The sequence below is a fragment of the Pseudomonas sp. PGPPP1 genome (assembly GCF_002255865.1).
Classification (GTDB): domain Bacteria; phylum Pseudomonadota; class Gammaproteobacteria; order Pseudomonadales; family Pseudomonadaceae; genus Aquipseudomonas; species Aquipseudomonas cremoris.
Genome location: NZ_NKIG01000041.1, coordinates 1 through 43,485, shown reverse-complemented (window position 1 = coordinate 43,485; position 43,485 = coordinate 1). Strand labels below are relative to the sequence as shown.

The window sequence follows — 43,485 nt, the reverse complement described above, 5'->3', positions numbered from 1 at the left end:
CGATCCGCCTGCGTAAGAAGATCCTGGACGAAGGCGAGCGTACCCGCGCTGCCAAGAAAGCCAAGAACTGAGTTAACTCAGGCTGAATGAAAAACGCCCCCGGTCGAAAGGCCGGGGGCGTTTTTTTGTGCCTGCAATTTGTGTGTTGTTTGTACCGGCCTCATCGCGGGCAAGCCCGCTCCCACAGGGGAATGCATTCCAAGTGTGGGAGCTGGCTTGCCTGCGATGAGGCCAGCACAGTCACCAAAGAATCTGGATCAAAACTTATCGAGGGTCTTGAACTTGGTCTCGCGCACCACTTCCTTCGGCTTATACGCGCAATACCCCGGCCGCGGCCCGATTTTCGGGTGGTTGCGGCACGTGTCCGGGCGCTTGTCATAAATAGTGCAGAAGCGCGTCTTACGATCCAGGTACAGGCAGTCGTTGTTGCTCATGCGCTGCAGGGTAAAAATCTCGGACTTGGAATTGAAGCGCTCGACGATGCCTTCCTTCTGCAACCGCTTGGCGATGTTCTTCGGCGGGTCGCCGCGCTCGAACTCATCGACGATGCCGATGCGGATCAGGTCCTTGATCTTCACTTCGACCGGCAGCGTGCAGCAGCTGGACACGCAGCCACCGCACATATGCGCGGAATATTTCTGCCACGTTTCAAGTCGGTCGAGTTCCGCGGCGGCGATCAGTTGAGGCTTCATCAGGGTTCCAAAAGGTGGGGCTGTATCCGGGCGCGCGATCATACCGGGATTGGTGATTTTTTGAACAATATTTTGTGGGTTTCAGCCAGAAGGCGTGCGGGCAGTAAAAGCAGGCACGGCCAATGCATCAAAATCTCACAAAGGTAAATGCGTTAAAAAAGTGCCGAACCAGAGCGTCTACCGTCTGTCAGACCGTCTAGGCTCTAGCAACTCCTTCTATCTCGCCCGAGGTCGCAATTGATGTCTCAGGAACCACTTGCACGAGAAGCAGAGGTAGCCGCATTCCGCGATGCCGTCTTGACCAAGCTCACCTACGCGGTGGGCAAGGACCCGGATCACGCCTTCGACCACGACTGGTTCGAAGCCATTGCCCTGGCCGCGCGCGACCAGATGGTCGATCACTGGATGGATCACACCCGGCGCATCTACCGTAAAGGGCAGAAACGGGTTTATTACCTTTCCCTGGAGTTCCTCATTGGGCGCTTGCTCTACGACAGCCTGAGCAACCTCGGCGTGTTGGAGATCGCTCGTGAAGCGTTGTCGGAATTGGGCGTCGACCTGGAGCGCATCCGCCTGCTGGAGCCCGACGCGGCACTGGGCAATGGTGGCCTGGGTCGTCTGGCGGCGTGCTTTATGGAAAGCATGTCGACCTTGGGCATTGCTGGTCACGGCTACGGCATTCGTTATGAACATGGTCTGTTTCGCCAGGCGATCGTCGATGGCTGGCAGCAGGAACAGACCGAACGCTGGCTGGATTTCGGCAACCCTTGGGAGTTCGAGCGGGCCGAGGTGATTTATCCGATTGGCTTTGGCGGCAGCGTCGAAACCAAAGCGGACGCTTCCGGCAAGATGATCCAGGTATGGACGCCCAACGAAACTGTACGCGCGGTTGCCTACGACACCCCGGTGGTCGGCTGGCGTGGCGCCAGCGTCAACACCTTGCGCCTGTGGCGTGCGCGAGCGGTGGAAGACCTGCACTTGGAGCGCTTCAACGCCGGTGACCATTTGGGCGCGGTTGCCGAAGTGGCTCGCGCTGAAAGCATCTCCCGAGTGCTTTACCCGGCAGACAGCACCGAAGCGGGGCAGGAACTGCGTCTGCGCCAGGAATACTTCTTCGTCGCCGCCTCCCTGCAAGACTTGCTGCGCCGCCACAAAAACATGCACGGCTCCGTGCTGAGCCTTGGCGAACACGCCGCGATCCAGCTCAACGACACCCACCCGTCCATCGCTGTGGCTGAGTTGATGCGCCAACTGGTGGACCTGCACGATATTCCGTGGGAAGCGGCGTGGGACGTCACCGTCGAAACCCTGTCCTACACCAACCACACCCTGCTGCCCGAGGCATTGGAAACCTGGCCTGTCGGCCTGATGGAACGCATGTTGCCCCGGCACATGCAGATCATCTACCTGATCAACGCCCAGCATATCGATTCGCTACGCGCCAAAGGCATCCACGATTTTGATGTGTTGCGCGCGGTGTCGCTGATCGAAGAGGACAACGGCCGCCGCGTACGCATGGGCAACCTGGCGTTCCTTGGGTCCCATAGCGTCAACGGCGTATCCGGTTTGCACACCCAATTGATGCGCAGCACGGTGTTCTCCGAACTGCACAAGCTCTACCCGGAACGTATCAATAACAAAACCAACGGCATTACCTTCCGCCGCTGGTTGTACCAGGCCAACCCCAAGCTCACCGAGATGCTGGTGGAGGCCCTGGGGCCGGACATCCTCGACACGCCCGAACAGCGCTTGGTCGAATTGGAACCGTTCGCCGAAAAACCGGCGTTCCGCAAAGCCTTCGCCGAACAGCGCCTGCACAGTAAGCGTGCACTGGCAGACATTATTCACGAACGCCTGGGCATTTCGGTGAACCCGGCGGCGATGTTCGACGTGCAGGTCAAACGGATCCACGAATACAAGCGCCAGTTGCTCAACCTGATGCATACCGTGGCGCTGTACCAGGCGATCCGAGCCGAGCCGGGCACCGACTGGGTGCCGCGCGTGAAGATCTTCTCGGGCAAGGCGGCAGCCAGTTATCACCAGGCCAAGTTGATCATCAAGCTGACCAACGACATCGCCCGTACCGTCAACAACGACCCGACCGTTCGCGGCCTGCTCAAGGTGGTGTTCCTGCCCAACTACAACGTCAGCTTGGCGGAAAGCATCATTCCGGCGGCGGATTTGTCGGAGCAGATCTCCACCGCCGGCTTTGAAGCCTCGGGCACCAGTAACATGAAGTTCGGCCTCAACGGTGCGCTGACCATCGGCACCATGGACGGCGCCAACGTGGAAATGCACGAGCGCGTCGGTGCCGAGCATATGTTTATCTTCGGCCTCAGTGCCCAGCAGGTGGAAGCCCGCAAGCACGCCGGCGAATTCAACGCCGGGCCGGAAATTGCCGCGTCCCATCGCCTCAACGATGTGCTGCAAGCGATCCGAGGCGGGGTGTTCTCGCCGGATGATCCTGGCCGCTATGTGGGGCTGATCGACGGGTTGGTCGACTACGACCGGTTCCTGGTGTGTGCCGATTTCGACTCCTACTGGGACGCCCAGGCGGCGGTCGAAAGGCATTGGCACGATTCGAAGGCCTGGTGGCGTTCGGCGGTGCTCAATACGGCGCGGATGGGGTGGTTCAGTTCGGACCGGACCATCCGCGAATACGCCACGGAAATCTGGAAAGCGCTCGACTAAACACCACAAAACCCTGTGGGAGCGAGCAAGCCCGCTCCCACATTAGTGCTGCGTCGATATACTGAGTGCAGGTTTGCTTAGGGAATATCGACCATGCAATGGATTTTCATGCTGATTGGCCTCGCGCTCGGCTGGACGCTCGATGAGTCGTTCAGCGACGCAGGCGTCGGTGCACTGCTGGGCCTGGGCATTGGCCAGGCGATTCGCCTGGCGCAGCTGTCGGCTCAGGCGGACAAGCAAGCAGGTCAGCTGGAAACCACGCAGAAGGCGCTGATCGCGCTGGGTGATCGCTTGCGGCAACTGGAAGTGCCAGTCGCTACAAGCAGTGTCATTGTCGAATCCCCCATTCCTGAACCTGCACCAGCCCCCAAGGTCCCTGACCTTGTCTGGGAGTTGCCGGCTGAATTGGCGCCGGTTGCCATTACCGCCGAAGCCAGCCAACCGTTGGCAGACGACGCCTGGACATCGACGCCCCCTGCCAAAGAGCCTGCCACCCCTCGTGGCCCCAACCTGATCGAGCGTGCCTTCACTGCTGCGCGCAACTGGCTGTTGGGCGGTAATACCGTGCTGCGGGTGGGTGTGGTGCTGCTATTCCTTGGCCTGGCGTTCCTGCTGCGCTATGCCACCGAAGGCATGGTGGTGCCAATTGAAATGCGCTACGCCGGTGTGGCGGCGGCGGCCATTGGTCTATTGGGCCTGGGTTGGTGGCTGCGCCTGCGTAACAGCAACTATGGGTTGATGCTGCAAGGAACCGGGATCGCAGTGCTGTACCTCACGGTGTTCGCGGCGATGCGCCTGCACCCGTTGATCGACCCCGGTGCTGCGTTTGGTTTGCTGGTGGCGGTTACGGTGTTTTCGGCGATCCTGGCAATTACCCAGAATGCGCTGGGGCTGGCCTGCGCGGCGGCGCTCGGCGGTTTTGCGGCGCCGATCCTTGCCTCCACTGGCGCGGGCAGTCATGTAGCGCTATTCAGCTACTTTGCGTTGCTCAATGCGGGCATCCTCGCCATCGCCTGGTTCAAGGCTTGGCGCCTGCTCAATGTGATCGGTTTTGTCGGCACCTTTGGCATCGGCTTCGCCTGGGGCGCTCGCGCCTATACACCGGAATTGTTGTGGAGCACCGAGCCCTTCCTGGTGCTGTTCTTTGTGATGTACCTGGGCATTGGCCTGTTGTATGCCCGGCGCAAGCTGATGGAAGCGGACGCGGGCGACAGCCTGGGGGCGCAACTGCGCAAGGGCGATTATGTCGACGGCACCTTGCTGTTCGGGCCGCCGCTGGTGGGCTTTGGCCTGCAGTTCGCGTTGGTGCAGCATCTGGAGTTCGGCGCCGCTTTTAGTGCATTGAGCCTGGGCATTGTCTACATGGTGCTGGCCCGATTGCTCAGTGGCGGTCGCGCTGCGTTGCTGGGGGAAACCTGCCTGGCCCTTGGCGTGATTTTCGCCAGCCTGGCCATTCCGTTGGGCCTCGATGCGCGCTGGACCGCTGCGGCGTGGGCCGTTGAGGGCGCGGGGATTTTTTGGCTGGGCCTGCGCCAGCACAAACCGATGGCGCGGATATTTGCCTTGTTGCTGCAACTGGGGTCGCTGCTCGCATTCCTCAGTGAGTTACGCAGTGGCCAGGACACCTTGCTGGAAGGTCCGCCGTTGAGCGCTTTGCTGCTTGGCGCGGCGCTGCTGTTCACGTTTTATCAAGTTCACAAGGCTGTGCCGGAACAGACGCGGCATTGGGAGCGCGTGGGCGCTCCTTGGTTGGCGGCCCTGGGCCTTGGCTGCGCGTATTTGCTGGCGCCGCTGCTACTGTCGACCCAAGGGTGTGTCATCAGTTGGGCGGTCGCCGGTGTTGCGACGCTGTGGGCAGGCCACCGAATTGGCTCGCAAGCGGTGGTGCGCTGTGGCGTTGCGGTGCAGTTGCTCGCCGGCGGTTTGTTCCTGCTCGACCCGGTGGCCCATCTGTGGACACCGCTGATCATTGCGTTGGCGGCGTTGACGGGCGCCTGGCGCTTGCCGCGTGGCCGTTTGTCCAACGCCCTGTTGGCCTGGGGTGTTGCGTGGTGGGCGCTGGCTTGGGTCAGCGAGGTGGTTGGCTCGGCGCCCTACACGTTGCACACCACGTTGTTGTTGCTCGCCGCTGCACTCAGCGCGGCGCTCTGGACGGTGCTTGCGCTGCGCCTGCGCTGGGCGTCTCTGGGGGTGGCCGCTACGTTGCTGATGCCGGCAACAGGTTTGGTGCTGTTGGGCGCATGGGACGCGTACTACCACCCGGCCGCGCAGTTCGGTTGGCTGGCTTGGCTGGCGGTGTTTGGCGTGCATTTCGTCTCGCTGCGGCGTTTGGCGGCGCTGCTGCCCGCCAAGGTGCTGGGTGCGGCGCACATACTGGGCTGCTGGATGTTGATCGGCGTGTTGGCACTGGAGCTGCGTTACGGCCTGTTGATGCTGTCGAGCGAATACAACGCCTGGCGCTGGCTGGGTTGGGCGATTCTGCCGAGTCTGTACCTGGTGCTGGCCGCTGCGCCGCGCCGTTGGCCGTGGCCGGTGTCGGCGTATCCGCACGAGTACCGCGTACACGCAGCGTTGCCGTTGGCGGTATTGATGCTGGGTTGGTTCTGGTTGGCAACTATCTTCAGTGACGGTACGGCTGCGCCGCTGCCTTATCTGCCGCTGCTCAATCCTCTGGACGTGGGCCTGTTGTTCGCACTGTTTGGCATCTACCTGTGGTCGCGAAGCGTGGCGCCACAACGCGGGCCGCAGGCTGAGCTAATCGCCCAGGGGGTGGCGGGGCTCTCGTTGTTTGCATTCTTTACTGCGGTGGTCATGCGCACCGCGCACCATTGGGGCGGTGTGCCGTTCCAGCTGGATGCGTTGCTCGAGTCGATGTTGGTGCAAGCCGGCCTGTCGATCGTGTGGACGCTGATCGCCCTCGGCCTGATGATCGGCGGCCACCTGCGTCGCCGTCGCGAAGTGTGGCTGATCGGTGCGGCGCTGATTGCCGTGGTGGTGGCCAAGCTGTTCTTTGTCGAGTTGAGCAACCGTGGCGGGTTGGCGCGGATCGTGTCGTTTATTGGGGTGGGTGGGTTGTTGCTGGTGGTGGGTTACTTTGCACCGCTGCCGCCCAAGCGCGTTGAAACCGAGGGAGCACCTTCTTGATGGGCAAAGTGAGTCTGAGTGGGTTGGCCGTATGGATCCTGTGTTCAGCGGTGCATGCACAAGAAACACCGGCAGATTTCGCGACTCACGTCCCTTTGGCGATCAGTGGCAACGGCCCCTGGTATCGCCTGGAATTGCCATTGGCGGTGCAATTGAACGCCCGCCAGGCAGATCTCAGTGACGTGCGGGTATTCAACGCGGCGGGTGAGCCGCAGGCTTATGCGTTGTCGCGACAAGCCTCGCAACGCACCGAAAGCCGCAACGTCACCGACGTGAAGTGGTTCCCGCTGTATGCCGCCGATACCCACGAAGCCTTGCCGGGCGTGGTGATGAAAGCCACCACCGACGGCACACTGCTGGAGATTCGCCCGTCCTCGGTCAACGGCCAGCAAGTGCTGCGCGGTTGGGTGCTGGATGCCAGTGCGATCAAGGCGCCGTTGCAGCAACTGACCCTCGATTGGAGCCATGAGAGGGACGGTTTCCAGCGTTTCAGCATTGAGGCCAGCAACGACCTGCAGCATTGGCAAGCCTGGGGCGATGGGCAAGTGGCGCGTTTGTCGTTTGCCGACGAGCGGGTGGAGCAGCACGACGTGAGCCTGCCGGGGCAATCGGCGCGTTACCTGCGTCTGGTGTGGCAAGGCCAGGCGGCGCCACTGCTGACATCGGCCAAACTGGCGAGCGCCACCAGCAGCAGCCTGCCGCTGCCGTTGGTGTGGTCGCAGCCGCTGGCGGGCGCGCGGCTCAAGGCGGGGGAATACAGTTGGCGGTTGCCTGCCGCGCTGAGCATCGAGCGCCTGCGTATCGAGCTGAAACAGCCCAACACGTTGGCGCCAGTCACGCTGTCTGGGCGTCGGGACGACAAGCAGGCGTGGCAACCCCTGAGCAATGGTTTGCTGTACCGCCTGACCCAGGACGGCCGGGACGTGGTGCAGGACCAATTGCAGCTGCCTGGACAGACCGTCACCGAACTCAAGTTGCAGGTGGACGAGCGCGGCGGCGGCCTGGGCATCGAAGCGCCGGCCTTGCGGTTTGCCGTACGTGCCACGCAGTTGGTGTTCCTGGCGCGGGGCGAGCCGCCGTTCAGCCTCGCGCTGGGGAATGCGTCGGCCAAGGCAGCGAACCTGCCGCTTTCGACGCTGATTCCGGACTACAAAGCCGAGCGTCTCACCGCATTGGGGTTGGCCAAGGTAGACGGGGAGGTAGGGTTCACTTCGCCTGCTGTTGTAGCGGCGGTGGAGGCCGGAACGAACTGGAAAAAGCTCGGGCTTTGGGCCGTGCTGCTGCTCGGCGTGGCGGCATTGGGCGCCATGGCCTACAGTTTGCTGCGCAAGCCGCCGGTGGCACGTTAAATAAAGTCCATGAACTCTATTGGGTTTAAATCCTCTGATAGGAGGAAATACGCCCCGACTCGCGTTAAACTGCGCGGGTTTTTAAGCCCCCCATTCTCCGGAGCCTTACATGTCCCGCGTTACTTTGAGTCGCTATTTGATTGAGCAGACCCGCAGCAACAACACGCCTGCCGATCTGCGCTTCCTTATCGAAGTGGTGGCGCGTGCTTGCAAGGAAATCAGCCACGCCGTGTCCAAAGGCGCACTGGGTGGTGTCCTGGGCAGCATGGGCACTGAAAACGTGCAGGGCGAAGTGCAGAAGAAGCTCGACGTGATCTCCAACGAGATCCTGCTCGAAGCCAACGAATGGGGCGGTCACCTGGCCGGCATGGCGTCCGAGGAAATGGACAATGCCTACCAGATCCCGGGCAAATACCCGAAAGGCGCGTACCTGCTGGTGTTCGACCCACTGGACGGCTCGTCCAACATCGACATCAACGCACCGGTCGGTACCATCTTCTCGGTACTGCGTTGCCCGAACGAATACCTGAGCCAGAACGAAGCCCTGAACGAAAAGGCCTTCCTGCAGCCAGGTACCGAGCAGGTCGCTGCCGGTTACGCGATCTACGGCCCTCAGACCATGCTGGTACTGACCCTGGGCGACGGCGTCAAAGGCTTCACCCTGGACCGCGAGATGGGCAGCTTCGTGCTGACCCACGAAGACATCACCATTCCTGCGTCCACTCAGGAATTTGCGATCAACATGTCCAACCAGCGCCATTGGGAAGAGCCGGTGACCCGCTATGTCGGCGAGTTGATGGCAGGCGAAGAAGGCCCGTTGAAGAAGAACTTCAACATGCGTTGGGTGGCAGCGATGGTGGCTGACGTGCACCGTATCCTGACCCGTGGCGGCCTGTTCATGTACCCACGTGACAGCCGCGAGCCCTCCAAGCCGGGCAAACTGCGCCTGATGTACGAAGCCAACCCGATGTCCTTCCTGGTTGAGCAGGCGGGCGGTGCGTCCACTGACGGCCACCAGCGCATCCTCGACATCCAGCCTGAAGGCCTGCACCAGCGTGTGGCGGTGTTCCTGGGTTCGAAGGAAGAAGTCGAGCGCGTGACGGCGTATCACAAGCAGTAAATTGCAGCGATAGGTTATCCGCGTTGTTGTGAGCCGGATCACCTTAAAAAGAAGCCCCGAAACGTTTCAGCGTTTTCGGGGCTTTTTTGTTTTTGCTCATCGGGAACCAGACACCTCTTTTCCCTTCTAAGCTTCTGGCAGATACCCCAGCTGCTTGTCTCTCCAGGAGCTTTTCCATGTCTTTACGCCGTCTCTCCCTGCTGGCTTTTTGCGTGCTATTGGCCGCGTGCAGCAAGGTCAACCAAGAAAACTACGCGAAGTTGTCGGCCGGCATGGCCAAGGCCGAGGTGGAGTCGTTGCTGGGTAAGCCGACCGATTGCTCCGGCGCACTGGGCATGTCCAGTTGCACGTGGGGCGATAAAAACAGCTTTATCAGCGTGCAATACGCCGGTGACAAAGTTCTGATGTTTTCCGGGCAAGGCCTGAAGTAAACCGGGGCGCGAGCCTGCGGGAGAAGAAGAATGATGCGTTTTGTTTTGTTCCTTTGCGCCAGCCTGTTTTTGGCGGGCTGCGCCAGCCATTCTGGCGATGATCTGCAACCCAAGACAGCGAGCAACGTCAACCTCAAGCGTTACCAGGGCACCTGGTATGAGTTGGCCCGATTGCCGATGTACTTCCAGCGCAACTGCGCACAGTCCGAAGCCCGTTACACCTTGCTGCCTGATGGCGACATGTCGGTGTACAACCGGTGCCTGACGACCGAATGGAAGTGGGAAGAAGCCAAGGGTACCGCCACCCCGCAAGTGCCGGGCAAGACCGACAAGCTCTGGGTGGAATTCAATAACTGGTTTACCTCGCTTCTTCCGGGCGTTGCCAAGGGTGACTACTGGGTGTTGTACGTCAGTGATGACTACAAGACCGCGATTGTCGGCAGCCCTAACCGGCGCTACATGTGGATCCTGTCGCGTACACCGACCGTCAACACCGACACCCGCGAAGACCTGCTGAGCAGGGCGCGGCAACAGGGGTATGACACCACGCGGCTGATCTGGCGTACGTCGGACAAAGAGATGGCGAAGACTTCGCAGTAAACCTGAGGCTACCGCCGATCAAAATGTGGGAGCGGGCTTGCTCGCGAATACGGTGTATCAGTATCAGATGTTCTGACTGAACCACCGCATTCGCGAGCAAGCCCGCTCCCACATTTGTTATGTGTCGCCAGTCAGCTCAGCAAATCTCTTAAAACTTGGGTAAACGCCCGGCTGCTTTCTTCCTCGCCAGCATGATGCCCATCGCGCACCACCCATTTCCCGTTCACCAGCACATCCCGCACCTGCCGATCCCCGCCAGCGAACAGCCAGCGATTGAGAATTCCATCTTCTGTGGCCGTTGCCAGGTACGGATCATTGCCGTCCAGCACCAGCCAATCCGCGCGTTTGCCCACTTCCAATCGACCAATCGCTTGCCCCAGCGCCTGCGCGCCGCCGTCCAGGGCCGCATCAAACAACGTGCGCCCGACCATCGGCTGATCGCTGCGATACAAGCGATTACGCCGCTGATCCCGCAGCCGCTGGCCGTACTCCAACCAGCGCAACTCTTCCACCACGCTCAATGACACATGGCTGTCGGAGCCGATGCCCATGCGTCCACCCTGCGCGAGGAAGTCCACGGCTGGGAAAATCCCGTCGCCCAGGTTGGCTTCGGTGGTCAGGCACAAACCGGCAATTGCGCGGCTCTTGGCCATGCGCGCCACCTCATCTGTATCAGCATGGGTGGCATGCACCAGGCACCAGCGTTCATCGACTTCAACGTTGTCGTACAGCCATTGCAGCGGACGCTTGCCGCTCCAGGCCAGGCAATCGTCGACTTCCTTTTGCTGTTCGGCGATGTGGATATGCACCGGGCAAGCCTTGTCGCTGGCAGCCAGCACGGATTGGATTTGTTCCGGGGTCACAGCGCGCAGGGAGTGGAAGCACAGACCCAACTGCTGCGCAGGTTGTGCGGCCAAGATGGGTTTCAGGTGCGCCTGCAGGTCAAGATAGTGCTCAGTGCTGTTGATAAATCGACGCTGGCCGTCATTCGGCGCCTGGCCGCCAAACCCGGAATGGGTATAGAGCACCGGCAGCAACGTCAGGCCAATACCGCTGCTGGTGGCAGCCCGGCTGATTTGCCGCGACAACTCAGTGCGATCGGCATACGGCTGGCCGCTGACGTCGTGATGCACGTAGTGAAACTCTGCCACCGAGGTGTAGCCGGCCTTGAGCATTTCGATATACAGCTGACGGGCGATGACGTGAAGTTGCTCTGGGTTGATCTTGCCGACCATGCGGTACATCAGGTCGCGCCAGGTCCAGAAACTGTCATTCGGGTTGCCGGCCACTTCGGCCAAACCCGCCATGGCGCGCTGAAATGCATGGGAGTGCAAGTTAGGCATGCCCGCCAAAACCGGGCCTCTCAGCCGTTCTGCGCCTTCGAAGCTGGCATTGGCCTCAACCTTTGTCAGCAGGCCATTGGCGCTGACTTCAAGACGTACATCATTGGCCCATCCATTAGGCAGCAGTGCGCGTTCGGCAAAGAAAGCGGACATGATCAAGGCACCCCGGTCGTGTGTTTATTTGTATATACATATACAGACGTTTGCCTGCTCGGTAAACTCCGGCAATCTATGCATCTTTTCCCTCTGCAAGGATTCCCCGTGCCGACTCCGCCCGCCAACTCTTCGCTGGCTGCCCACATGGACGAAAGTCCGGCGCCCTTGTATGCCCGCGTCAAACAGATGATCAGCCAGCAGATTCTCAACGGCAACTGGCCACCCCATTACCGTGTCCCTTCCGAGAGTGAGTTGGTCAGCGAGCTGGGTTTCAGCCGCATGACCATCAACCGCGCCCTGCGTGAACTCACCGCCGAAGGTTTGCTGGTGCGTATGCAGGGCGTGGGGACTTTCGTCGCCGAGCCCAAGAGCCAGTCGGCGCTGTTCGAAGTGCACAACATTGCCGATGAGATCGCCTCTCGCGGTCATCGGCACACGTGCAAGGTGATTACCCTGGGCGAAGAGGCCGCCGGTTCCGAACGTGCCGTTGCCCTGGAGATGCGTGAAGGCGGGCGGGTGTTCCACTCGTTGATCGTGCACTTCGAAAACGATATTCCCGTGCAAATCGAAGACCGCTTCGTCAACGCCCTGGTCGCCCCGGAATACCTGCAACAGGACTTCACCCAACAGACGCCTTACGCGTATTTGAACCAGGTGGCGCCGCTTACAGAAGGCGAGCACGTGGTCGAGGCGATCCTGGCCGACGCGTCCGAGTGCGCGCTGTTGCAGATCGAACCCACCGAACCGTGCCTGTTGATTCGCCGGCGCACCTGGTCCGGCCGCCAGCCGGTGACCGCTGCGCGCTTGATCCACCCCGGTTCCCGTCACAGCCTGGAAGGACGTTTCAGCAAATGAGTGAAGTGAAAGTCTGGCGCGCCGCTGACTACGTGCGCATGCCGTGGAAAAACGGCGGTGGCAGCACCGAAGAGATCACCCGTGACGCCGGTGCGGGTCTGGATGGCTTTGGCTGGCGCCTGTCGATTGCTGACATCGCCGAGTCGGGTGGCTTCTCCACGTTCGCCGGCTACCAGCGTGTGATCACCGTAATCCAAGGCGCGGGCATGGTATTGACCGTCGATGGCGAGGAACAGCGCGGGTTGTTACCGCTGCAAGCGTTCGCGTTCAAGGGTGACAGCCAGGTCTCATGCCGCCTCATCACCGGGCCGATTCGCGATTTCAACCTGATCTATTCGCCAGCGCGGTATCACGCGCGGTTGCAGTGGATTGATGGCGAACAGCGCTTTTTCACCACCGCGCAGACGGTGTTGGTGTTTAGCGTGGCGGATGAAGTGAAGGTGCTGGAGCACAAGCTCGGTCACCACGACTGCCTGCAAATCGACGGTAACACTGGCTTGCTGGATATTTCCGTCAGCGGCCGCAGCTGCATCATCGAACTGACCCAACTCGGTTAATACCTGTGGGAGCTGGCTTGCCTGCGATAGCGGCGGTGAATTCACCGTTGCTATCGCAGGCAAGCCAGCTCCCACATTTGCTTTGTGGTGTTCACAAAATCTGTTTCCAGCCTCCGCACCAATTTGTTACCGAATGCCCCAGCGTGGCGCAAAGCCACGCTGCCGTGACAAACCTTCCTCGCTGTAAAACTCTCTTGTAAGAAATTTCATCAAGCCTTGAAGCCTTAATTTCCAAGGCTTGCGCACGATTTCAAAAAAAATCTCAACAGCACCCTCAGCAAGTTGGCCGCTTGATTGCATATGCTTGTATGTACAAGTAAAGATGTGTGCGTAAGACTCTCCTTCGCACCATCAATGTTCGCGCATCGATCGCCGAGGAGTCTTAGCTGTGACCAAGCCTACAAAATACCGTGACGTTGAAATCCGCGCCGCCCGCGGTAACAAGCTCACCGCCAAAAGCTGGCTGACTGAAGCGCCGCTGCGCATGCTGATGAACAACCTCGACCCACAAGTGGCCGAGAACCCGAAGGAACTGGTGGTGTACGGTGGCATCGGCCGCGCGGCGCGTAACTGGGAGTGCTACGACCAAATTGTCGAGAGCCTCACTAACCTGAATGACGACGAAACCCTGCTGGTGCAATCCGGCAAACCGGTCGGTGTGTTCAAGACCCACAGCAACGCTCCACGTGTACTGATCGCCAACTCCAACCTGGTACCGCACTGGGCCAGCTGGGAGCACTTCAACGAACTGGATGCCAAGGGCCTGGCCATGTACGGCCAGATGACCGCCGGCAGCTGGATCTACATCGGCAGCCAAGGCATCGTCCAGGGCACCTACGAAACCTTCGTCGAAGCCGGTCGCCAGCATTACAACAGTGACCTCACTGGCCGTTGGGTGCTCACCGCCGGCCTCGGCGGCATGGGCGGCGCCCAGCCTCTGGCCGCGACCCTGGCTGGCGCTTGCTCGCTGAACATCGAATGCCAGCAGGTCAGCATCGACTTCCGCCTGGCCAGCCGCTATGTCGACGAGCAAGCCACCGACCTCGACGACGCCCTGGCGCGCATCGCCAAGTACACCAAGGAAGGCAAAGCCATCTCCATCGCCTTGCTGGGCAACGCGGCCGAAATTCTGCCGGAACTGGTCAAGCGCGGCGTGCGCCCGGACATGGTTACCGACCAGACCAGCGCCCACGACCCACTCAACGGCTACCTGCCTGCCGGCTGGACCTGGGACGAATACCGCGCTCGCGCCAAGACCGAGCCGGCCGAAGTGATCAAGGCCGCCAAGCAGTCGATGGCCGTTCACGTCAAAGCCATGTTGGAATTCCAGAAACAAGGCATTCCGACCTTCGACTACGGCAACAACATCCGCCAGATGGCGCAAGAAGTCGGCGTGGAAAACGCATTCGACTTCCCAGGCTTTGTACCGGCCTATATCCGCCCACTGTTCTGCCGTGGCATCGGTCCGTTCCGCTGGGCGGCGCTGTCCGGCGACCCGCAAGACATCTACAAAACCGACGCCAAGGTCAAAGAGCTGATCCCGGACGACGCTCACCTGCACAACTGGCTGGACATGGCGCGCGAGCGCATCAGCTTCCAGGGCCTGCCGGCACGTATCTGCTGGGTTGGCCTAGGCCAACGCGCCAAGCTCGGCCTGGCATTCAACGAAATGGTACGCAGCGGCGAGCTGTCGGCTCCGGTCGTGATCGGTCGTGACCACCTCGACTCCGGTTCGGTGTCCAGCCCGAACCGTGAAACAGAAGCCATGCAGGACGGTTCCGACGCTGTGTCCGACTGGCCGCTGCTCAACGCCCTGCTCAACACCGCAAGCGGCGCGACCTGGGTTTCGCTGCACCACGGCGGCGGCGTGGGCATGGGCTTCTCGCAGCACTCCGGCATGGTCATCGTCTGCGACGGTACCGATGAAGCGGCTGAACGCATTGCCCGTGTGCTGCATAACGACCCGGCTACCGGAGTCATGCGTCACGCCGATGCGGGTTACCAGATCGCGATCGACTGCGCCAAGGAACAAGGCCTGAACCTGCCGATGATCAAGTAACGACTGGCCCGGTTGGTGTGGGAGCTGGCTTGTCTGCGATGGCATCACCTCGGTTCTACCCACAGACCGAGTTGCTTGAATCGCAGGCAAGCCAGCTCCCACAGATGACCTGCTGTGTACACAAGACCTGTTTCACCCGCACCACCGAATAACAATCCATCAGAGGTTGAACACCCATGGCTGCAAATGACACCACCCCGTTGATCGAAAGGCGTTCGATCGACTACATCCCGGAAGCGGAAAGACATGGTCGTCTATTGAGCCAGTTCACCCTGTGGCTGGGTGCCAACCTGCAGATCACTGCGATTGTCACCGGGGCCTTGGCCGTGGTGCTGGGCGGTGATGTGTTCTGGTCGTTGATCGGTCTGTTGATCGGCCAACTGCTGGGCGGTGGCGTGATGGCGTTGCACGCGGCGCAAGGTCCGCAATTGGGTTTGCCGCAGATGATCTCCAGCCGCGTGCAGTTTGGCGTGTATGGCGCGGTGATCCCGCTGGTGTTGGTGTGCCTGATGTACATCGGTTTTTCCGCCAGCGGTTCGCTGTTGGCGGGGCAAGCGGTGGCGCAGTTGCTGCACGTGGAAGACTGGGTCGGCATCGTGCTGTTCGCAGGCTTGATCATGGTGTTTACCATTTTCGGCTACCGCGTCATCCACGGCATAGGGCGCGTGGCCAGCGTGCTCGGCGTCATCGCGTTTGTGTACCTGTTCTACACATTGCTGGCAGGTAACGACGTTGGCGCGCTGCTGGGCAACAAGCACTTTTCCCTGAGCAGTTTTCTGTTGGCGATCTCGTTGTCGGCGTCGTGGCAGATTGCGTTCGGCCCTTACGTGGCGGACTACTCGCGCTATCTACCCCGTAGCACATCCGCGTCGAAAACCTTCTGGGCCGTTGGCCTGGGTTCGGTGATCGGTGCGCAGGCGTCGATGGTGTTTGGCGTGTTCGCTGCGGCCCTGGCGGGTGCGCAATTTGCCCACCACGAAGTGTCGTTCATCGTCAGCCTGGGCGGTACCGGGGTTGTCGCGGCGCTGCTGTATTTCAGCATCGCCTTCGGCAAGGTCACCGTGACCACCCTGAATGCCTACGGCAGCTTCATGTCCATCGCGACGATCATCAGCGGTTTTCGTGGCAGCCGGCACATCTCGAGTGCGGTGCGCCTGCTGTACATCTTCCTGATGGTGTCGATTGCTGCTGCGCTGGCGCTGTTGGGCAAGGACTCGTTTCTCAAGGACTTCTCCGCGTTCATCCTGTTCCTGCTTGCGTTCTTCACTCCGTGGAGCGCGATCAACCTGGTGGATTTCTACTGCATCACCAAGGAGCGCTACGACATTCCGGCGCTCTCCAACCCCAACGGTCGCTACGGTCGCTGGAACGTGATGGGCATCAGCATCTATGTGTTCGGCGTGCTGATCCAGATGCCGTTCATCTCCACGCACTTCTACACCGGTCCCCTGGTCGCCAGCCTTGGCGACACCGATATCTCCTGGATCATCGGCCTGGTGGTACCGGCGGCGCTTTACTACTGGGCCGCGAAAAAGTGGCACAGCGCAATTCCTGAACACCTGATCCTGCCGGTAGAGCAGGGCGCTGCACCAACGACGACAAACGGGCTGGCTGCACAAGCCTGATGGGACGTGGACAGGGCAGGATGCCTACTGACTGCCGTAATCCATTTCAAGATTGGGAGCGTCACAACAATGAAAATGCATAAAACCTTGTTGGCCACACTGTTCTCTGCGGGCGTGCTGGCTTCTGTCGGCGCCCAAGCGGCCGGCTGGTGCGAGTCCGGTAAACCGGTGAAATTTGCAGGCCTGAACTGGGAAAGCGGCATGCTGCTTACCGACATCCTGCAAACCGTTCTGGAAAAAGGCTACGACTGCAAAACCGACAGCCTGCCGGGCAACTCCATCACCATGGAAAACGCCCTGAGCAGCAACGACATCCAAGTGTTTGCCGAAGAGTGGGTGGGCCGCAGCGAAGTCTGGAACAAGGCCGAGAAGGCCGGCAAAGTCGTCGGTGTCGGCGCGCCCGTGGTAGGGGCAGTCGAAGGCTGGTACGTACCGCGCTACGTGATCGAAGGCGATGCCAAGCGCAAGCTGGAAGCCAAGGCGCCGGACCTTAAAAACATCGCCGACCTGGCCAAGTACGCTTCGGTGTTCAAGGATCAGGAAGAACCGTCCAAGGGCCGTTTCTACAACTGCCCAGCCGGTTGGACCTGCGAGCTGGACAACACCGAGATGCTGAAAAGCTACGGCCTGGAAAGCACCTACACCAACTTCCGCCCAGGCACCGGCCCGGCGCTGGATGCGGCGGTGCTGTCGAGCTACAAGCGTGGCGAGCCGATCCTGTTCTATTACTGGTCGCCAACTCCGCTGATGGGCCAGGTCGACCTGGTCAAGCTGGAAGAAAAACCCGGTGTGGATAAAACCGTGAGCATCAAGGTCGGCCTGTCCAAGACGTTCCACGAGCAGGCCCCGGAATTGGTGGCCGTGCTGGAAAAGGTCAACCTGCCCATCGACCTGCTTAACCAGAACCTCGGTCGCATGGCCAAAGAGCGAATTGAGTCGCCAAAACTGGCGAAAATTTTCCTCAAGGAACATCCTGAAGTCTGGCACGCATGGGTGAGCGACGACGCAGCCAAGAAAATCGACGCGGCCTTGTAGGTCAAGCGTGCCCGGCTACCCTGATGGGTTGGTCGGGCGCCTGGCCACAACCCATTGGATCGAGAGCACGATATGTTTCCTGAGAGTTTTACGTTTTCCATCGCCGACTGGGTCAACGGTTGGGTGGACTCACTGGTCACCAACTATGGCGATGTGTTCCGGCACATCTCCGACACCCTGTTATGGGCCATCGTCAACCTGGAAGGGCTGCTGCGCGCAGCGCCCTGGTGGCTGATGCTGGCCATCGTCGGCGCTGTCGCCTGGCACGCCACCCGCAAGGTGGTGACCACGGCGGTGATCGTCGGCCTCTTGTTCCTGGTGGGCGCGGTTGGCCTGTGGGACAAGCTGATGCAGACGCTTGCCTTGATGATGGTGGCCACGGTGATCTCGGTGTTGATCGGCATTCCGCTGGGCATTCTCTCGGCGCGCAGCAATCGCCTGCGCTCGGTGTTGATGCCGCTGTTGGACATCATGCAAACCATGCCGAGTTTCGTGTACCTGATCCCGGTGTTGATGCTGTTCGGCCTGGGCAAGGTCCCGGCGATTTTCGCCACGGTGATCTACGCCGCGCCGCCGCTGATTCGCCTGACCGACCTGGGTATTCGCCAAGTCGACGGCGAAGTCATGGAAGCCATCAATGCCTTTGGTGCCAACCGCTGGCAGCAACTGTTCGGCGTGCAACTGCCGCTGGCATTGCCCAGCATCATGGCCGGTATCAACCAGACCACCATGATGGCGCTGTCGATGGTAGTGATCGCCTCGATGATCGGTGCCCGTGGCTTGGGTGAAGACGTGCTAGTCGGCATCCAGACCCTCAACGTCGGCCGTGGCCTCGAAGCCGGCCTGGCGATTGTGATTCTCGCAGTGGTCATCGACCGCATTACCCAGGCCTATGGTCGTCCACGGCATGAGGCGAGCAAATGACTACTGTCAGCAAAATTGAAGTTAAAAACGTCTTCAAGATCTTCGGCGCCCGTTCCAAGGACGCGCTGTCGCTGATCGGCCAGGGCAAGACCAAGGACCAGGTACTGGCCGAAACCGGTTGCGTGGTCGGCGTGAACGACTTGTCGCTGAGCATCGGCACCGGTGAGATCTTTGTGATCATGGGCCTGTCGGGTTCCGGCAAATCCACGCTGGTGCGCCACTTCAACCGCCTGATCGACCCTACCAGTGGCGCGATCCTGGTGGACGGCGAAGACATCCTGCAACTGGACATGGAAGCCCTGCGCCAATTCCGTCGGCACAAGATCAGCATGGTGTTCCAGAGCTTCGGCCTGCTGCCCCACAAGAGCGTGCTCGATAACGTTGCCTACGGCCTCAAGGTGCGCGGCGAAACCAAGCAGATCTGCGCCGAACGCGCCCTGCACTGGATCGAAACCGTGGGCCTCAAGGGCTACGAAAACAAATACCCGCACCAGCTCTCTGGCGGCATGCGCCAGCGTGTCGGCCTGGCCCGCGCATTGGCGGCGGACACCGACATCATCCTGATGGACGAAGCGTTCAGCGCCCTCGACCCGTTGATCCGCGCCGAGATGCAGGACCAGTTGCTGGAGCTGCAAAAGACCCTGCACAAAACCATCGTGTTCATCACCCACGACCTCGACGAGGCCGTGCGCATCGGCAACCGCATCGCGATTCTCAAGGACGGCAAGCTGATCCAGGTCGGCACGCCGCGCGAGATCCTGCATTCGCCGGCGGATGAGTATGTGGACCGGTTTGTTCAGCGGCGGGCGGCGGTAGTCTGATCCGGATTGTGTGGTGAGCCGACCGGCGCCATCGCGGGCAAGCCCGGCTCCCACAGGAGAGTGCGTTCAAAATGTGGGAGCTGGCTTGCCTGCGATGAGGCCGGCAAGGCTGCAAAGAATTGAAGAAGGTATGAAGATGTCCCTGCCAACAAAAATCATCATCGCCAACGCCCCTTTGCGCTGGCAGGACGTAGTCGCCGTGGCCCGCCACGGCGCCGTCCTCGAACTCTCGGGCCAGGCCTGGGCACGCATCGACAATGCCCAGGCCATCGTGCAGCGCATTGTCACCAGCGGCGAGCGCGCCTACGGCGTGAACACCGGGCTGGGTGCGTTGTGCAACGTGTCGCTCAAGGGCGAACAACTGAGCCAACTGTCGCGCAATACCCTGCTGAGCCACGCGTGTGGCGTGGGCCCGGTGCTGAGCGATGAGCAAACCCGCGCGATCATCTGCGCTGCCATCATCAACTACAGCCACGGCAAATCCGGCCTGCATCCGCAGGTGGTGCACTCGCTGCTGGCGCTGCTCAACCACGGTATTACGCCGCAAGTGCCGTCCCAGGGTTCGGTGGGTTACCTGACCCACATGGCCCACATCGGCGTGGCGTTGCTCGGTGTGGGCAACGTGAGCTACAAGGGCCAGATCGTCCCGGCGCAGCAGGCCTTGAGCGCCGAAGGCTTGCAGCCGGTGGTGCTGGGTGCCAAAGACGGCTTGTGCCTGGTCAACGGCACGCCGTGCATGACCGGCCTGAGTAGCCTGGCCCTGGCCGACGCGCATCATTTGTTGCAATGGGCCGACGTGATCGGCGCGATGAGTTTCGAAGCGCAGCGCGGCCAGATCGATGCGTTCGACGAAGAAATCATCGCCCTCAAGCCGCACCCCGGCATGCAACTGGTTGGCATGAACCTGCGTGCCTTGCTCGACGGCAGTGAAGTGATCGCCAGCAGCAAAGGCATTCGTACACAAGACGCGCTGAGCATCCGCTCGATCCCGCAGATCCACGGTGCGGCCCGCGACCAGGTAGAGCACGCCACTCGCCAGGTCGAGACCGAGCTCAACAGCGCCACCGACAACCCGCTGGTACTCGGCACTCCGGACAACTACCGCGTCGTGTCCCAGGCCAACCCGCACGGGCAGTCGGTCGCGCTGGCGGCAGACATGCTCGCCATTGCCATGGCCGAAATCGGCTCGGTGGCCGAGCGTCGCCTGGACCGCCTGATCAACCCTCACGTCAGCGGCTTGCCGGCGTTCCTGGTGAGCAACCCCGGGGTCAACTCCGGGATGATGATCGTGCAGTACGTCGCCGCCTCCCTGTGCGGGCAAAACCGCCAACTGGCGCAACCGGCGGTGCTCGATAACTTCGTCACCTCGGGCTTGCAGGAAGACCATCTGAGCATGGGCACGAATGCCGCGCTGAAGCTGTACTCGGTGCTGGCCAACGTCACCCAGATCCTCGCCATCGAATATTTGCTGGCCGCCCAGGCCTTCGAGTTCCTCAAGGACCAGCGTTTTGGCGTCGGCACCGACCGTGCCTGGCGCTTGTTGCGTGAAGTGGTCCCGGCCTATGAGCAGGACCGCTGGCTGGCGCCGGACATTGCAGCTGCCGCCACCTTGCTCAAAGCCACTGCCTTACCGAATCTGCACTGAATAACAATTTCAAAGGAGTATGAATGTGACTGCGCTAAATCTGATTCCAGGCCAACTGAGCCTTGCCCAACTGCGGGCCATTTACCAGCAGCCGGTGACTCTCAGTCTGGATGACAGCGCCACGGCGCAGATCGAAGCCAGTGTTGCCTGCGTGGAGCAGATTCTCGCCGAGAACCGCACCGCCTACGGCATCAACACCGGTTTCGGCCTGCTGGCCTCGACCCGCATCGCCAGCGAAGACCTGGAAAACCTCCAGCGTTCCCTGGTGCTGTCCCACGCCGCTGGCGTGGGTGAGCCGATCAGCGACGCGCTGGTACGGCTGGTCATGGTGCTCAAGGTCAACAGCCTGAGCCGTGGGTTCTCCGGGATTCGTCGCCAGGTGATCGACGCGCTGATCGCACTGATCAACGCCGAGGTGTACCCGCATATTCCTTTGAAAGGTTCGGTGGGGGCCTCCGGTGACCTGGCGCCGTTGGCGCACATGTCGCTGGTCCTGTTGGGTGAAGGCAAGGCACGTTACAAAGGCGAATGGCTGGAAGCCACCGAGGCGCTGAAAGTCGCCGGCCTTGCGCCGCTGACCCTCGCCGCCAAGGAAGGCCTGGCGCTGCTCAACGGCACCCAGGTGTCCACCGCGTATGCCCTGCGTGGCCTGTTCGAAGGCGAAGATTTGTTCGCTGGCGCCTTGGCGTGTGGCGGCCTCACCGTGGAAGCAGTGTTGGGTTCGCGCTCGCCGTTCGACGCGCGTATTCATGCGGCACGCGGCCAGCGTGGGCAGATCGATTCGGCTGCGGCCTACCGCGACCTGTTGGGTGAAAGCAGCCAGGTGTCCCAGTCGCACCAGAACTGCGACAAGGTGCAAGACCCGTATTCCTTGCGCTGCCAGCCACAAGTCATGGGCGCCTGCCTGACCCAGTTCCGCCAGGCGGCCGAAGTGCTCGTCGTGGAAGCCAACGCCGTGTCGGATAACCCGCTGGTGTTTGCCGCCGAAGGCGACGTGATCTCTGGCGGTAACTTCCACGCCGAACCGGTGGCCATGGCCGCTGACAACATGGCGTTGGCTATCGCCGAAATCGGCTCGCTGAGTGAGCGCCGCATCTCGCTGATGATGGATAAGCACATGTCCCAGTTGCCGCCATTCCTGGTGGGCAACGGCGGGGTCAACTCCGGCTTCATGATCGCCCAGGTGACCGCCGCCGCACTCGCCAGCGAGAACAAGGCGCTGGCCCATCCCCATAGCGTGGACAGCCTGCCGACCTCCGCCAACCAGGAAGACCACGTCTCCATGGCGCCGGCTGCGGGCAAGCGTCTGTGGGAAATGGCCGAGAACACCCGTGGCATCCTCGCCGTGGAATGGCTGGCGGCGTGCCAAGGCCTGGACCTGCGCGAAGGCCTGAAAACCTCGCCGAAGCTGGAAAAAGCGCGCGGCATTCTGCGCAGCAAAGTCGCGTTCTACGACAAGGACCGCTTCTTCGCGCCGGACATCAACGCCGCCAGCGAACTGCTCGCCAGCCGCTGCCTGAATGAGCTGGTGCCGGCCAAGCTCCTGCCAAGCCTCTAAGCCCTACACCTTGTAGTGAGCGGGCTTGCCCCGCGCTGGGTGGCGCAGCCGCCCTGAAACAAGCCCCCGCGTTATCACTGACACAACGCGGTGGCCTTATCAGGGCGGCTTCGCCACCCAGCGCGGGGCAAGCCCGCTCACTACAGTTGATAGGTGTCAGGATTCATATTTTCTCAGGATAAAAATAATTAAGGACGAGAAATGCACCAGCAAGAAAAGGGTTTGAAACGCGGCCTAAGCGCCCGACATATTCGCTTCATGGCACTCGGTTCCGCGATCGGTACCGGGCTGTTCTACGGGTCTGCCTCAGCTATCCAGATGGCCGGTCCCGCTGTGCTGCTGGCCTACCTGATCGGCGGCGCCGCCGTGTTCATGGTGATGCGCGCCCTCGGCGAAATGGCCGTGCACAATCCAGTGTCCGGTTCGTTCGGCCAGTACGCCAGCACCTACCTGGGCCCCTTGGCCGGTTTTATCCTCGGCTGGACCTACGCGTTTGAAATGATCATCGTCTGCCTGGCCGATGTGACCGCCTTCGGCATCTACATGGGCTTCTGGTTTCCCGAAGTCGCACGTTGGGTGTGGGTCCTCGGCATTGTGTTTTTGATCGGTGGCCTGAACCTGTGCAACGTCAAAGTATTTGGCGAAATGGAGTTCTGGCTGTCGTTGCTCAAGGTAGGCGCCATCGTTGCAATGATCCTCGGCGGTTTCGGCATCATGCTGTTCGGCATCCATTCAGCCGGTGAAACCCAGGCCAGCGGGCTCAGCAACCTGTGGGCCCACGGCGGCTTCATGCCTAACGGCGTCGGTGGCCTGATCGCCTCGTTTGCCGTGGTGATGTTTGCCTTTGGCGGCATTGAAATCATCGGCATCACTGCCGGTGAAGCCAAGGACCCGCAACGCGTGATTCCCAAGGCAATCAACGCCGTGCCGCTGCGCATCCTGTTGTTTTACGTGCTGACCCTGTTTGTGCTGATGGCCATCTACCCGTGGCCGCAGATCGGCAGCCAGGGCAGTCCGTTCGTGCAGATCTTCAGCAACCTGGGGATTGGCTCGGCGGCCACCATCCTCAACATCGTGGTGATCTCGGCGGCGGTCTCGGCCATTAACAGCGACATCTTCGGCGCCGGCCGCATGATGTACGGCCTGGCCCAGCAGGGGCAGGCGCCCAAGGGCTTTGCGCAACTGTCCAAGCAAGGTGTGCCGTGGATGACCGTGGTGGTCATGGGCGCGGCGCTGCTCGGCGGTGTGGTGCTCAACTACTTGATCCCGGAAAACGTGTTCTTGCTGATCGCCTCGATTGCCACCTTCGCCACCGTGTGGGTGTGGCTGATGATTCTGTTCACCCAGGTCGCCATGCGCCGCTCCATGACGCCTGAGCAGGTGGCCGAATTGAAATTCCCGGTACCGTTCTGGCCCTATGCGCCAGCCGCGGCGATCGTGTTCATGCTATTCGTGTTTGGCGTGCTGGGTTACTTCCCGGACACCCAGGCTGCCTTGTTGGTCGGTGCCGTGTGGATCGTGCTGCTGGTCGTTGCCTACCTGCTGTGGGTAAAACCCGCCGCCGGGCAAGCGGCCAAGGTTCACTATGACCCGGCTTTGTCTCATCGTTAATTCAGGGAGGCGTTGATGAAAACGCTTTGGCAACACTGCCACGTCGCAACCATGGCCCAGGGTAAATACTCGATCATCGAGGATGCCGCCATGGTCACAGCCGGTTCGCTCATCGAGTGGATCGGCCCCCGCAGCCAAGTGCCAACGGCAGACTATGCCCAGGTACATGACCTGCAAGGCGCGTGGGTGACCCCCGGGCTGATCGACTGCCACACCCATACGGTGTTCGGTGGCAATCGCAGCGGCGAATTCGAGCAACGCCTCGAAGGCGTGAGCTACGCCGAAATCGCAGCCAAGGGTGGCGGTATTGCCAGCACCGTGCGCGCCACCCGTGCGGCGAGCGAAGATGAACTGTTCGCAAGCGCCCACAAACGCCTGCGCAGTTTGCTGCGCGACGGCGTGACCACGGTGGAAATCAAATCCGGCTACGGCCTCGACTTGGCCAACGAACGCAAGATGCTGCGGGTGGCGCGCCGTCTCGGCGAAGCGCTGCCGGTCAGCGTGCGTGCCACGTGCCTGGCGGCTCACGCGTTGCCACCGGAGTACAAGGACCGCGCCGACGACTACATCGAGCATATCTGCACCGACATGCTGCCGGCCCTGGCGGCGGAAGGGCTGGTGGATGCGGTGGATGCGTTCTGCGAGTACCTGGCGTTTTCCACCGAACAGGTGGAGCGCGTGTTCAAGGTTGCGCAGCAACTGGGACTGCCGGTGAAACTGCATGCCGAGCAGCTGTCGTCGCTGCACGGCTCCAGCCTGGCCGCGCGTTATCACGCGCTGTCTGCGGATCACCTGGAGTTCATGACCGAAGAAGACGCCATCGCCATGGCCGCCTCAGGCACTGTCGCCGTGTTGCTGCCGGGCGCGTTCTACTTCTTGCGCGAAACCCAATTGCCGCCCATGGAAGCGCTGCGCAAGCACGGCGTGAAGATCGCCATCGCCAGCGACCTCAACCCCGGCACTTCGCCGGCCTTGTCGGTACGCCTGATGCTGAACATGGCCTGCACCCTGTTCCGCATGACCCCGGAAGAAGCCCTAGCGGGCGCGACCCAGCACGCGGCCACAGCCTTGGGCATGGGCGCTACGCATGGTTCGCTGGAAGTGGGCAAGGTTGCGGACTTCGTCGCCTGGCAGATTGATCGTCCCGCCGACCTGGCCTACTGGCTGGGTGGCGAGTTGGATAAACGCGTCGTGCGCCATGGCGCCGACGTCACGGTTTGAGAGGAATACTGCTGTGGATAAGGTTCTGAACTTCAAACAAGGCCGCGTACCGCTGCTGATCAGCATGCCCCACGCCGGCCTGCGCCTGACACCCACCGTGCACGCCGGGTTGATCCCCGAGGCCCAAAGCCTGCCGGACACCGACTGGCACATCCCCACGCTGTATGACTTTGCCGAAGCGTTGGGCGCCAGCACCCTGGCTGCGGAGTACTCGCGGTTTGTGATCGACCTGAACCGGCCGTCCGACGATAAACCGCTGTACGTCGGCGCCACCACTGGCCTGTACCCGGCCACGCTGTTCGACGGCGTGCCGTTGTTCCGTGAAGGCCTGGAACCGAGCAAGGCCGAGCGCGCGACCTACCTTGAACGCATCTGGGGCCCGTACCACCAGACCCTGCAAGACGAACTGGCGCGGCTCAAGGCTGAGTTCGGCTATGCACTGTTGTTCGATGCGCACTCGATCCGTTCGGTGATCCCGCACCTGTTCGACGGCAAGTTGCCGGACTTCAACCTCGGCACCTTCAACGGCGCCGCGTGTGATCCCGAATTGGCCAGCCAACTGGAAGCCATTTGCGCCGAGCATCCGCAGTACACCCATGTGCTTAACGGGCGCTTCAAGGGTGGGCATATCACCCGGCATTACGGCAACCCGGCGCAGGATATTCATGCCGTGCAGTTGGAACTGGGCCAGTGCACGTATATGGAAGAGTTTGAGCCGTTCCGGTATCGCGCAGACCTGGCCGAGCCGACGCGGGTGGTGTTGAAGCAGTTGTTGGAGGCATTTTTAGCCTGGGGACAAAAGCGCTACGGCTGAGATCGCTATCGCAGGCAAGCCAGCTCCCACCTTTGACCGAGTTCCAATATGAGAATGCGGTCAAAGGTGGGAGCTGGCTTGCCTGCGATGACGGCTTCACGGTCGCCCCAGTGCAACTGCCCGTCGCCCCAGTTCGTGTTCACCCAGGCCCCACTGGTTAAGGTTGTGAAATAAAAACAGCCGAGTGAGCCTATCCCCATGAAAAAACTGTTGTTGCCCTTCATCGGTGCCGCACTGCTCAGTGCGCAAGTCATGGCCGCCGAACCGGCCTCCTGCAAAAACATCCGCATGGGCGTGGTCAGTTGGACTGACGTGATCGCCACCTCCGGCATGGCCGATGTGCTGCTCAACGGCCTGGGTTACGACAGCAAGCAGACCAGCGCTGTGCAGCAGATCATCTTTGCCGGTATTCGCGACAAGCGCCTGGATATCTTCCTCGGCTACTGGAAGCCGGCGATGGACAACAACATTGCGCCGTTCGTGGCGGCCAAGCAGGTCAAGGTGTTCGATAAGCCCAGCCTCGCCGATGCCCAGGCCACCCTGGCCGTGCCGCAATACGTGGCCGATGCGGGCTTGAAGACGTTTGCTGATATTGCCCGCTTCAAGGACAAGCTGGGCGGCAAGATCTATGGCATTGAACCCGGTAGCGGCGCGAATACCGATATCCAGAAAATGATCGACACCAACCACTTCGGCCTCGGCGGCTTCAAGTTGGTGGCCTCCGGTGAGGCGGGCATGTTGGCAGCGGTGCAGCGGGCGGTGAACCGCAAGGAGTTCGTGGTGTTCGTCGGTTGGACCCCGCACCCGATGAACATCAATATGAAAATGGCCTACCTCACCGGCAGTGAGGACGTATTCGGTCCCGACGAAGGCCGCGCCACCGTGTCTACGGTGACTGCGCCCGACTTCGCCGAGCGTTGCCCGAATGCCAACCGCTTGCTGGAAAACCTCACGTTTACCGCCGCCCAGGAAAGCCAGTTGATGGTGCCGATCATGGAGCGCCAGTCGCCCCAGGACGTGGCGAAGCAATGGTTGCGTGATCATCCGGAGGACTTGCAGCGCTGGTTGGCCGGGGTCACGGCGTTTGATGGTAAGGATGGTGTAGAAGCTGTACAGGCCAGCCTAAAACCTTGAGCCGAACACGGTAGGTCGAACAAAGAAGGGCAATGTGGGAGCTGGCAAGCCAGCTCCCACATTCAATCTTTATCGCAGGGAAATCCGTGCATGTCTGAATACCCTATTTCTTCGCAAATGCGTGCCTTTGTAGCCAAAACCGAATCCTTCACCAGCGACGACTCCTCCCTGGCCGGTTTACGCCAGAACTATGACCGTATGTGCCAGGCATTCACCCCACCCCGCCCAGAGGGTCTGCTAATCGAAGACTGCTCCCTCGCCGGCGTCAACATCCGCAGTTACCTGCCCACCACTCCGACGCCACCCAACGGCTGGCCCTGCCTTCTATATATGCACGGCGGCGGCTGGGTCGTCGGCGGGTTGGGCTCCCACGACTTCATCTGTTTCGAGCTGGCCAATACCTTGCAGGTGCTGGTCATCGCCATCGACTACCGGCTAGCCCCCGAATACCCGTTCCCGGCGGCCTACAACGATTGCCGCGCTGTGTGGCAGGCAATCCAGGCCGGGCAGGGGCCATACGCCATCGACCTGCAACGCCTGGTGGTGGCGGGCGACAGTGCGGGCGGCAACCTGGCGGCGGCGTTGTGCCTGGGGCTGCGGGACGATGGGCAACCGCTACCGAGGGCCCAGGTGCTGGTCTACCCAGGCCTGGGTGGTCCGGCGGATCTGCCATCGCGGCGTGATTGCATGGATGCACCGCTACTCAGCAGCGCCGACACCGACTGCTACCTGGCGCTGTACCTGCTGGGCACCGAGAAACCGTCGGCCTACGCCATGCCGTTGCTGGCCAAGGATTTCCGCGGTCTGCCAAAGGCTTTTATCGCCGTGGCCCAATTCGACCCGCTGCGTGATGACGGCATGCTTTACGCCGAACGCCTGCACGCGGCTGGCGTGACCACGTTGCTCTACCCCGGCAAGGGCCTGGTCCACGGTTGCCTGCGGGCGCGGCGCCAGGTGCCGGAGGTAGACCGGCTCTACGACTACCTGCTGGATTACCTGAGGAGCGAAGGGCTGACACAGGTCTAGGCACTCAAGGACATGCTCATTGCACAATTCGGGTTTATAGTGCCAGACGGCAAAAATAATCGACGTCCCCCCAGGGATGAACCCGACCCCCTACGGAGCGCGCAATGCAGACTTGGTACCCGCAGATCAAACCCTACGCCCGGCACGATCTGGCCGTCGACGACACCCATACCCTGTACGTCGATGAAAGTGGCTCCCCCGAAGGCTTGCCCGTCGTATTCATCCATGGAGGCCCTGGCGCCGGTTGCGACGCCCAGAGCCGCTGCTATTTCGATCCGAACCTGTACCGCATCGTCACTTTCGACCAACGTGGCTGCGGGCGCTCCACACCGCGTGCCAGTCTTGAGAACAACACCACCTGGGACCTGGTCGCCGATATGGAGCGCATCCGTGAGCACCTGGGCATCGACAAGTGGGTGCTGTTTGGCGGCTCCTGGGGCTCGACGCTGGCACTGGCCTACGCGCAAACCCATCCCGAGCGTGTGCATGGCTTGATCGTGCGCGGCATCTTCCTGGCGCGCCCGCAGGATATCGAGTGGTTCTACCAGGCAGGCGCCAGCCGCCTGTTCCCGGATTATTGGCAGGACTACCTCGCGCCCATCCCCCTGGACGAGCGCCATGACATGGTCGCGGCCTACCACAAGCGCCTCACCGGCAACGACCAGATCGCCCAGATGCATGCGGCCAAGGCTTGGTCCGGTTGGGAGGGGCGCATGTTGGGCCTGTGCCCGAGCCCGCAGCACGTGGAGCGGTTTTCCGAGCCGCAGCGCGCCCTGTCCATCGCACGGATCGAGTGCCACTACTTCACCAACAATTCCTTCCTGGAGCCCAACCAGCTGATTCGCGATATGCACAAGATCGCCCATCTGCCTGGCGTAATCATCCACGGGCGCTACGATATGATCTGCCCGTTGGATAACGCTTGGGAGTTGCACCAGGCTTGGCCCAACAGCGAGTTGCAGGTGATCCGCGAGGCTGGCCACGCGGCATCCGAACCCGGTATCACCGATGCCTTGGTGCGCGCGACCAGCCAAATGGCCCGCCGTTTGCTCGACCTGCCGCCTGAAGAAGCATGAAGGGCCTGCTGCAACGGGTGCGTGGCGCCCGCGTCGAGGTAGCGGGCGAAATCGTCGGCGCGATTGACCAGGGTTTGCTGGTGCTGGTGGCGGTTGAACCTTCGGATACCCCCGAGAGCGCCGACAAACTGCTGCACAAGCTGCTTAACTATCGGGTGTTCAGCGACGACGAGGGCAAGATGAACCTGTCGCTGAAGGACGTGAGTGGCGGTTTGTTGCTGGTGTCGCAGTTCACGCTGGCGGCGGATACCAAGAGCGGGCTACGGCCAAGCTTCTCCACAGCGGCCCCGCCGGCCCTGGGAGCGGCGCTTTTCGACCACTTGTTGTTACAAGCGCAACAATTGCATGGCAAGGTGGCGTCGGGGCGTTTTGGCGCCGATATGCAGGTGCATTTGGTCAATGATGGCCCTGTGACCTTCCTCCTACAGACGTGATTGTATTAAAAACGACTTTTAATGCCTAAAAACGCAGGGTTTCGCTACAAATACTTCGTTGTCCCTGATGCGTTGTCTCGCGGGCTACTAGATAATCGCGCGCTACGGGGATCAGCGTTGTTTGGTCCATTTTTGACTTAGGTAGAGACTTGTCCGACAGCCAATGGGGAATCATTTTGCCCCAGGGGAGTCGGAACAATGCTCGCCAACCTGGCATATAGATAGCTGGCCGTTGGTTTTTTGATCTGTTTTCGGCGAGGGTTGCTCGTGATTGTTAGTCCCTGTAATGCACCAAAATTGTCTGCCAAACGGTTACGAAACGTACTGGTGACGGGCTCCGCCCTGTTTTGCCTGTTCGGCGCGGGTCAACTGTGGGCATTCAGTCTGGATGATGTGTCGGCCAAGGCAAAAGAGCTGGCCGGGCAGAAATACGAAGCTCCGCGCAGCAATCTGCCAAACGAATTCCGCGAAATGAAGTTCGCTGACTACCAGAAGATTCGTTTCCGCAACGAAAAAGCCGAGTGGGCCGATCAGAACACGCCGTTCAAGTTGTCCTTCTATCACCAGGGCATGCACTTCGACACGCCGGTGAAAATCAACGAAGTCACCGCCGACAGCGTCAACGAAATCAAGTACGACCCAAGCCGTTTCGATTTTGGCGATGTGAAATTCGATCCTAAAGCCACCGAACAACTGGGATATGCCGGTTTCCGTGTGCTGTACCCGATCAACAAGGCCGACAAGCAAGACGAAATCATGACCATGCTCGGCGCCAGCTACTTCCGCGTCGTCGGCAAGGGCCAGTCGTATGGCCTGTCCGCCCGTGGCATGGCGATCGACACTGCATTGCCGTCCGGCGAAGAATTCCCACGCTTCACCGAGTTCTGGATCGAGCGTCCAAAACCGGGTGAGAAGCAACTGGTGATCTTTGCCTTGCTGGACTCGCCGCGTGCAACTGGCGCTTATCGCCTGACTCTGCGCCCGGGCACCGACACCATTGTCGACGTCAAATCCCAGATGTACCTGCGTGACAAAGTCAGCAAGCTGGGCGTTGCCCCGTTGACCAGCATGTATCTGTTCGGTGCGAACCAGCCTTCCAAAGTGCTGAACTACCGCCGTGAGCTGCACGATTCCAGTGGCCTGTCGATCCATGCCGGCAATGGCGAGTGGATCTGGCGCCCGCTGAACAACCCTAAACACCTGTCGGTCAGCAACTTCACCGTAGAAAACCCACGTGGTTTCGGTCTGTTGCAACGCGGTCGCGATTTCAGCCACTACGAAGACCTGGACGACAACTACGACAAGCGTCCGAGTGCCTGGATCGAGCCTGAGGGCGACTGGGGCAAAGGCACCGTCAACCTGGTAGAAATTCCAACGGCCGATGAAACCAACGACAACATCGTTGCGTTCTGGAGCCCAGCAGAGCTGCCGGAAGTCGGCAAGCCGCTGGACGTCGCCTACCGCCTGCACTGGACCATGGACGAAAAAGCCCTGCATCCAGCCGACAGCGCCTGGGTCAAGCAGACCCTGCGTTCCACTGGCGACGTGAAGCAGTCCAACCTGATCCGTCAGCCAGACGGCAGCGTGGCTTACCTCGTGGACTTCGAAGGCCCGTCCCTCAAGGCCCTGCCTTCGGACGCACCGGTGCGTAGCCAAGTCAGTGTTGGCGACAACGCCGAAGTGGTCGAAAACAGCGTGCGCTACAACGAGCACACCAAAGGCTGGCGCCTGACCTTGCGCATGAAGATCAAGGACGCAGGCAAGCCGACCGAAATGCGTGCTGCTCTGGTCCAGGATATTCCGAAGCCTGAGCCTGAGAAGGTCTCGAGCCAAGTGCTCAAGGCTGACAAAGTGCTGGCCAAGCAGCACGAGAAGCAGGCCAAGAAAGACGCGAAGGACAAGGAAGCCAAGCAGCCAGAAGCTGCCCCAGCCACACCGGAGCCGGAAAAGACCGAACAAGTCCTGACCGAAACCTGGAGCTATCAGTTGCCTGCCGATGAGTAATTCTCAAGTCCAGCCAGAAACTCTGTCCGAGTACCTGGCGCATCTACCGATGACCGCTGAGCAGCGCGCCGAACTGGCGGGCTGCACATCCTTCACCGAGTTGCACGAACGTTTGTCCTCGAAGACTTTCGACGCGCCCGTCGACGCTGCCCAAGCGTCGGTTGGCCGCCGCTTGACCTTGAGCACCGCGGAAGAACTGCAAGACGCCGAAATGCTCGCGCTCGATGCCAGCGGTCGCGTGTGCCTCAAGGCCACGCCGCCGATTCGGCGTACCAAGGTCGTGCCTGAGCCTTGGCGCACTAATATCCTGGTCCGCGGCTGGCGCCGGATGACCGGGCGTACCAACCCGCCAAAGCCGCCGAAGGACGAACGGGTCCTGCCCGCCGCACGCTGGCGTACGGTGGGTTCGATTCGTCGTTACATCCTGCTGGTGCTGATGCTTGGCCAGACCATCGTTGCTGGCTGGTACATGAAAGGCATCATGCCGTACCAGGGCTGGTCGCTGGTGGACTTCGACGAGATCCGCAACCAGACCCTGTTGCAAACCGCCACCCAGGTACTGCCCTACGCCCTGCAAACCAGCATCCTGATCATGTTCGGGATCTTGTTCTGCTGGGTCTCGGCCGGTTTCTGGACGGCGTTGATGGGTTTCCTTGAGTTGCTCACTGGTCACGATAAGTACCGCATCTCCGGTAAAAGTGCCGGTGACGAGCCAATTCCGAAAGACGCCCGCACCGCACTGGTCATGCCGATCTGCAACGAAGACGTGCCCCGGGTATTCGCCGGCCTGCGCGCTACGTTCGAATCGGTAGCCGCCACGGGTGACCTGGACCGCTTCGATTTCTTCGTGCTCAGCGACAGTAATGACGCCGACATCTGCATCGCCGAACAGCAAGCCTGGCTCGACGTGTGCCGCGAAGCCGGCGGTTTTGGCAAGATCTTCTACCGCCGTCGTCGCCGTCGCGTAAAGCGCAAGAGCGGTAACCTCGACGACTTCTGCCGTCGCTGGGGCGGTGAATACAAGTACATGGTGGTGCTCGACGCCGACAGCGTGATGAGCGGCGAATGCCTGACCAGCCTGGTGCGCCTGATGGAAGCCACGCCGGATGCCGGGATCATCCAGACCGCGCCACGTGCGTCGGGCATGGACACTCTGTATGCGCGCATGCAGCAGTTCGCCACCCGTGTGTACGGCCCGCTGTTTACCGCCGGCCTGCACTTCTGGCAGTTGGGTGAATCCCACTATTGGGGTCACAACGCGATCATCCGCATGAAGCCGTTTATCGAGCACTGCGCCCTGGCGCCGTTGCCGGGTAAAGGTGCGTTCGCCGGTGCCATCCTGTCCCACGACTTCGTCGAAGCCGCGCTGATGCGCCGTGCCGGCTGGGGCGTGTGGATTGCCTACGACTTGCCGGGCAGCTACGAAGAACTGCCGCCGAACCTGTTGGACGAACTCAAGCGTGACCGTCGCTGGTGCCACGGCAACCTGATGAACTTCCGCCTGTTCCTGGTAAAAGGCATGCACCCGGTGCACCGCGCGGTGTTCCTGACCGGCGTGATGTCTTACTTGTCGGCACCGTTGTGGTTCCTGTTCCTGGTGTTGTCCACGGCTTTGCTGGCGGTGAACACCCTGATGGAGCCGCAGTACTTCATGGCCCCGCGCCAGTTGTACCCGCTGTGGCCGCAATGGCATCCGGACAAGGCGGTGGCGCTGTTCTCCACCACGATCGTGTTGCTGTTCTTGCCCAAGCTGCTGAGTATCATCCTGATCTGGGCCAAGGGTGCGAAAGAGTTCGGCGGCAAGTTCAAGGTGACCTTGTCGATGCTGCTGGAGATGTTGTTCTCCATGCTGCTGGCGCCGGTGCGGATGATTTTCCACACCCGTTTCGTGCTCGCCGCGTTCCTCGGCTGGGCCGCTACCTGGAACTCGCCGCAGCGTGACGACGACTCGACGCCATGGAGCGAAGCGGTCAAGCGCCACGGTCCGCAAACTGTGCTGGGCTTCTTGTGGGCGCTGCTGGTGGTGTGGTTGAACCCAAGCTTCCTGTGGTGGCTGGTGCCCATCGTGGGCTCGTTGATGCTGTCGATCCCGGTGTCGGTGATCTCCAGTCGGGTCAAGCTGGGCCTCAAGTCCCGCGACGAGAGCCTGTTCCTGATCCCTGAGGAATACAACCCGCCGCAAGCGTTGCTCTCCACCGAGAAGTACACCCACGAAAACCGTTGGCATGCGCTCAATGACGGCTTCGTGCGGTCGGTGGTCGACCCGCAGCAGAACGCCCTGGCCTGCGCCCTGGCGACCTCGCGTCACCGTGAGGCGGAGCCGATCGAGTATCTGCGCGTCGAGCGTGTTCGTCATGCGTTGAAAGTCGGCCCTGCCGGCCTCAACAACAGCGAACGCCTGGCCTTGCTCAGTGATCCAGTCGCTCTGGCTCGCCTGCACGAGCAGGTCTGGAGCGAAGGGCATGTCGAGTGGCTCGCCGCTTGGCGTGATTCGATCAAGTCCGACCCGCACGCGCCATTACTGCCGCTGCAGCCGCTGTCCTCCCAGGCCCAACCGGCCTGATTCAGACGCCCCCGAGGGTTCTCCTCGGGGGCATTCGAACGCTGGTCCTACAGCGCTTCCTAACTCTTCCTATCAGACTTAACTTATTGTTATTTCGAAACAAAAGACCTTTGTTCGAAGCGTTCTGCCGTGCCTGCGGCAGGAGTAGCATCGCCCCCCCAATCTGACTCACCACGGGGGAATTCATGATCAAACGGTATGGTTCGGCATTGCTGTTTAGCGCTGTCGTATGGCTTTACGGTGGCCCAACCCAGGCGGGCGCGCTCGACGATGCTGTCCAGCGCGGTGTACTGAAGGTCGGTACCACGCCGACCTACGTACCCTTCGAAATGACGGACAAGCAGGGTCGCATCGTTGGCTTTGAAGTCGATTTGCTACGGGTCATGAGTCGCGCACTGGGCGTAGAACTTGAGATGGTAGCAGTGCCTTACACCGAGCTGTTGCCAGGGCTCATGGCGAAGAAATACGACTTTATCGGCAGCGGCATGACCGTGACGCAAGAGCGCAATCTCAAGTTGAATTTCAGCGACTCCTTTATTGTTGTAGGCCAGACCGTGTTGCTGCATCCCAGCCTGGCCGGCAAGGTCGCCAGTATCGAAGACTTGGACGACGCCACCTACCGTATTGCAACTATCCAGGGCACTACCGGGCAGGCAGCGGCCCAGCGGTTTCTGGGTGCCGCTCGCGTGAGCAGCTTTGCCACGCCGGAAGAGGGTGTGCGTCAGTTGGTGGAAGGCAAGGCCGATGCCTTTGTCTATGACGCCCCCTATAACCTGATCGCCGTGAGCCGACCCGAAAACAGTGGGTTATTGATGCTGGAGCAGCCGTTTACCTTTGAACCCCTGGCGTTCGGACTGGCAAAAGGGGATTACGACAGCCTCAACTGGATCAACCATTTCCTTAACCAGATCGCTCAAGACGGGACCTACGATCGACTCCACGACAAGTGGTTCAAGGACACAGCCTGGATGGCGGAAATGGACTGAAATTCATAACTGCTTACATATCAGTCAATCGGGCGCACGGCCCACGCAAGTGTCTACTCCTGCGCTTTGTTGCTCCGTTGTGGGGCTTTTCCGACATACGCCGACAACAAATGCCGGTGAAACCTTTGTGACAGGAGACGAGTGGGTTAGGATCGCACCCCGAAATGGTGCAGCCCTTTTGCGCGCCGACCTTATAAGAATCGTTCAGGGGACTTGATGATGAAAAAGTATCTTTCGATGCTGCTGCTAGGCGTCACCGCGCTGGTCGCGGCCAATGCGGCCCAGGCCGGTGCCATCGATGATGCGGTCAAGCGCGGCACGCTGAAAGTCGGCATGGATCCGACCTACATGCCGTTCGAAATGACAGACAAGCGCGGTGAAATCATCGGCTTCGAAGTCGACATCCTCAAGGCCATGGCCAAATCCATGGGCGTCAAGCTGGAGCTGGTCTCCACCGGTTACGACGGCATCATTCCGGCCTTCCTCACTGGCAAGTTCGACATGATCGGCAGCGGCATGACCCTGACCCAGGAGCGCAACCTGCGCCTGAATTTCAGCGAACCCTTCATCGTGGTTGGCCAGACCCTGCTGATTCGCAAGGACCTGGAAGGCACCATCAAGTCCTATAAAGACCTGAACGACGAGAAATACCGCCTGACCTCCAAGCTGGGTACCACCGGTGAGATGGTCGCTAAAAAGCTGATCTCCAAAGCCAAGTACCATGGCTACGACAACGAACAGGAAGGCGTGCTGGACGTGGTCAACGGCAAGGCCGATGCCTTCGTGTATGACGCGCCGTACAACGTGGTTGCCGAGAAGAAAGTCGGCAACGGCAAGCTGGTGTTCCTCGAAGAACCCTTCACCTTTGAACCCTTGGCGTTCGGCCTGAAAAAAGGCGATTACGACAGCATCAACTTCATCAACAACTTCCTGCACCAGATCCGTAACGACGGCACCTACGATCGCATCCATGACAAGTGGTTCAAGAGCTCCGAGTGGCTCAAGGACATGGAGTAAGGCTGGCTTGTGGTGAGCGGGCTTGCCCCGCGCTGGGTGGCGAAGCCGCCCCAAATCCATTCAGCTCGGTCTACCTGATACACCGCAGTGCCTGGGTTTAGGGTGGCTTCGCCACCCAGCGCGGGGCAAGCCCGCTCACTACACAAAGGCGCTTGCCTTCGATTTTTTTGGATGTTGAGTAATGAAACAGAAAAAAGCCCAATGGCCCTGGCACCTGCTGACCGTGGTCGTGCTGGTCGGCCTGGCTGGCGCCTTGTACTACGCCACCTCGTTGATGTCCTACGAGTGGCGCTGGAACCGCGTGCCGCAGTACTTCGCCTACCAGGCTGAAACCTCCCAGCGTGCGGCGGATATCTCCACTGTGGTCGAGTTGGTGCGCAAAGGCGACGTCGCCGAAGTGACCCTGCGCAATGATGCGGGTGCCGAGCAAAAGCTGACTGTGGCCGACAACAGCCTGCAAGTGGCACGCGGCGATGACGTGGCCGAAGGTGACGTGATCGGCGTAACCCGGCACTGGGCGCTGGGGCCGTTGATGTGGGGCCTGTGGACCACGCTGTGGCTGTCGGTGGTGTCCGGCATCCTGGGCCTGGCAATCGGCCTGGCGACCGGCTTGTGTCGCCTTTCCAGCAACCCGACGCTACGGGACCTGTCGACGATCTACGTCGAACTGGTGCGCGGTACGCCGCTGTTGGTGCAGATCTTCATTTTCTATTTCTTTATTGGCACGGTGCTCAACCTGTCCCGGGAATTCGCCGGGATCGCCGCGCTGTCGTTGTTTACCGGTGCCTATGTGGCGGAAATCGTGCGGGCCGGTGTGCAGTCCATCACCCGTGGCCAGAACGAAGCCGCTCGTTCCCTGGGCCTGAGCGCCAGCCAGTCGATGCGCCATGTGGTACTACCGCAAGCGTTCAAGCGCGTGCTGCCACCGCTGGCGGGTCAATTCATCAGCCTGGTGAAAGACACCTCGCTGGTCTCGGTGATCGCGATTACCGAACTGCTCAAGAGCGGTCGTGAAGTGATCACCACCTCGTTCTCGCCGTTCGAGATCCTGTTCTGTGTGGCAGGCCTGTACCTGCTGATTAACCTGCCGCTGTCGAAAATGGCCAGCCGGCTTGAGCGGAGGCTCGCGCAAAGTGATTGAAGTCCGCGATCTGGTAAAAGTCTTCGACACCCGTGGCCATGTCGTGCGCGCGGTCGACCATGTCACCACCCAGGTGGCCAAGGGCGAAGTGCTGGTGGTGATTGGCCCGTCCGGCTCCGGCAAGTCCACCTTCCTGCGCTGCCTCAATGGCCTGGAGGAGTTTGATTCGGGGTCGGTGAGCATCGACGGCCTGCAACTGGCCGACCCGAAAACCGACGTGAATGCCTATCGCCGCGAAGTCGGCATGGTGTTCCAGCACTTCAACCTGTTTCCCCACATGACCGTGCTGGAGAACCTGTGCCTGGCACAAAAAGTCGTGCGCAAGCGCGGCAAGAAAGAGCGCGAGGCCAAGGCCCTGGCACTGCTGGAAAAGGTCGGTATTGCACAGAAAGCCAACGAGTTTCCATCACGCCTCTCTGGTGGCCAGCAGCAACGAGTCGCGATTGCGCGCGCCCTGGCGATGGAACCCAAGGTGATGCTGTTCGATGAGCCCACCTCAGCGCTCGATCCTGAAATGGTTGGCGAAGTGCTGGATGTGATGAAGACCCTGGCCCTGGAAGGCATGACCATGGTGTGCGTCACCCACGAAATGGGCTTTGCCCGTGAAGTGGCTGACCGGGTGCTGTTCTTCGATCATGGCAAACTGCTGGAAGACGCGGCTCCAGCCGCGTTCTTCGATGCCCCGAAAGACCCGCGTGCCCAAGCCTTCCTGCGTCAGGTCCTATAACCTGAACTTACCTACCAGCGCCTGCAGGTCCAGGCTCAGTCGGGTCAGATGAATGCTTGCCGCCGCCGTGTCTTCACTGGCGGCGGCGGTTTGTTCTGACACATCGCGCACCTTCAACACGCTGCGATTGATCTCTTCGGCCACCGCGCTCTGTTCCTCGGCAGCGGCGGCGATTTGCGGGTTCATCTCCTGGATGATCGCCACGGTGCGAGCAATGGCGGCCAACGCCTCTCCGGCGTCGTGGGTGAGGTTCACGCTGTAATCCGTAAGGCTTCGGCTGCTGTCCATGACCTTGACGACTGCCTGAGTACCGCTGTGCAGGCCAAGTATCAATAGTTCGATTTCCTCGGCTGACTCCTGGGTACGTTTCGCCAAGCTACGCACCTCGTCGGCCACCACGGCAAAACCCTCTCCGGCGCTACCCGCGCGTGCGGCTTCGATCGCGGCATTCAGTGCCAGCATGTTGGTCTGCTGGGACACTGATTTGATCACGTCCAGCACACTGCCGATTTTCGCGCTCTCTTGCTGCAATGCACTCATTGCCTGGCTGGACTGGGCCATTTCGCAGGCGAGCTCGCTGATTTGCTCGACGGCTTTTGTGACCACTCTGTCACCTTCGCTGGCCTGGCGGTCGGCCTCGGCAGCGGCAACGGACGCCCGCTCGGCATGTCGGGCGACCTCCTGAGCAGTGGCGAGCATTTCGTTCATCGCTGTGGCGACCTGGTCGGTTTCCTCTTTCTGGTGATTGATTCCGTCGCGTGTTTTTTCGGTGACCGTCGACAGTTGCGTGGCAGCACCGGCGATCTGCCGGGCGCAGTCGCCGATACCGCTGATCAAATGGCGCAGGTTGCGCGCCATTTGCCCGATACTTTGCTGCAACTGGCCCAATTCATCGTGGCGCTCTACTACGGTGCTTTCGCCAAGATCCCCCTCGGCGATGCGGTTTGCAGCGGCTAATGTCTGGCGCAACGGCACTACGATCTGACGGGCGATCCACCAAGCCGCCAGGGTGCCCAGCACCAAGGCCGCAACCGTGACGCCGATGAGCAATGTGCGGGTTTGCTCTGCTTCGCGGTCGCGTTTGGCCATCTGGCTTAGGCTCACTTGGTCGCTGTGCTCAAGCAACTGGTTGAGTTGTTGTTCAAAGCGGTTTTGCGCCGTTTCGGTAACGACTTGGGCATCCTTGAGCTTGATCAAGTTCTCGCGGTAGTTCGTCAGGTCGGTTTGGAGCAGGGAAGAATCAACCGGCAGGCTCATGACAGCGGTTTGGGCGGCGTCCAGGGCGTCAAGGGTCTTGCTGGCTGCGTCGGCATAAGCCTGCAGTGATTCGGCCGCCCAGGCGGGGCTCTGGGCCTGATTCGCCGCCTGCTCCATGGTTTGGCGCAGGGTCTCGATGGCGCCCAAGGCTTTGCGGTCATCTTGGTCAGGCAGCTCACTGGCGAGCTTGGCGAGTGAGTCGCTGGTTTGAAGCGCTGTTTTATGCAGTGCCGGGCGACTGTTTTCGCGCTGCTCGATCAAAGGGGGTAACGCCACCAAGGCAGCTTTGAAATCCATGACCAGGCGTTCAGCATCCTTGATGCGTTGACGGTCGATCGGATCTATCAGATGCGTTGCCAGGTAGTTGAGGTGCTGATCGATTGTTTCAACGTGTAGCGCCATTTTGCCCAGGCTGGCAGTGTCGGTGAGGGTGCGGTACACAATACGGTCAGCGCGCATTGCCTCTGCAGCCGCCGTCAGTTGACCCAATGTGCTCAAGTTGCTTGAGCGGAAAAGCACGGTATTCAGCGCTTGCCAGCCTGTCACCGCGATAATGAGGCTGAGGGTCAGCACTTGGCCAAAGCCTAGCGCGAGCTTGAGGCGCACGCTGGCATCGACCAGTAAACGGGTCAGCCGAGGAAACATGGTAAACCTCCAAATCCGAAGAAGCGTTTCGCAACGCAAACGCTAAATCGATTTGGGGTACTGCTGGGCTGATAATGTCGTAGGAAATTTCATAACGTGTGACGGCCTCTGTGGGCCGCCACACGGCACGGCTTAGATGCGGAAGCGTCCTACCAGGGTTTGCAGATAAATACCTAGGCGTGCCAGCTCAGCACTGGACGCGGCGGTCTCCTCGCTGGCAGACGACGTCTGTTCTGATACGTCGCGCACGTTCAGCACGCTTCGGTTGATCTCTTCCGCCACAGCGCTTTGTTGCTCTGCGGCAGTGGCGATCTGCGAATTCATCGCCTGGATGGTCGAGACCGTCCGGGTGATATTGCCCAGCGCATTGCCTGCACGGCGGGTCAGCTCGACACTGCTGTCGGTGAGGCTGCGGCTATTGTCCATGATGGCTGCTACCTGCTGGGTGCCGCTTTGCAGGCCGACGATCAGTTCCTCGATTTCTTCCGTGGACTTCTGGGTGCGCTGGGCCAGGCTGCGCACTTCATCGGCCACCACTGCGAAGCCGCGCCCGGCCTCACCCGCCCGTGCGGCTTCGATGGCAGCGTTGAGGGCCAGCAGGTTGGTTTGCTGGGCCACGGACTTGATCACGTCGAGCACGCTGCCAATCTTGTCGCTTTCGCGCTGCAGATCGCCCATGGCGACCGTAGAGTTGCCGACTTCGGTGGCCAGCCGTTCGATTTGGGCGATGGCTTCGCCGACCACCTTGTCGCCTTCACGGGCCTGCTGGTCGGCGGCGACTGCTGCTTCGGACGCTTCCTCAGCGTTGCGCGCGACTTCCTGAACTGTCGCAGCCATCTCGTTCATGGCGGTGGCAACCTGGTCGGTCTCGACCTTTTGGCTGTTCACGCCAGCACTGGTTTGCTCGGTCACGGCTGACAGTTGCTCGGCAGCGCTGGCGATCTGGGTCACGCCGTCGCTGATGCCGCCGATCAGTTCACGCAGGCCCACGCTCATGCTCTGCATTGCACGTTGCAGTTGGCCCAGTTCGTCCTGGCGAGTCGAGTTGAGGTTGTGGCTCAGGTCACCAGAGGCCACACGTTCCGCAACCTTGAGGGTTTGGTTCAGCGGGATGGTGATCTGACGGGTGATGGCCCAGGCGGCGACCATGCCGAAGATCAACGCCAGCGCAGTGGCGAGCAGCAGCAGTTGCTTGGCCTGCGCGGCATCGGTGTCTCGCACCACGGTTTGCGAGGCGGTGAGTTTGTTGCTGTGACCCAGCAGGAGATCGCCTTGTTCGATCATGATTTTCAAGGCTGCCGCAGTTGCCACTTGGGAGTCACGGTACTGGCTGACCGCTGCTCGGTAGGCTTGCAGCGAGGTGCTGGCCTCTTGCAGGTTGGCTTGGTAGTGCGCTGGCAGTTGGCCTTCGAGTTCGGTGATCTTCTTCAGGGCATTGTCGATGGCGTCCAACGCGGGCTGCTCGGCCTCGACCTTGCCGCTGTAGGTGTAGCCGCGTACCTGGAACCGCGCTTGCTGGATCAGTTTGCTCAGGTCGACCACGCTGTTGAATTGGCTGACGCTGTCACCTTGCAGGAGGCTTTTTTCGATGTCGTTGGTCTTGGCTACGGCGTTGTCGGCGGTGTCGCCGAGCCTGCTGCGCGCGCCTTCGCGTTTTAGCCCGGCCTGAACCGTCGCGGCGAACGCTTTTTTGTACTGGTTCAAGGCGTCCTGTTGCTGTTCTACCAGGGCCTTGTCGTCAGGTTGTTCGATCAGGTCTGCAGCAGTTTTGAGCCCGTTGTCCAGTTGGGTAATCAGATCGTTGACAGCGCTCGTACCTTGTTCACCTCGGCGCATTTCGAAATCCAGGCGTGCCAGGCGCAAGTCCTTGGTCAGCCCGTTGAGGCTGGAGATAAAGCCCAGTTTGTCACCACGGCTGATCACGTCACCCAGGCCGGTCCAACCGGTGAAGGTGATCATGAGCGTGAGCAGCAAGACCAGGCCAAAACCTATGCCCAGCTTGGATTTGACGCTGACATTTCCCAGCTTTTCGGCTAACCAACGATACATGCTGCAATCTCCCCTGGAACAAGGCTTGGACTTATTCAGAGCGTATCGGCATGTGTCAGCAATTCTGTAGCGAATGAGCCGCTTGTAGTGAGCGGGCTTGCCCCGCGCTGCGGTGTGTCAGGTACATGTGGGGTGCCTGGTAAATCGAAGCGCGGGGCAAGCCCGCTCACTACAAAGGGCGTTGTGGCTAGAAGAGCCGGGCGAGCAGGGCGGTGACGGCGGTTTCGACCCGCAGGATGCGTGCGCCGAGCTGTACAGGCTGCATGCCAGCCTTGGCCAGTAGATCGACCTCGTAGGGAATCCAGCCGCCTTCGGGGCCAATCGCCAGGGTCACCGGCTCATCCAGCCCTCGTGGGCAGGATGGGTAATCGCCCGGGTGTCCGATTAAGCCCAGGGTGCCGTCAACCATCGCCGGCAGTCGGTCTTCGACGAACGGTTTGAAGCGTTTTTCGATGATGATTTCGGGTAGCACGGTGTCTCGTGCCTGTTCCAGGCCAAGGATCAGTTGCTCGCGAATCGCCTCGAGCTCCAGAAACGGGGTTTGCCAGAAGCTCTTCTCGACCCGGTAGCTGTTGACCAGTACCACCTTGGGCACGCCCATGGCTGCTACGGTTTGCAGCACCCGGCGCAGCATTTTCGGGCGGGGCAGGGCCAGCAGCAGGGTCAGGGGCAGTTTGGCCGGCGGTGGCTGGTCGAAGCTCACTTGCAGTTCGGCTTCGCCGGCGTCCAGGCGCAGCAGTTGGGCATTGCCCATCAGCCCGCCGATGCGCCCGACCCGCAGGCTGTCGCCTACGGCGGCGCGGTGGACTTCCTGCATATGCACCAGGCGCCGATCACGCAGCACCACCCGGTCGGCCGCGATAAAGTCGGCCTCCTCCAGCAGCAGCAGGTTCACGGCTGGGTCGCTGGCGGTTGGTCGTCTTCGGGTTGGTCGTCCGGATGGTCGCCGCGCTTGCTGATCAAGCCGCTGAACAGGATGCCGATCTCGAACAGCATCCACATCGGCACGGCCAGCAGGGTCTGCGAGAAGATGTCTGGCGGCGTCAGGATCATGCCGACCACGAAGCAGCCGATGATCACGTACGGGCGGATCTTCTTCAGGTACTTCACGTCGACCACGCCGATCCACACCAGCAGTACCACGGCCACCGGAATTTCGAAGGCCACGCCAAAGG

General features: G+C 60.8%; 35 protein-coding genes and 1 pseudogene. 28 read left to right on the top strand and 8 right to left on the bottom strand.

The features are described from left to right. Positions 1-257: 257 nt before the first annotated feature. Entirely contained in the window at positions 258-692 is a 435-nt protein-coding gene (locus CFE47_RS28685; protein WP_017529542.1) for a YkgJ family cysteine cluster protein, read from the bottom strand. Positions 693-932: 240 nt separating this feature from the next. Between CFE47_RS28685 and CFE47_RS28680 the strand changes: the two genes are divergently transcribed. The 4 genes from CFE47_RS28680 (at position 933) to CFE47_RS28665 (ending at position 8,996) form a co-directional block, all read left to right on the top strand. Next, positions 933-3,383, top strand: coding sequence for a glycogen/starch/alpha-glucan phosphorylase (locus tag CFE47_RS28680; protein ID WP_286842211.1), 2,451 nt, complete (start codon positions 933-935; stop codon positions 3,381-3,383). A gap of 93 nt (positions 3,384-3,476) precedes the next feature. Beyond that, the gene (locus tag CFE47_RS28675; protein WP_286842209.1) at positions 3,477-6,527 is read left to right on the top strand and encodes a DUF2339 domain-containing protein; all 3,051 of its coding nucleotides are present in this window, start codon (positions 3,477-3,479) and stop codon (positions 6,525-6,527) included. Beyond that, entirely contained in the window at positions 6,527-7,876 is a 1,350-nt protein-coding gene (locus tag CFE47_RS28670; RefSeq protein ID WP_286842207.1) for a DUF3999 domain-containing protein, read from the top strand. The genes CFE47_RS28675 and CFE47_RS28670 overlap by 1 nt, the downstream gene beginning before the upstream one ends. Before the next feature lie 109 nt (positions 7,877-7,985). Further along, positions 7,986-8,996 carry a class 1 fructose-bisphosphatase gene (locus CFE47_RS28665; RefSeq protein WP_057008551.1) on the top strand — a complete coding sequence of 337 codons (1,011 nt, stop codon included), beginning with the start codon at positions 7,986-7,988 and terminating at the stop codon, positions 8,994-8,996. A gap of 43 nt (positions 8,997-9,039) precedes the next feature. Here the strand turns inward: CFE47_RS28665 and CFE47_RS28660 are convergent, their stop codons facing one another. Next, positions 9,040-9,174 (bottom strand): hypothetical protein, encoded by a 135-nt coding sequence (locus CFE47_RS28660; protein WP_269835741.1) that lies wholly within the window; start codon positions 9,172-9,174, stop codon positions 9,040-9,042. Between CFE47_RS28660 and CFE47_RS28655 the strand changes: the two genes are divergently transcribed. Continuing rightward, positions 9,173-9,427, top strand: a complete 255-nt coding sequence (locus CFE47_RS28655) for a hypothetical protein (protein WP_017138621.1) — start codon at positions 9,173-9,175, stop codon at positions 9,425-9,427. The genes CFE47_RS28660 and CFE47_RS28655 overlap by 2 nt on opposite strands. A gap of 30 nt (positions 9,428-9,457) precedes the next feature. Continuing rightward, the gene (locus tag CFE47_RS28650; RefSeq protein ID WP_286842200.1) at positions 9,458-10,027 is read left to right on the top strand and encodes a lipocalin family protein; all 570 of its coding nucleotides are present in this window, start codon (positions 9,458-9,460) and stop codon (positions 10,025-10,027) included. Positions 10,028-10,158: 131 nt separating this feature from the next. Here the strand turns inward: CFE47_RS28650 and CFE47_RS28645 are convergent, their stop codons facing one another. After that, the gene (locus tag CFE47_RS28645; RefSeq protein WP_286842197.1) at positions 10,159-11,523 is read right to left on the bottom strand and encodes a formimidoylglutamate deiminase; all 1,365 of its coding nucleotides are present in this window, start codon (positions 11,521-11,523) and stop codon (positions 10,159-10,161) included. 147 nt (positions 11,524-11,670) lie between these two features. Here CFE47_RS28645 and hutC point away from each other — a divergent pair, with 147 nt between their 5' ends. The 22 genes from hutC to CFE47_RS28535 all read left to right on the top strand — a co-directional run bounded on the left by hutC (position 11,671) and on the right by CFE47_RS28535 (position 38,359). After that, on the top strand, positions 11,671-12,381 hold the full coding sequence (hutC, locus tag CFE47_RS28640) for a histidine utilization transcriptional repressor HutC (RefSeq protein WP_286842214.1): 711 nt from the start codon (positions 11,671-11,673) through the stop codon (positions 12,379-12,381). Next, positions 12,378-12,938, top strand: coding sequence for a HutD/Ves family protein (locus CFE47_RS28635; protein ID WP_286842196.1), 561 nt, complete (start codon positions 12,378-12,380; stop codon positions 12,936-12,938). Before hutC ends, CFE47_RS28635 begins: the two co-directional genes overlap by 4 nt. Before the next feature lie 388 nt (positions 12,939-13,326). Next, the gene (hutU, locus tag CFE47_RS28630; RefSeq protein WP_185704758.1) at positions 13,327-14,997 is read left to right on the top strand and encodes a urocanate hydratase; all 1,671 of its coding nucleotides are present in this window, start codon (positions 13,327-13,329) and stop codon (positions 14,995-14,997) included. A 176-nt stretch (positions 14,998-15,173) separates the two neighbouring features. Further along, positions 15,174-16,622: a purine-cytosine permease family protein gene (locus CFE47_RS28625; protein ID WP_286842194.1), complete on the top strand. Its 1,449-nt coding sequence runs from the start codon at positions 15,174-15,176 to the stop codon at positions 16,620-16,622. A gap of 69 nt (positions 16,623-16,691) precedes the next feature. Beyond that, positions 16,692-17,657, top strand: a complete 966-nt coding sequence (locus tag CFE47_RS28620; protein ID WP_286842193.1) for an ABC transporter substrate-binding protein — start codon at positions 16,692-16,694, stop codon at positions 17,655-17,657. A gap of 72 nt (positions 17,658-17,729) precedes the next feature. Then, positions 17,730-18,581 carry an ABC transporter permease gene (locus tag CFE47_RS28615; protein WP_012721776.1) on the top strand — a complete coding sequence of 284 codons (852 nt, stop codon included), beginning with the start codon at positions 17,730-17,732 and terminating at the stop codon, positions 18,579-18,581. Beyond that, entirely contained in the window at positions 18,578-19,402 is an 825-nt protein-coding gene (locus tag CFE47_RS28610; RefSeq protein ID WP_286842189.1) for a quaternary amine ABC transporter ATP-binding protein, read from the top strand. Before CFE47_RS28615 ends, CFE47_RS28610 begins: the two co-directional genes overlap by 4 nt. Positions 19,403-19,538: 136 nt before the next feature. After that, the gene (gene hutH / locus CFE47_RS28605; RefSeq protein ID WP_286842187.1) at positions 19,539-21,047 is read left to right on the top strand and encodes a histidine ammonia-lyase; all 1,509 of its coding nucleotides are present in this window, start codon (positions 19,539-19,541) and stop codon (positions 21,045-21,047) included. A 19-nt stretch (positions 21,048-21,066) separates the two neighbouring features. Beyond that, entirely contained in the window at positions 21,067-22,605 is a 1,539-nt protein-coding gene (hutH, locus tag CFE47_RS28600; protein ID WP_286842185.1) for a histidine ammonia-lyase, read from the top strand. 201 nt (positions 22,606-22,806) lie between these two features. After that, positions 22,807-24,216 (top strand): L-histidine transporter HutT, encoded by a 1,410-nt coding sequence (locus CFE47_RS28595; protein WP_286842183.1) that lies wholly within the window; start codon positions 22,807-22,809, stop codon positions 24,214-24,216. 15 nt (positions 24,217-24,231) lie between these two features. Further along, positions 24,232-25,437, top strand: coding sequence for an imidazolonepropionase (hutI, locus tag CFE47_RS28590; RefSeq protein ID WP_185704771.1), 1,206 nt, complete (start codon positions 24,232-24,234; stop codon positions 25,435-25,437). A gap of 13 nt (positions 25,438-25,450) precedes the next feature. Then, entirely contained in the window at positions 25,451-26,251 is an 801-nt protein-coding gene (gene hutG / locus CFE47_RS28585; protein ID WP_286842180.1) for an N-formylglutamate deformylase, read from the top strand. A gap of 198 nt (positions 26,252-26,449) precedes the next feature. Continuing rightward, entirely contained in the window at positions 26,450-27,385 is a 936-nt protein-coding gene (locus CFE47_RS28580) for a choline ABC transporter substrate-binding protein (RefSeq protein WP_286842177.1), read from the top strand. Between the two features lie 90 nt (positions 27,386-27,475). After that, positions 27,476-28,411: an alpha/beta hydrolase gene (locus tag CFE47_RS28575; protein ID WP_286842174.1), complete on the top strand. Its 936-nt coding sequence runs from the start codon at positions 27,476-27,478 to the stop codon at positions 28,409-28,411. Between the two features lie 104 nt (positions 28,412-28,515). Beyond that, on the top strand, positions 28,516-29,487 hold the full coding sequence (gene pip / locus CFE47_RS28570; RefSeq protein WP_185704779.1) for a prolyl aminopeptidase: 972 nt from the start codon (positions 28,516-28,518) through the stop codon (positions 29,485-29,487). Continuing rightward, positions 29,484-29,921, top strand: a complete 438-nt coding sequence (gene dtd / locus CFE47_RS28565; RefSeq protein WP_185704781.1) for a D-aminoacyl-tRNA deacylase — start codon at positions 29,484-29,486, stop codon at positions 29,919-29,921. The genes pip and dtd overlap by 4 nt, the downstream gene beginning before the upstream one ends. A gap of 324 nt (positions 29,922-30,245) precedes the next feature. Beyond that, the gene (locus CFE47_RS28560) at positions 30,246-31,925 is read left to right on the top strand and encodes a glucan biosynthesis protein G (RefSeq protein WP_198913501.1); all 1,680 of its coding nucleotides are present in this window, start codon (positions 30,246-30,248) and stop codon (positions 31,923-31,925) included. Next, positions 31,918-34,488, top strand: coding sequence for a glucans biosynthesis glucosyltransferase MdoH (gene mdoH, locus CFE47_RS28555; protein ID WP_502695539.1), 2,571 nt, complete (start codon positions 31,918-31,920; stop codon positions 34,486-34,488). Before CFE47_RS28560 ends, mdoH begins: the two co-directional genes overlap by 8 nt. A 185-nt stretch (positions 34,489-34,673) precedes the next feature. Then, a complete protein-coding gene (locus CFE47_RS28550; RefSeq protein WP_286842166.1) occupies positions 34,674-35,474 on the top strand; it encodes a transporter substrate-binding domain-containing protein in 801 nt (266 codons plus the stop codon). Between the two features lie 219 nt (positions 35,475-35,693). Then, complete coding sequence (locus CFE47_RS28545; RefSeq protein WP_026137058.1) at positions 35,694-36,491, top strand: transporter substrate-binding domain-containing protein; 798 nt, start codon at positions 35,694-35,696, stop codon at positions 36,489-36,491. Between the two features lie 181 nt (positions 36,492-36,672). Then, the gene (locus CFE47_RS28540; protein WP_185704790.1) at positions 36,673-37,632 is read left to right on the top strand and encodes an amino acid ABC transporter permease; all 960 of its coding nucleotides are present in this window, start codon (positions 36,673-36,675) and stop codon (positions 37,630-37,632) included. Beyond that, positions 37,625-38,359 carry an amino acid ABC transporter ATP-binding protein gene (locus tag CFE47_RS28535; protein WP_286842162.1) on the top strand — a complete coding sequence of 245 codons (735 nt, stop codon included), beginning with the start codon at positions 37,625-37,627 and terminating at the stop codon, positions 38,357-38,359. The genes CFE47_RS28540 and CFE47_RS28535 overlap by 8 nt, the downstream gene beginning before the upstream one ends. Here CFE47_RS28535 and CFE47_RS28530 read toward each other — a convergent pair. The 5 genes and pseudogenes from CFE47_RS28530 to CFE47_RS28515 form a co-directional block, all read right to left on the bottom strand. After that, entirely contained in the window at positions 38,354-40,261 is a 1,908-nt protein-coding gene (locus tag CFE47_RS28530; protein WP_286842158.1) for a methyl-accepting chemotaxis protein, read from the bottom strand. The genes CFE47_RS28535 and CFE47_RS28530 overlap by 6 nt on opposite strands. A gap of 132 nt (positions 40,262-40,393) precedes the next feature. Then, positions 40,394-41,107: a methyl-accepting chemotaxis protein gene (locus CFE47_RS31920; RefSeq protein ID WP_376750080.1), complete on the bottom strand. Its 714-nt coding sequence runs from the start codon at positions 41,105-41,107 to the stop codon at positions 40,394-40,396. A gap of 144 nt (positions 41,108-41,251) precedes the next feature. Continuing rightward, positions 41,252-42,220 (bottom strand): annotated as a pseudogene (locus CFE47_RS31915) (methyl-accepting chemotaxis protein); the annotation flags it as partial. A gap of 277 nt (positions 42,221-42,497) precedes the next feature. Further along, positions 42,498-43,205, bottom strand: a complete 708-nt coding sequence (locus CFE47_RS28520; protein ID WP_286842152.1) for a 16S rRNA (uracil(1498)-N(3))-methyltransferase — start codon at positions 43,203-43,205, stop codon at positions 42,498-42,500. Continuing rightward, the coding region (locus tag CFE47_RS28515) for a twin-arginine translocase subunit TatC (RefSeq protein WP_286842151.1) at positions 43,202-43,485 on the bottom strand (284 nt) is incomplete at its 5' end. The genes CFE47_RS28515 and CFE47_RS28520, both read right to left, overlap by 4 nt.

What these genes read in the sequence shown, in the direction of transcription:
- CFE47_RS28665 (WP_057008551.1), top strand. Translation starts at nt 7,986, where the DNA reads ATGTCCCGCGTTACTTTGAGTCGCTATTTGATTGAGCAGACCCGCAGC.
- CFE47_RS31920 (WP_376750080.1), bottom strand. Translation starts at nt 41,107, where the DNA reads ATGAACGAGATGGCTGCGACAGTTCAGGAAGTCGCGCGCAACGCTGAG.
- CFE47_RS28550 (WP_286842166.1), top strand. Translation starts at nt 34,674, where the DNA reads ATGATCAAACGGTATGGTTCGGCATTGCTGTTTAGCGCTGTCGTATGG.
- CFE47_RS28540 (WP_185704790.1), top strand. Translation starts at nt 36,673, where the DNA reads ATGAAACAGAAAAAAGCCCAATGGCCCTGGCACCTGCTGACCGTGGTC.
- pip (WP_185704779.1), top strand. Translation starts at nt 28,516, where the DNA reads ATGCAGACTTGGTACCCGCAGATCAAACCCTACGCCCGGCACGATCTG.
- dtd (WP_185704781.1), top strand. Translation starts at nt 29,484, where the DNA reads ATGAAGGGCCTGCTGCAACGGGTGCGTGGCGCCCGCGTCGAGGTAGCG.
- CFE47_RS28645 (WP_286842197.1), bottom strand. Translation starts at nt 11,523, where the DNA reads ATGTCCGCTTTCTTTGCCGAACGCGCACTGCTGCCTAATGGATGGGCC.
- CFE47_RS28650 (WP_286842200.1), top strand. Translation starts at nt 9,458, where the DNA reads ATGATGCGTTTTGTTTTGTTCCTTTGCGCCAGCCTGTTTTTGGCGGGC.
- mdoH (WP_502695539.1), top strand. Translation starts at nt 31,918, where the DNA reads ATGAGTAATTCTCAAGTCCAGCCAGAAACTCTGTCCGAGTACCTGGCG.
- CFE47_RS28625 (WP_286842194.1), top strand. Translation starts at nt 15,174, where the DNA reads ATGGCTGCAAATGACACCACCCCGTTGATCGAAAGGCGTTCGATCGAC.
- CFE47_RS28545 (WP_026137058.1), top strand. Translation starts at nt 35,694, where the DNA reads ATGAAAAAGTATCTTTCGATGCTGCTGCTAGGCGTCACCGCGCTGGTC.
- CFE47_RS28635 (WP_286842196.1), top strand. Translation starts at nt 12,378, where the DNA reads ATGAGTGAAGTGAAAGTCTGGCGCGCCGCTGACTACGTGCGCATGCCG.
- CFE47_RS28675 (WP_286842209.1), top strand. Translation starts at nt 3,477, where the DNA reads ATGCAATGGATTTTCATGCTGATTGGCCTCGCGCTCGGCTGGACGCTC.
- CFE47_RS28680 (WP_286842211.1), top strand. Translation starts at nt 933, where the DNA reads ATGTCTCAGGAACCACTTGCACGAGAAGCAGAGGTAGCCGCATTCCGC.
- CFE47_RS28595 (WP_286842183.1), top strand. Translation starts at nt 22,807, where the DNA reads ATGCACCAGCAAGAAAAGGGTTTGAAACGCGGCCTAAGCGCCCGACAT.
- hutC (WP_286842214.1), top strand. Translation starts at nt 11,671, where the DNA reads ATGGACGAAAGTCCGGCGCCCTTGTATGCCCGCGTCAAACAGATGATC.
- hutH (WP_286842187.1), top strand. Translation starts at nt 19,539, where the DNA reads ATGTCCCTGCCAACAAAAATCATCATCGCCAACGCCCCTTTGCGCTGG.
- CFE47_RS28655 (WP_017138621.1), top strand. Translation starts at nt 9,173, where the DNA reads ATGTCTTTACGCCGTCTCTCCCTGCTGGCTTTTTGCGTGCTATTGGCC.
- CFE47_RS28575 (WP_286842174.1), top strand. Translation starts at nt 27,476, where the DNA reads ATGTCTGAATACCCTATTTCTTCGCAAATGCGTGCCTTTGTAGCCAAA.
- CFE47_RS28530 (WP_286842158.1), bottom strand. Translation starts at nt 40,261, where the DNA reads ATGTTTCCTCGGCTGACCCGTTTACTGGTCGATGCCAGCGTGCGCCTC.
- CFE47_RS28620 (WP_286842193.1), top strand. Translation starts at nt 16,692, where the DNA reads ATGAAAATGCATAAAACCTTGTTGGCCACACTGTTCTCTGCGGGCGTG.
- CFE47_RS28670 (WP_286842207.1), top strand. Translation starts at nt 6,527, where the DNA reads ATGGGCAAAGTGAGTCTGAGTGGGTTGGCCGTATGGATCCTGTGTTCA.
- hutI (WP_185704771.1), top strand. Translation starts at nt 24,232, where the DNA reads ATGAAAACGCTTTGGCAACACTGCCACGTCGCAACCATGGCCCAGGGT.
- hutH (WP_286842185.1), top strand. Translation starts at nt 21,067, where the DNA reads ATGAATGTGACTGCGCTAAATCTGATTCCAGGCCAACTGAGCCTTGCC.
- CFE47_RS28615 (WP_012721776.1), top strand. Translation starts at nt 17,730, where the DNA reads ATGTTTCCTGAGAGTTTTACGTTTTCCATCGCCGACTGGGTCAACGGT.
- CFE47_RS28610 (WP_286842189.1), top strand. Translation starts at nt 18,578, where the DNA reads ATGACTACTGTCAGCAAAATTGAAGTTAAAAACGTCTTCAAGATCTTC.
- CFE47_RS28660 (WP_269835741.1), bottom strand. Translation starts at nt 9,174, where the DNA reads ATGGAAAAGCTCCTGGAGAGACAAGCAGCTGGGGTATCTGCCAGAAGC.
- CFE47_RS28580 (WP_286842177.1), top strand. Translation starts at nt 26,450, where the DNA reads ATGAAAAAACTGTTGTTGCCCTTCATCGGTGCCGCACTGCTCAGTGCG.
- CFE47_RS28685 (WP_017529542.1), bottom strand. Translation starts at nt 692, where the DNA reads ATGAAGCCTCAACTGATCGCCGCCGCGGAACTCGACCGACTTGAAACG.